Annotated in this window: 42 protein-coding genes and 2 pseudogenes (1 of these 44 only partly in view); 21 read left to right on the forward strand and 23 right to left on the reverse strand. The window is 41.7% G+C overall.

Features of this window, described 5'->3' with window-relative positions:
- From acs to UYK_RS0113105, 3 genes are all read right to left on the reverse strand, one after another.
- Window positions 1-371, reverse strand: partial view of an acetate--CoA ligase gene (gene acs, locus UYK_RS0113095; RefSeq protein WP_009457316.1) — the 5' portion only. Its footprint begins 1,600 nt before the window's first position; 371 of the gene's 1,971 nt are visible here — the first part of the coding sequence; its start codon is at window positions 369-371; its stop codon lies beyond the left edge, outside the window.
- Between the two features lie 311 nt (window positions 372-682).
- Window positions 683-1,870 (reverse strand): glycosyltransferase family 4 protein, encoded by a 1,188-nt coding sequence (locus UYK_RS0113100; protein ID WP_009457315.1) that lies wholly within the window; start codon window positions 1,868-1,870, stop codon window positions 683-685.
- A 110-nt stretch (window positions 1,871-1,980) separates the two neighbouring features.
- A complete protein-coding gene (locus tag UYK_RS0113105; protein ID WP_009457314.1) occupies window positions 1,981-3,615 on the reverse strand; it encodes a DUF2079 domain-containing protein in 1,635 nt (544 codons plus the stop codon).
- Between the two features lie 301 nt (window positions 3,616-3,916).
- On the opposite strand from UYK_RS0113105, the gene UYK_RS0113110 reads away from it, so the two are divergent.
- Both UYK_RS0113110 and UYK_RS0113115 read left to right on the forward strand, forming a co-directional pair.
- A complete protein-coding gene (locus UYK_RS0113110; RefSeq protein ID WP_009457313.1) occupies window positions 3,917-5,311 on the forward strand; it encodes a TldD/PmbA family protein in 1,395 nt (464 codons plus the stop codon).
- 88 nt (window positions 5,312-5,399) lie between these two features.
- Window positions 5,400-7,208, forward strand: coding sequence for an alpha/beta hydrolase (locus UYK_RS0113115; protein ID WP_009457312.1), 1,809 nt, complete (start codon window positions 5,400-5,402; stop codon window positions 7,206-7,208).
- Window positions 7,209-7,363: 155 nt separating this feature from the next.
- On the opposite strand, the gene UYK_RS0113120 is transcribed toward UYK_RS0113115, so the two are convergent.
- Window positions 7,364-9,022 carry an alpha-amylase family glycosyl hydrolase gene (locus UYK_RS0113120; RefSeq protein WP_009457311.1) on the reverse strand — a complete coding sequence of 553 codons (1,659 nt, stop codon included), beginning with the start codon at window positions 9,020-9,022 and terminating at the stop codon, window positions 7,364-7,366.
- A 220-nt stretch (window positions 9,023-9,242) separates the two neighbouring features.
- Here UYK_RS0113120 and UYK_RS27565 point away from each other — a divergent pair, with 220 nt between their 5' ends.
- The 4 genes from UYK_RS27565 to UYK_RS0113135 all read left to right on the forward strand — a co-directional run bounded on the left by UYK_RS27565 (window position 9,243) and on the right by UYK_RS0113135 (window position 12,277).
- Window positions 9,243-9,374, forward strand: coding sequence for a hypothetical protein (locus UYK_RS27565; protein ID WP_257998850.1), 132 nt, complete (start codon window positions 9,243-9,245; stop codon window positions 9,372-9,374).
- 62 nt (window positions 9,375-9,436) lie between these two features.
- Window positions 9,437-10,867: a dihydrolipoyl dehydrogenase gene (gene lpdA, locus UYK_RS0113125; protein ID WP_009457310.1), complete on the forward strand. Its 1,431-nt coding sequence runs from the start codon at window positions 9,437-9,439 to the stop codon at window positions 10,865-10,867.
- A 97-nt stretch (window positions 10,868-10,964) separates the two neighbouring features.
- Window positions 10,965-11,852, forward strand: coding sequence for an indole-3-glycerol phosphate synthase TrpC (gene trpC, locus UYK_RS0113130; RefSeq protein ID WP_009457309.1), 888 nt, complete (start codon window positions 10,965-10,967; stop codon window positions 11,850-11,852).
- A 173-nt stretch (window positions 11,853-12,025) separates the two neighbouring features.
- Window positions 12,026-12,277, forward strand: a complete 252-nt coding sequence (locus UYK_RS0113135) for a DUF5340 domain-containing protein (protein WP_009457308.1) — start codon at window positions 12,026-12,028, stop codon at window positions 12,275-12,277.
- A 107-nt stretch (window positions 12,278-12,384) separates the two neighbouring features.
- Here UYK_RS0113135 and UYK_RS0113140 read toward each other — a convergent pair whose 3' ends face one another.
- The 3 genes from UYK_RS0113140 to UYK_RS0113150 all read right to left on the reverse strand — a co-directional run bounded on the left by UYK_RS0113140 (window position 12,385) and on the right by UYK_RS0113150 (window position 18,649).
- Window positions 12,385-14,583, reverse strand: a complete 2,199-nt coding sequence (locus UYK_RS0113140; RefSeq protein WP_009457307.1) for a beta-barrel domain-containing protein — start codon at window positions 14,581-14,583, stop codon at window positions 12,385-12,387.
- A gap of 93 nt (window positions 14,584-14,676) precedes the next feature.
- Window positions 14,677-17,616, reverse strand: coding sequence for a peptidase domain-containing ABC transporter (locus tag UYK_RS0113145; RefSeq protein WP_009457306.1), 2,940 nt, complete (start codon window positions 17,614-17,616; stop codon window positions 14,677-14,679).
- Between the two features lie 280 nt (window positions 17,617-17,896).
- Window positions 17,897-18,649, reverse strand: a complete 753-nt coding sequence (locus tag UYK_RS0113150) for a peptidylprolyl isomerase (RefSeq protein WP_009457305.1) — start codon at window positions 18,647-18,649, stop codon at window positions 17,897-17,899.
- An 822-nt stretch (window positions 18,650-19,471) separates the two neighbouring features.
- Here UYK_RS0113150 and UYK_RS0113155 point away from each other — a divergent pair.
- The 3 genes from UYK_RS0113155 (at window position 19,472) to UYK_RS0113165 (ending at window position 24,545) form a co-directional block, all read left to right on the forward strand.
- Entirely contained in the window at window positions 19,472-21,364 is a 1,893-nt protein-coding gene (locus UYK_RS0113155) for a choice-of-anchor Q domain-containing protein (RefSeq protein ID WP_009457304.1), read from the forward strand.
- A gap of 84 nt (window positions 21,365-21,448) precedes the next feature.
- A complete protein-coding gene (locus UYK_RS0113160; protein ID WP_009457303.1) occupies window positions 21,449-23,473 on the forward strand; it encodes a type I secretion C-terminal target domain-containing protein in 2,025 nt (674 codons plus the stop codon).
- Between the two features lie 79 nt (window positions 23,474-23,552).
- Window positions 23,553-24,545 (forward strand): CAP domain-containing protein, encoded by a 993-nt coding sequence (locus tag UYK_RS0113165; protein WP_026086459.1) that lies wholly within the window; start codon window positions 23,553-23,555, stop codon window positions 24,543-24,545.
- Window positions 24,546-24,801: 256 nt separating this feature from the next.
- Here UYK_RS0113165 and UYK_RS0113170 read toward each other — a convergent pair whose 3' ends face one another.
- From UYK_RS0113170 to UYK_RS0113180, 3 genes are all read right to left on the reverse strand, one after another.
- The gene (locus UYK_RS0113170) at window positions 24,802-25,083 is read right to left on the reverse strand and encodes a hypothetical protein (protein ID WP_009457301.1); all 282 of its coding nucleotides are present in this window, start codon (window positions 25,081-25,083) and stop codon (window positions 24,802-24,804) included.
- An 89-nt stretch (window positions 25,084-25,172) separates the two neighbouring features.
- A complete protein-coding gene (locus tag UYK_RS0113175; RefSeq protein WP_009457300.1) occupies window positions 25,173-26,219 on the reverse strand; it encodes an ABC transporter permease in 1,047 nt (348 codons plus the stop codon).
- Window positions 26,220-26,352: 133 nt separating this feature from the next.
- Complete coding sequence (locus UYK_RS0113180) at window positions 26,353-26,871, reverse strand: adenine phosphoribosyltransferase (RefSeq protein ID WP_009457299.1); 519 nt, start codon at window positions 26,869-26,871, stop codon at window positions 26,353-26,355.
- Window positions 26,872-27,385: 514 nt separating this feature from the next.
- On the opposite strand from UYK_RS0113180, the gene UYK_RS0113185 reads away from it, so the two are divergent.
- Both UYK_RS0113185 and UYK_RS0113190 read left to right on the forward strand, forming a co-directional pair.
- Complete coding sequence (locus UYK_RS0113185; protein WP_009457298.1) at window positions 27,386-28,012, forward strand: DUF3038 domain-containing protein; 627 nt, start codon at window positions 27,386-27,388, stop codon at window positions 28,010-28,012.
- The gene (locus tag UYK_RS0113190; protein ID WP_009457297.1) at window positions 28,009-29,577 is read left to right on the forward strand and encodes a DUF4335 domain-containing protein; all 1,569 of its coding nucleotides are present in this window, start codon (window positions 28,009-28,011) and stop codon (window positions 29,575-29,577) included. The genes UYK_RS0113185 and UYK_RS0113190 overlap by 4 nt, the downstream gene beginning before the upstream one ends.
- Window positions 29,578-29,682: 105 nt before the next feature.
- Here the strand turns inward: UYK_RS0113190 and UYK_RS0113195 are convergent, their stop codons facing one another.
- On the reverse strand, window positions 29,683-31,956 hold the full coding sequence (locus UYK_RS0113195; RefSeq protein WP_009457296.1) for a transglycosylase domain-containing protein: 2,274 nt from the start codon (window positions 31,954-31,956) through the stop codon (window positions 29,683-29,685).
- Window positions 31,957-32,397: 441 nt separating this feature from the next.
- Here UYK_RS0113195 and UYK_RS0113200 point away from each other — a divergent pair, with 441 nt between their 5' ends.
- Complete coding sequence (locus UYK_RS0113200) at window positions 32,398-32,979, forward strand: hypothetical protein (protein ID WP_016871540.1); 582 nt, start codon at window positions 32,398-32,400, stop codon at window positions 32,977-32,979.
- 221 nt (window positions 32,980-33,200) lie between these two features.
- Here UYK_RS0113200 and lspA read toward each other — a convergent pair whose 3' ends face one another.
- Window positions 33,201-33,674, reverse strand: coding sequence for a signal peptidase II (lspA, locus tag UYK_RS0113205; protein ID WP_026086460.1), 474 nt, complete (start codon window positions 33,672-33,674; stop codon window positions 33,201-33,203).
- Window positions 33,675-33,762: 88 nt separating this feature from the next.
- Window positions 33,763-34,350 carry a biotin transporter BioY gene (locus UYK_RS0113210; RefSeq protein ID WP_009457293.1) on the reverse strand — a complete coding sequence of 196 codons (588 nt, stop codon included), beginning with the start codon at window positions 34,348-34,350 and terminating at the stop codon, window positions 33,763-33,765.
- A 512-nt stretch (window positions 34,351-34,862) separates the two neighbouring features.
- Here UYK_RS0113210 and UYK_RS0113215 point away from each other — a divergent pair.
- Window positions 34,863-35,090: pseudogene (locus UYK_RS0113215) on the forward strand (hypothetical protein); the annotation flags it as partial.
- A gap of 61 nt (window positions 35,091-35,151) precedes the next feature.
- Window positions 35,152-35,265: pseudogene (locus UYK_RS27275) on the forward strand (phosphate ABC transporter ATP-binding protein); the annotation flags it as partial.
- 400 nt (window positions 35,266-35,665) lie between these two features.
- Here the strand turns inward: UYK_RS27275 and UYK_RS0113220 are convergent.
- Window positions 35,666-38,794, reverse strand: coding sequence for a hypothetical protein (locus UYK_RS0113220; RefSeq protein ID WP_016871542.1), 3,129 nt, complete (start codon window positions 38,792-38,794; stop codon window positions 35,666-35,668).
- Between the two features lie 510 nt (window positions 38,795-39,304).
- Here UYK_RS0113220 and UYK_RS0113225 point away from each other — a divergent pair.
- Together UYK_RS0113225 and UYK_RS0113230 are read left to right on the forward strand one after the other, a co-directional pair.
- Window positions 39,305-39,508, forward strand: coding sequence for a chlorophyll a/b-binding protein (locus UYK_RS0113225; protein ID WP_009457290.1), 204 nt, complete (start codon window positions 39,305-39,307; stop codon window positions 39,506-39,508).
- A 60-nt stretch (window positions 39,509-39,568) separates the two neighbouring features.
- The gene (locus tag UYK_RS0113230) at window positions 39,569-39,781 is read left to right on the forward strand and encodes a chlorophyll a/b-binding protein (protein WP_016871543.1); all 213 of its coding nucleotides are present in this window, start codon (window positions 39,569-39,571) and stop codon (window positions 39,779-39,781) included.
- Window positions 39,782-40,047: 266 nt separating this feature from the next.
- On the opposite strand, the gene UYK_RS0113235 is transcribed toward UYK_RS0113230, so the two are convergent.
- The 5 genes from UYK_RS0113235 to acnB form a co-directional block, all read right to left on the reverse strand.
- Window positions 40,048-41,172: a sensor histidine kinase gene (locus tag UYK_RS0113235; RefSeq protein ID WP_016871544.1), complete on the reverse strand. Its 1,125-nt coding sequence runs from the start codon at window positions 41,170-41,172 to the stop codon at window positions 40,048-40,050.
- Window positions 41,173-41,421: 249 nt separating this feature from the next.
- Window positions 41,422-41,925 (reverse strand): Rab family GTPase, encoded by a 504-nt coding sequence (locus tag UYK_RS0113240; RefSeq protein ID WP_016871545.1) that lies wholly within the window; start codon window positions 41,923-41,925, stop codon window positions 41,422-41,424.
- A 12-nt stretch (window positions 41,926-41,937) separates the two neighbouring features.
- Window positions 41,938-43,749: an OmpA family protein gene (locus tag UYK_RS0113245; protein ID WP_016871546.1), complete on the reverse strand. Its 1,812-nt coding sequence runs from the start codon at window positions 43,747-43,749 to the stop codon at window positions 41,938-41,940.
- A gap of 269 nt (window positions 43,750-44,018) precedes the next feature.
- Window positions 44,019-44,621 carry a hypothetical protein gene (locus tag UYK_RS0113250; RefSeq protein WP_016871547.1) on the reverse strand — a complete coding sequence of 201 codons (603 nt, stop codon included), beginning with the start codon at window positions 44,619-44,621 and terminating at the stop codon, window positions 44,019-44,021.
- Between the two features lie 403 nt (window positions 44,622-45,024).
- Window positions 45,025-47,742, reverse strand: a complete 2,718-nt coding sequence (acnB, locus tag UYK_RS0113255; protein WP_009457284.1) for a bifunctional aconitate hydratase 2/2-methylisocitrate dehydratase — start codon at window positions 47,740-47,742, stop codon at window positions 45,025-45,027.
- Between the two features lie 294 nt (window positions 47,743-48,036).
- Here acnB and UYK_RS0113260 point away from each other — a divergent pair, with 294 nt between their 5' ends.
- From UYK_RS0113260 to UYK_RS0113275, 4 genes are all read left to right on the forward strand, one after another.
- On the forward strand, window positions 48,037-48,351 hold the full coding sequence (locus UYK_RS0113260) for a 2Fe-2S iron-sulfur cluster-binding protein (protein ID WP_009457283.1): 315 nt from the start codon (window positions 48,037-48,039) through the stop codon (window positions 48,349-48,351).
- Window positions 48,352-48,459: 108 nt separating this feature from the next.
- Window positions 48,460-48,663 (forward strand): hypothetical protein, encoded by a 204-nt coding sequence (locus UYK_RS0113265; RefSeq protein WP_009457282.1) that lies wholly within the window; start codon window positions 48,460-48,462, stop codon window positions 48,661-48,663.
- A 43-nt stretch (window positions 48,664-48,706) separates the two neighbouring features.
- A complete protein-coding gene (locus tag UYK_RS0113270; RefSeq protein WP_016871549.1) occupies window positions 48,707-49,768 on the forward strand; it encodes a DUF3326 domain-containing protein in 1,062 nt (353 codons plus the stop codon).
- A 91-nt stretch (window positions 49,769-49,859) separates the two neighbouring features.
- Complete coding sequence (locus UYK_RS0113275; protein ID WP_009457280.1) at window positions 49,860-50,441, forward strand: CPBP family intramembrane glutamic endopeptidase; 582 nt, start codon at window positions 49,860-49,862, stop codon at window positions 50,439-50,441.
- Between the two features lie 57 nt (window positions 50,442-50,498).
- On the opposite strand, the gene purN is transcribed toward UYK_RS0113275, so the two are convergent.
- On the reverse strand, window positions 50,499-51,143 hold the full coding sequence (purN, locus tag UYK_RS0113280; protein WP_009457279.1) for a phosphoribosylglycinamide formyltransferase: 645 nt from the start codon (window positions 51,141-51,143) through the stop codon (window positions 50,499-50,501).
- A 21-nt stretch (window positions 51,144-51,164) separates the two neighbouring features.
- Between purN and UYK_RS0113285 the strand changes: the two genes are divergently transcribed.
- Window positions 51,165-52,058, forward strand: coding sequence for a carbohydrate ABC transporter permease (locus UYK_RS0113285; RefSeq protein ID WP_009457278.1), 894 nt, complete (start codon window positions 51,165-51,167; stop codon window positions 52,056-52,058).
- 142 nt (window positions 52,059-52,200) lie between these two features.
- Here the strand turns inward: UYK_RS0113285 and UYK_RS0113290 are convergent, their stop codons facing one another.
- The 3 genes from UYK_RS0113290 to glcD form a co-directional block, all read right to left on the reverse strand.
- Window positions 52,201-53,475, reverse strand: a complete 1,275-nt coding sequence (locus tag UYK_RS0113290) for a peptidoglycan-binding domain-containing protein (RefSeq protein WP_009457277.1) — start codon at window positions 53,473-53,475, stop codon at window positions 52,201-52,203.
- A 256-nt stretch (window positions 53,476-53,731) separates the two neighbouring features.
- The gene (locus UYK_RS0113295; protein WP_009457276.1) at window positions 53,732-55,561 is read right to left on the reverse strand and encodes a GAF domain-containing sensor histidine kinase; all 1,830 of its coding nucleotides are present in this window, start codon (window positions 55,559-55,561) and stop codon (window positions 53,732-53,734) included.
- A gap of 620 nt (window positions 55,562-56,181) precedes the next feature.
- A complete protein-coding gene (gene glcD, locus UYK_RS0113300; RefSeq protein ID WP_009457275.1) occupies window positions 56,182-57,669 on the reverse strand; it encodes a glycolate oxidase subunit GlcD in 1,488 nt (495 codons plus the stop codon).
- Window positions 57,670-57,671: the final 2 nt, after the last annotated feature.

The following is a 57,671-nucleotide window of genomic DNA, read 5'->3' on the forward strand; positions in this document are numbered from 1 at the left end:
ACTTCCCGATGTAGTTGGGCGTAGGTGAGGGTGCGTGAGTCTCCTGGTTCTCCTTCCCAAATGATCGCAGCTTTATTTTTGCGCCAAGTAGTTAAATGTCTGTCAAGACAATTGTAAGAAATATTAATTTTACCGTTCACAAACCACTTAGCAAACGGTGGTTGCCAATCTAAAACTTTCTCCCACTTCGCAAACCAGTTTAATTCTTGTTCTGCCAATTCTGCCCAGAATTGTTCAGGATGGGCTTTAGCTTTTTCGTAGAGGCGCTGATATTCTTGCAGGCTTTTAATATGGGCGCTTTGGGAGAATTCTGGAGTTGGGGAAAATAAACGTTTTTCTTGGAGGATTGACTCTATCGTTGGTTGAGACATAATCGCTTCAATGGTGTTCTGGAAACTATTGTGTATGCAGATTTACCACAAATGTTTTGATTGTCATGAAGATTGATGTAAAATGCAACGATCAATAGAAAAGAATGTAGGGTCGTCGAGATGGCATTGAGCGACGACAACTTAAACGCCGACGAGATGAACTATTGCAACCATGCAAGCAAATAATTGACAATGCAGATATGCAGATACAGGTTTGCAAGGTTTATGAAGCTGTACTTAGTGTCTTAGTGTCTTAGTGTTTCAAAAATAATCTTTTTCACCACAAAAACACAAAGACACCAAGAATTTTCTTACCACACTACGAGCGATCGCTCATGCACCACTCGCTGATACACTTCTTCTGTTTGCTTGCCTAATTTCGGCCAGCTAAAGCGTCGTTCCAAATCTTCGTAAGCGTTATCAATTAGCCATTGGCGATAACCGGGATTTTTTAGAACTTCCAAAATTCCCCATGCTAAAGAATCAGGGTTATTGGTATAGGTGACAATGCCTGTTTTTGTATGTTGCACTACTTCTGGGAAACCGCCTGTATCAGATACTACTACCGGTACACGAGAAGCAAAGCTTTCTAAGGCAACGATTCCAAAGGGTTCATAAAGGCTGGGAAAAACAGCACAGTCGGCAATGGTTTGAAATTTATCTAAGTACTCATCTGAGATAAAGCCGGTAAAATAGCATTTATGCCAAATCCCCATATCCCAAGCTTGTTTTTTGAGATGATCAGTGTTGCCACCACCGATAATTACAAACTTAACGTAACCCCCCATTTCTTGGAGTACTTTAGGAGCAGCGGCTAAGAGCAAAGATACACCTTTTTCGTAGGTCATGCGACCGACATAGTAAACGATTTTTTCGCTGTCTTCAGCAAATTGGCGACGAAAGTCTTGGGCGTGAAAGTCTTCGTGATGGCGTTTTTTTTCTGGACGAATACCGTTATAAATAACGTCTATTTTATCCCAAGGACTATGTAAGGCTCGTTCTACTTCTCGACGCATGTAGTCGGTGCAGACAATAATTCGCCAAGCGTTGTAGGCTAATAGTTCTTCTTTACCACTGATATAACGTTGGGTATCTGTGTAAATACCGTTGTAGCGTCCGTATTCAGTAGCGTGGATTGTTGCAATTAGGGGAATTTTAAAGGTATGCTTGAGAGCGATCGCCGCATCTGCAACTAACCAATCATGAGCATGGATAAGATCAAAGGGGCCTTCTTCCGCGATCAATTTTCCCCCATGGCTGCCCATGCTTTCATTCATGTTTACTACCCAATGGAAAAAGTCGTTACCACTAGCCACAGGAATGCGATGCACACGCACTCCGTCCACGACTTCAAACATGGGTGCATGACCAAATTCAGGTGTAATTAGATGAACTTCATGCCCTAAATTGGCGATTTCTGGGTACAGTTCTGAGACATGGCGCGCAATTCCTCCAACAATACGGGGCGGAAATTCCCAACTCAGTACTAATATTTTCATTTGATGCAATCCCCCAAGCCTTTAGATTTATCTAAAATTTGTCATTGGTTATTGGTTAGTGGTTAGTTGTTATTCCTCTACTCCCCATCACCCCATCTCCCTTGTCCTCCTTATCCCCGATCCCCTTCTACTAACTGTTGCCGGAATTGTAACCAAGCTGCTTTTGCCTGTGTGTCCGAACTGGCAGCTTTTTTTAATAAAATGACGCCATCTTCAAAGCCTATGATTCCATATTCGCCATTATTGATGAGCTGGTCAATCAGTGGGGTTAAATCTTTTAATAAGCTGCGATCGCTTTTAAATGCAGCTTGATATTTTTGCAATTGCCAAAGATCAGCGATCGCGTAATCTACTTTAATTACTTCTTGGGCATCATTACGTAGTTCCAAGGCAGGTAAACGCAAGATTTCCCGGCGGCTAGAAAGATGGGGAACTATGTAGGTAGTTGCAGATACACTCGCATCTGGGGGAATTTGTGCCAGCAGGGGGCGCATCTGATTTACATGTTGCCATTGTTGTGGCAATGAGACGTATACTAGTGGTTTGACTGAATCTGGAATGACAAAATAAAAAGTGCGATTGGGATTAGATGTAAAGGTAAAAAATAGAGACAGACAAATACAACCTATCCACAAACGGCAAAATGCAGGTTTAAATTTTTGTTGACGCTGCGACCACCAGAGAATAGACCCGTAAAATAATCCTGGGACGACGGTTAAAGCGTAACGGATGGTAATAGATAAAACAGATTCTCCTTTGCCTAGTAATAATTTCAATAGGGGAAAACCAGCGATCATCCAAGAACCAGGGGCTACAGCAGGTACAAATGCTAAGGGTAACCACTGTCCTAATAAGTATTTAATAGTTCTATCTAGTGGTGTAAATAACTCTACTAATAAACGCAGCGGATTGCTAATCATCCCCCAAATAATTTCTATGGTGGAAGCTTCCTCACCATCGGCATATTGTCCAAATCGTTCCAACATAAACCGTTGCGAAATATCTTTAGAAAACAACGGCATGATCAAATTAGTTAATACTAATATGTAACCAAAACTGAGGATACATACAGCAACGCCAGCGCGGGGAAAGCGTTTACTCAAAATCATGTAAACTCCAACCCCAAATAATCCTATACCTGCATCTTCCCGTACAGCTAAAATCAAAACTGCCAGCAACCAAAATAACCACCACCAGCGTTTTTCCATTGCTAGCAGCAGGGTAAATACAAACAAGGGAATCTGGCAAATGTCGTGAAAGTTACTCAGAGTCGGCCCGATCACCGCGTTCGCACCGTAAAAGCTGGCGGTAATCATGACTGCTAATGGTGGTTGAAGATATTGCCTAGCTAGTACGTACAACACCAAACCCGCCGCCGTGATTAGTGTAACTTGCAAAACAGTTAAAGTGGCAGGAGAGGGAAATAAGGCATAGATGGGTAGCCACAGCAATAACGCCGGCGTAAAGTGTTGTCCGAGTCGATGATAATATACTGTGGGAACTTCGCCAGCGTGAACTACATTAGTCGAAAGACTAGAAGAAAGAGAACTTTGAAAAAAACGACCATGCAGGTTATTCCAAAAAACTTGGTTAAAAATGCCTTGGTCAAAGGAAGCGTAAAAGGTATAGTAGCGGTGCAGGGTAAATAACAAACACAGGAAAAAAAAGATTCCTGCCAACAGCAAGACTGTCTTGCTGGCATTACCTGCCTTTAACTTAAATATTTTTGGCAGCTTTGCTTGCATTTTTGACAACATCAACGATAAAGGCTTGCCGTACACTCTATGGCGATCGCATTAAAAAAGAATACAAGATAAAGGATCAAAAAACACACTTTATACTTCACGTTTCATCCTAGAAGTTTCACGGGGAGCATCCTAAATGTTCAAAAATTCCCCTGGGATTGAAATCGCAGTCTCATAACTAAAGGTTGAAACCCTTTGCGTATATTGAAAAAATTGGGATGCTCCCGTTTCACGCTTTATCCTTGAAGTTTCAGCCTTTATTAGAGAATATAAACAAGTCCTCATTGTTCCTATCTGCCAAATGCCTACCTTGCTTGTGGATGTGCAAAATTTGCTTTCTGACTTACTGAAGCGTTATGCATCTAAGGTGGATTATTTAATGATTCGCCTAGAAGAAGCTGAAGGTACAGATATACTGTTGCGTGGCGACAAAGTAGAAACTCTCAGCGAGGCTATTTCTATCGGTGGACATATTCGTGCTGCTTATAGGGGTGGATGGGGGTTCAGCAGTTTTAACCGCTTGACAACAATTGCTGAACGTATCGAAGAAGCAATTGCTGCTGCGAGGATGGTTGGTGATGAAGAAACTATACTTGCTCCCGTTGAACCAGTGCAAGCAGTTTGTCAATTACCCTTGACAGGTACTGATCCCCGGCTTGTTTCTTTAAGTCGTAAAAAAGAATTATGCGATCGCTATTGTGATCTCCTCAAAAGTGTAGACCATCGCATCAGCACCACATCTGTACGCTACAGTGACACCAGTCAAAAAGTAATTGTTGCTACTAGTGAAGGCACTTTCATTGAACAGTCTTGGGTAGATATGGAAATGCGCTTTGCTGCCACTGCTAGAGATGGTGATACTGTGCAAACTGGCAGAGAAACCACCGGTTCGCGCCAGGCTTTTGAAGATTTAATCAACCTAGATACACAAGTCAAAAGCGCTGCCGAAAGGGCAGTAGCAGCTTTAACTTTACCATCAGTCAAAGGTGATACCTACACCGTAGTTATTGATCCGATTCTTACTGGTTTATTTGTTCACGAAGCCTTTGGACATCTATCAGAAGCAGATATGGCTTACGAAAACCCAGATTTGTTAGAGGTAATGACCTTTGGACGCAGGTTTGGCCCGGAAGAATTACAAATTTTTGATGGTGCAGCCCTAACTGGACATCGTGGTAGTTATTTTTACGATGATGAAGGCACACCTGCAACAATTACGCAGTTAATTCAAGATGGGATTTTGGTAGGAAGATTGCATTCCCGTGAAACCGCAGGTAAGTTAGGAGAAACAGCAACAGGCAACGCTAGGTGTTTAAATTATCACTATGCCCCCATTGTCCGCATGACCAATACATGGATAGAAAGAGGTAAAACACCTGTGGCTGATTTATTCAGTGGTATTAAACAAGGAGTTTATGCGCGTAACTGGTTGGGTGGAATGACCAATGGGGAAATGTTCACCTTCAGCGCTGGGGAAGCTTGGATGATTAGAAATGGGAAAATAGCTGAACCAGTCAAAGATGTAACTCTCTCAGGAAACGTGTTTCAAACCCTGGCAGATATAGAAGCAATTGGTGACGACTTTTACTGGGACGAGTCTGGTGGTTGTGGTAAAGACGCACAAAATGGTTTAGCTGTAGGTTGTGGCGGGCCAAGTCTGCGGATACGTGATGTGGTTGTTGGGGGAGAGGCGTGAGTGATGGGGAGGTGGGGAGTATGGGGAGAATAAATACTTATGCCCAATGACCAATGACCAATGACAAATAACAAATGACAAATGGCAAATGACACAACCCAGAGGCATACGAGCATTCCTAATCCAAAATCGAAAATCTAAAATCCAAAATCGTATTGGGTGGTTCTCAGGTGCCTTTCTTATTACCACCTGTCTCATACCTACGATCATTCCCCGTCCTGTCTTGGGTGCAGAACGGTTAACCCTGTCCTACGGTCTGTTGGAGCGTTCTATATCAGTTCAATCTCTAGAAGATTACGCCAGAACAGGCAAAATCGATGATGAATTGGCTGCTTATTTTCAATATGCACCCAAAGAGCGACTAGAGCAAATCAAACAGGTATTACTAACTCCTATTCCCTTAAATGTGGTACAAGTTTCCCAGTTTCTCTACACACCAATCGGGGAAAGATTGCTAGAGAATTTGGCAACAGTGATTGAGGGTGAAACTCGGGCTACTGGTTTATACGGAATTCGTGCAGCATTAATTTTAGCTGCGGCTGAACCGGAAGGCTTGACTTTATTAAATGTACTACGCAAGTTTCCCTCAAGTCGGCTTTCAATTAATTTAGCCCGCGCCCTACAGCTAGCCAACTTAGCCCAGAGTTTTCTCAACCAGACTCAACAAGCGATCGCCCTCATTCAAAAAGAAGCTAACCAAGAAGCAACCACTGCTTCACCAGAAAGTATTAGTAACACTATAAACTTATTGCAACCAGGATCTTATCAATGGCAAAAGCAAACCATTAACCTCAATGATCAGTCTCGTGATCGTATCTATCCCGCCGATATTTATTTACCAGAAGTTTCTCAGCCTAGACCAGTTATTGTCATCTCCCACGGACTTGGTTCTGATCGAACTAGTTTTGTTTACTTAGCTGAATATTTGGCTTCCTATGGGTTTGTTGTGGCGGTTCCTGAACATCCTGGTAGCAACGCTCAGCAGTTACAAGCATTACTATCAGGTAGAGCAGCTGATATTACAAGTCCCAGGGAGTTTATTGATCGACCTTTGGATGTAAGATACCTTTTAGATGAACTTGCTCGCCGCTCACGGTCTGAAGCAGCTTTCCAGGGGCAGTTAAATTTGGAACAGGTAGGCGTAATTGGTCAATCCTTTGGAGGTTACACAGCTTTAGCATTAGCAGGCGCACCAATTAACTTTTCCCAAATCCAACAAAGCTGTCCACCCCCACAAGATACCCTCAATGTTTCGCTTTTACTCCAGTGTTTGACTGCGGAATTATCCTTACCTGAGGAGTATGACCTATCTGATTCACGCATCAAAGCAGCGATCGCTATTAACCCAATTAATAGCATTGTTCTCGGCAAAGATAGCCTCAGTCAAATCAAAATTCCGGTCATGATTGTTAGCAGCAGTAATGATACAGCTGCCCCAGCTTTGCCAGAACAAATTCAACCTTTTACTTGGTTAACAACTACTAACAAGTATTTAGCATTAATTAGTGGCGGTACGCACTTTTCGACAATCGCAGAATCACCAAACTCTGTCATCCCTGTTCCCGAACAAGTGATCGGCCCAAATCCGGCTTTAGCACAACGCTATGTTAAATTTTTAAGCCTGCCCTTTTTCCAAAGCTATGTGGCTAATCAACCAAGTTACCTGACTTATTTAAATGCAGATTACATTCACAGAATTAGTCAACAACCATTGCCACTCTCATTAGTGCGATCGCTTAATTTGAAAACTGATAATACTTCCCTATTACAAGTTACGGCTGATATAGAGACGGAAGAAACATTGCGTTCGGTAAAAAATAGTTTTTTTGAGAAATCGACTACTCTCTTGGAAAGCTTTGAGGTTCCCTGCGGGACGCTGCTTTGTAGACGCCCGTAGGGCGGCTTCAAGAAAGAGTACGCCCCAAGCCCTTGCTCAAACTTTCCGCCAATGCACACTCACTAGATCCTGGCAAAAATATTTTTACCCCACCCTAACCCTAAGCAAAATCTGGGAGGGGAATAGGGGGTTAATTCGACTTTTGCAAGAGGTCTCTAGTGCCAAACAAACACCTTGGCTTCGTAAGGGCCAATATCAATCATGATGCCATCATCGCCAGCTTCAACATCATAATTTCCTGTCCATTCGTGCCATGTACCACCATTAGGGAAATTAGGCACATGATAGCCAGCAAGGAAGTTTTCTGAGAAATTAGCGACAACAACCACACGGGAACCTTCATCATTCCAGCGACTATAAGCTAATACTTTTGCCTCTGGATTTTCGTGGATAAAGTCAATATTTTCTGTGTAAAGCGCATGATTTTGTTTACGCAGGTTAATTAAACCTTTATAGTACTCAAATAAACCGCGATTCAAATCATTACCTAGTAGTGTCCAATCAATTTTTGCTGATTCTGGAGTCTTAGGTTTATACTCACCAAACTCTTCACCCATCCAAACTAAAGGTACACCAACAGCAGTCATTAAAATCGCCACACCCAATCTGATTCTTCTGAAAGCTTCCTCATCAAAAATGTTGCGATCGCCTAAATCAACCATCAAATGATTATGGTCATGATTTGTCAAGTAATTAACAACATTTGTAGCGCCCATGAAGCCTTGACGTTTACAGTCAATGACATCTTTGAGTCGTTCTAAATCAAAGGTTTCACCACAAATATGTTCCTTAATACAGTGGTAGAAACTATCATGCCAGCAACCATCCATCGGTCCATCAACATTAGTGATGCTGGTAGTTTCAGGAATGTGTTCAGCAACATTATAAAAAGGTTTCGCACCAGCAGTTTTTTTCGCTTCTTGTACAATCCAGTGCATGAAATCATAATTCGCAATTTGCCGCGCTGCGTCGTAGCGAATACCATCAATATGATATTCTTCAATCCAAAAACGGACTGTATCGCCAATAAATCTACGAGCTGGATAAGTCTCTAAATTTTCATCATATAATTCGTAATTAAACTCAGGCCCCCAGCTATTATCAGGGTCACGCGGAGAATGATGATACCAATAATCGTGGTCTATCTGAGTTAATGGACTTGATGCTTCTGAGTGATTGTAAATCCCGTCCATAATGACGCGAATTCCTCTAGCATGGCACTCATCAATCAGATTTTTTAACTCAGCTGTAGAACCATAGCTAGATTCTGTGGCAAAAAAATAGCGGGGGTTGTATCCCCAGCTATGATCACCTGGATATTCTTTCACAGGCATTAACTCAATAGCATTAATACCCAATTCACAGAGATAATCTAATTTTTCAATTACATGCTTATACTTACCACGTGCATAAGGATCATCTTCACCACCGGAAAAGTCCCCGACATGCAATTCATAAATTACTAATTCATGGTCAGCAGCTAAAGGTTTATCGTCATGCTGCCAAACGTAAGTATCAACTATTCTTTGTCCATCTTTGATATGTACGATCCCGTGATCTTGACCACTTAATTCATCTATATCTATAGCATATGGATCTGTAACATCAACCCATTGGTCTTCTTCCAAAAACCAGGATTTCGACTGTAAACGGAATTTATATTGATAATCTCCATCTTCTAATTCAACTGTTGTACGGAAATAACCATCATTACCTTTTTCCATTGGAATCTCTTGCCAATCAGAAAAAGAACCAATTAAAGCTGCTGCTTTGTTATAGGGCGCAAATAGGTTAAATTCAATTGGCTTCGCCATAATTTTTCAGTTTATTTTGATTAGTGAATCCTTGTATAAATATTCTCTGATTTTCAAAAATAAAAGCCAATCTTTCCCTAGAAATAAATAAATAACAATTACCTCTGCCTTCAGGAATAAATATTGAATAAATAATCAAAATTAATTATAAATAATTACTAATATCTCACCGTTAATAGTTAGTGGTTAGTGGTTAGTAGTTGGTTGTTGATAATTTCCAATGCCCAATGCCCATACTCCACCCTTCCGGGAAGCCTGTGAGCGCGTCTACACACCCCTCACACTCCTCACACTCCTCACACCCCTCACCTCCCCATCTCCCCACTCCCCCCAACAGCCTAAAATTAAATAGACTTGCACTGATTACTTTGTCAGTTTAAGAATATATAGGGCTATGCACGCGGGGAAACTAACGTGAGTCAAGGATTTGATTATGATTTAGTGATTATCGGCGCTGGAGTGGGCGGACATGGAGCTGCCTTGCACGCCGTTAGTTGTGGTTTGAAGACAGCAATCATTGAAGCGGCTGATATGGGGGGAACCTGTGTCAACCGAGGCTGCATTCCTTCTAAGGCATTGTTGGCAGCCTCTGGACGTGTACGAGAACTCAGAGACGCCCATCATCTCAAAACGTTGGGGATTAAAGTCGCAGGTGTACAATTTGATCGGCAAGCGATCGCCGACCACGCTAATAATCTTGTTGCGAAAATTCAAGGAGACCTAACCAACAGCCTCAAGCGTTTGGGGGTTGATATTATTCGGGGTTGGGGCAAAATCGTCGGCGCTCAAAAAGTCAGTATAATAACAGAAAGTGGTGAAAAAACCATCACTGCCAAAGATATTATTCTTTCTCCTGGTTCAGTTCCCTTTGTCCCTCCCGGGATTGAAGTAGATGGAAAAACGGTATTTACCAGTGACCAAGGGGTAAAATTAGAATCATTACCAAATTGGGTCGCAATCATTGGTAGTGGTTACATAGGTTTGGAATTTTCTGATGTTTACTCGGCTTTGGGCTGCGAAATTACTATGATCGAGGCACTCGATCAATTAATGCCAGGATTTGATCGTGATATTGCCAAACTTGCCGAACGGGTGCTAATCACTCCTCGCGATATCGAAACTTATGTAGGAGTATACGCCAAAAGAGTCATCCCGGGTTCCCCAGTGGTAATAGAATTAGCCGACTTCAAAACCAAAGAAGATGTAGATGTGCTAGAAGTCGATGCTTGTTTAGTGGCAACCGGACGGATTCCAGCTACCCAAAATCTCGGTTTAGAATCAGTAGGTGTAGAATTAGACCGCAGGAATTTTATTCCCGTCAATGACACTATGGCTGTGTTAAGTGGGGGTGAACCTGTGCCACATTTGTGGGCAATTGGCGATGCCACTGGCAAAATGATGCTAGCCCATGCTGCCTCTGCTCAGGGTATTGTGGCAGTAGAAAATATCTGCGGTAGACACAAAGAAATAGACTATCTTAGTATCCCCGCAGCAGCCTTTACTCACCCCGAAGTGAGCTATGTCGGGATGACCGAAGTACAAGCCAAGGAAAAAGCCACCGCCGGAGGTTTTGAAATCGGAGTGGCAAAGAGTTACTTCAAAGGTAATTCCAAAGCCTTGGCAGAAGGCGAAGCCGATGGTATGGCTAAAGTAATTTATCGTAAAGACAGTGGTGAAGTTCTGGGAGTCCATATTTTTGGAATGCACGCCTCCGACCTCATCCACGAAGCCTCAGCCGCGATCGCCAACCGTCAATCTGTCCACACCCTCGCCTATTTGGTTCACGCCCACCCCACACTCTCAGAAGTGCTAGACGAAGCTTATAAACGCGCAGTCGCCCTCTAAATGCTGAATGATGAATGATGATGAATTATCAAACCTTCATCACTCATCATTCATAATTCATAATTCATAATTCATAATTCATAATTCATAATTTCCCATGCAAATCCGTCGCCGTCCACCAAATCCAACTGTTGCAGTGTCTAATTTAAGATATCAGGTTGCCACTCCTGATGCTGAACCAAGAAACATCCTCGAAAAAATTGTTTGGCAAAAAGAAGAAGAAGTAGACCAAATGCGGGAAAAGCAACCCTTACAGGAGTTGCAAAAGCAAGCTTTAACTGCACCGGCTACCCGTGATTTTGTGGCGGCGCTACGAGATGGAAAGACTAAACCAGCTTTAATTGCTGAAGTCAAAAAAGCTTCTCCCAGCAAAGGTGTGATCAGAGAAGATTTTGATCCAGTGGCGATCGCTTTGCAATATCAACAAGGCGGCGCTAGTTGCATTTCTGTATTAACAGATGAAAAATTCTTTCAAGGTAGCTTTGATAATTTAGCTAAAATCCGCACTGCTGTGGATTTACCGTTGCTGTGTAAGGAATTTATTATCTATCCCTATCAAATGTATCTAGCCCGCGTTCTTGGTGCAGATGCAGTTTTGCTGATTGCAGCTATCCTCAGCGATCAGGATTTACAATACTTTGTTAAAATTGCCAATACTCTCAAAATGGCAGCATTAATTGAAGTCCACACTTTAGCAGAACTTGACCGTGTGTTAGCTATAGATGGTGTTTCTTTAGTAGGTATTAATAATCGTAACCTCGAAGATTTTTCTGTTGATTTACAAACCACTTGTGAGCTTTTATCAGCAAGAGGTAAAAATTTGCAGGAACGGAACATTATTGTTGTGAGTGAGTCAGGACTACATACACCTGATGACCTGCATGTGGTAAAAAAAGCAGGCGCTTCTGCTGTCCTGATTGGTGAATCATTAGTTAAACAACCAGATCCAGAATTAGCGATTGCTAATCTTTTCACCAAATATTAATTACTTGAGTCAAGCCAGTATTCCAATATGAACATAATTAAACGTAAAATGCTTATGCCCATAAACTAGATAGGTTCAGCCTTTCTCCTTGTGCCATCTGCCTTCTACTTATGTAACAATTTACTGATTAACAAACAGTCTTGGATTGGAAATCAAAATAAAAAATAAACTTCATGGAGCAAATTCCTCTGCCTTCACCCATCCACTACGAACTCATACTGCAATTACTAGAAAGACAAACAATGTTAGCAGTAAGTAATAATCCAGAACTGCGAAATCAAGTCAATCAGCTAATTATTACTCTCCGCAAAGCTGCTGTGCAACAAAAACATCTAGAAGAAATTTGCCAAGGTTCATCAATGACTGTTGATCACCGTTGGTCACTTAATCATCTGAGTGGCGAACACGTATCTTCATTTGAATAAGCAAAAGCAACAGAGACTGCGTATGGTAGGGGAAGGTGAACCCCGACCAACGCAAACTTCATCCAGTTATACTAACTCTGTGTAAACTGAATTAGTAAAACTCCAGACTAACGAGTATATTTTAGGCTCTCTATCTTGCCTAAGAATTTTTCTGTGAAAATACTCATCACAGTCCGTTTACGAACATTGATATTAGCGTTCAAAGACATGCCAGACTGGAGAGGGATTTCTTTGCCGTTAACGTTAATCGATTGTTTTGATAAGCGAATTTCAGCCGGGAAACGGTAGTATGGAGTGTTTTGATCAGGTGGTAAAGCATCAGAACCAATCCGAACTACTTCGCCTCGAATATCACTAAATTCTGTGTAGGGGAAAGAATCAATCCGCACATCAACGGGCATTCCATTTTTGACAAAGCCAATATCATTGTTGGTGATAAAAACTTGAGCAACAAGATTTTCTGGCGGCACGATTTTGAGAATGGATTCGCTGGTATTGTAGACGTAACCAGAACTACGAGGCTTAAGATCAAAAACAATTCCACTAGTTGTAGCTCGAATTTCTTGATATTTTAGGGTCGAAAGAATTTCGCTAATTTCGCCATCAATTTCTTGGATGCGTTTTTTATTTTCGACCATCACTTTGGTGAGTTGACTATCTATTTCAGCAATGCGCTTTTCGTTCTCAGCAATTTTACTGAGTAAATCTTCTTTAGATAGAGCGATCGCATTTTCTAATTTCTTTTGTGATTGTGCGATCGCCAGCCGCAAACGTTGTTCTTCTTGCACAAGGCGGTTAACTTCAGCTTTGCTAGCGTCTGCTGTTTGGCGCTTTTCTAGATAAGGTAAGCGAGCAAAGGCTCCTTTTTTCACCAAAGTGTTTAAATTATCGGCAATTTCCAAATTTGTTGCCAGACTACCCCTCGCACTCGTTAATTGGACTTGCACTTGATTTAACTGCTTGGTTAATTGTTCTACGTCTAGCCGTGCTGTGGCAAGGCGAGAGTCTCTTTCTGTTTGTCTGTTAATCAAACGTTCTCGCAAGTCTGGATCAAGGTTACGTATTGCTGTCTCACCCAGCAATTCTGCACGATAAAGTTCATTTTCCCGTACCAAGGCAACACGGTTTTCTGTGAGTGATGCTAACTCTGGTGATATCTGGAACTCTCTTGTAGTAGAATTAGCTGTTGCAGTTCGCATCTGGGTACGGTAAAAATTATTTTCTCGTACTATGCTGGCTCGCACTTGTTGCAGTGAGCGTAGTTTTGCTTGGGCAACTGTGGGGTCAAAACTAACCAAAAGATCGCCTTTTTCGACTCTTTGTCCTTCCTGAACATGAATTTTGTTGATCACTCCCCCCACTGGTGCTTGAATTTCTTTCACTAAACCTTTGGGTTCGAGTTTTCCTTGCACGGGAACAGATTCATCGATTTTGGCAGTACAAGCCCAAACCACTGCAAAACTGGTCACACCGACAATGCTCCAAACAATAGCATGTGACCAGACACGGGATTGTTTTAAAATGACCGGCTGATCAAAGTCATGTGTCTCACTAGGTGTATCACGAGGTATGGTAATTCCCGAACTGAAAATTGCTGTACTTCCTTGCAACAGCAATTGCCATTGACGTTGGGTTTTTGGCAGACGCTTCCAAATAAATACTAATCCCCCAGCTGTCAGCAAAAACATGAAACCACCCAAAGGCAAGAAAATAGATGTTTGGCTTGGGGCAGCTTCTAAGTAATTTACATGGTAATTGTTGTTTTGATTTTGGTTTTGATTTGTGTTTTGGCGATCGCTTTGATTTACCAAATTATCTGCTTGACTTGCGCTTGAATTTATGCTTTCTTGGCTGCTCTGAGCTACAAAACTATCTCCGGGGTCAGTTTTAGTAGTTTTAACCTTGGGTGGGGATGGTTGGAGTGCCTGCCAAGTTGTAGCATCAACAACACCTCCAGCAGAGTCTAATACTTTCTCTTCCTGAAATTCAATAACTGCTGCTTGGGTAAGTACACCGAATTTACCATCAATTGCACCGTGATAATGTCCCAATTTTTGCAGCTGAGTTTGCAGTTGGGAAACAGCTGTACCTTGACTACCAAGTTGCAATCTCGGTTGGTTTGATGGTGAAAAACTTACTTTAGTGGCTTCCGGTTCAGTCACACAGTTATGCAAATCTGGGTTTGATGGAGTTGTTATTTCATCTACCAGAATTTGCTCACAATGATTAGCAGGTGTTTCGGGGGTATTAAGTGACGCTTCTGAACAGTTTGTACAAGCTAGCAGCAACAAAGATGGATCAAGCATGGTTTTGTTTTATGTAGAGGAGGTGTAGTAGGAGGTAGGGAGGTGGGGAGTGGGAGGATAAGGGAAGGGAGAAAATTGACTATTGACCCTTGACTACTCTTCTTGCCCTTGTTGTTGATAGAGACAGTAATACCGTCCTTTCATGGCCATGAGTTCTTCATGGGTTCCTTGTTCAGCGATCGCACCCCGATCCATGATGATGATGACATCGGCATTTTTGACGGTGTTCAGACGGTGGGTGATGAAGAAGACAGTGCGACCACTAAAGACTTCCATGAGGTTGCGACATACTTGTTGTTCTGATTGGTAATCTAAAGCGCTGGTGGCTTCGTCTAAAATCAGTAGTCGCGGATTTTGTAAAATTGTACGGGCGATGGCGATACGTTGCCGTTGTCCACCGGAAAGGGCAGAACCCCGTTCTCCCACGCTGGTGTTGTAGCCGTTGGGTAGTGCCATGATGAAATCATGGGCGGCGGCTGCTTTGGCAGCTGCAATAATTTCTTCGGTAGTTGCTTCTGGGCGAATGAGGGCGATGTTTTCTTGAATCGTTCCTTCAAATAATAGGGTATCTTGTAGCACCATGCCAATTTGACGGCGCAGGGAATTTAACTCTACTTTCCTAACGTCATAACCATCTATCTGAATTTGCCCTGTCAATGGTTCGTAGAGCCTGGGTAATAGTTTTGTCATTGTACTTTTACCGGAACCACTTTGGCCGACGATGCCGACGAAAGTACCAGGGGCAATATCAAGATTGATATTGAGCAGTTGCAAAGCATCGTCAGGATTGAAACCAAAGGAAACGTTTGTGTATTTGACTGCGCCTTGAATTTCCGGTAAGGGGATATTGTGGCGATCGCTTGGCTGTACTTCCGGTGCGGTATCTAAGACATCACCCAGACGTTCGATGGATAATGCCACTTCTTGAAAGTTCTGTGAAAGTTGAATCAGACGTAACAAGGGACTGGTAACATAACCAGCAATGATGCGAAAGGCGATTAATTGACCAAGGGTAAGTTGATTCGAGATCACTAAATGAGCGCCTACCCACAACAATACAAAACTAGAGAATTGATTTAAAAATCCACTGATGGAGTTGGCGGTGCTGGAAGTTAGTACGTTCTTAAATCCAGCGCTGATGTAGCGGGTATAGCGATCGCGCCATTGCCAACGGGATTTTAATTCAATATTCTGGGCTTTGACTGTTTGAATGCCGGTGAGTACCTCAACTAAATAAGATTGGGTATCAGCATAGCGTTCGGCTTTTTTGCGTAATTGTCGCTGGACGACGGGAACCACCAAAGTTGTCAACAGGGCAAACAATGGGACACAAGCCAGTGCAACTAGTGTCAGCACCCAACTATAAAACAGCATGACGGCGATATAAATCACTGAAAACACCGCATCTAGCACCACTGTCAACGCTGTTCCTGTGAGGAAAGAACGAATATTTTCTAATTCATTAATCCGCCCTGCCAATTCGCCGACGCGGCGGCGTTCAAAGTAACTTAGGGGCAATCGCAACAGATGTTCAATGACTTCTGAACCCAGGCGGATATCAATTCGGTTGGTGGTATCGGCAAATAAATAGGTACGCAGACTCGTCAAGATGGCTTCAAATACTGCAATGACAAGCAAGAAAATCCCCAAAATATCGAGAGTATCGAGGCTTTTTTGCATCAAGACGTTATCGATGATGATCTGGGTAATGATTGGGTTTGCCAAGCCAAATACTTGCACAAAAAACGAAGCAACTAGAACCTCAATCAATACCAAGCGGTATTTGTAGATGGAAGGTAAAAACCAACGCAGACTAAATTTTTCTGGACGTTCCTCTTCTGGTTTTTCGATAACTAAGACTTGTCCTGATTGTCCCCAGATTTTGCCAAACTCCACCAGAGAATAATAAGAAATGCCTGTTTCTGGGGCAGCAACGACGATTTCATGTTCTGTGATTTTATACAGTAAGGCCAAGCTTTCTTGCCAGTAAATGATGGCTGGCGCACTCAAACGATTGATGACGTTAGCAGGAACTTTGACTAACTGGGCTTGCAAACCCATCATTTCGACAATAGCCCCTGCTACTTGTAGGGAAATCTGCTTGTTCGATTTGAGTTGATTTGTCAAGACTTTGCGAATTAAATCCCGGCGAAAAGAACCCCCTAAGATGCGATGTAACATCTGGAAACACGCCAAGGAAACATCAAGGAGTCCTTGTCCTGATACAAAAATGCTGTCTGGTGGTGCGATATGTTCGACAGCAGGATTCGGTGGGTATTCTGGGGCGGGGGAGATTGCCAGAGTGGAAGTATTGTCTTTGTTAGCTTTCTCGTTATTAGACTTCCAGGGAATACCAATTAAGCGGATTTCGGTGTCACTGTGCCAAATATCTGGATGGTTGTTATCTATCAATAATCGACTACCAACGCTCATTCCATCGAACATACCAGCGCTGATTAGCCAGAGGTGGTCATCATTAAATTTCTGGGAATCTACTTTCCCTGGTGGCAGATTCACCACCGTTATTTGTTGCCAAAGCTGACGGACTAAGTCTTTTAAATCGGTAGCTGCATCTGCTTGTCGTTGGAGTTCCAAACTCAGGAGGTCAAAGACTTCTGTGATCTGAGGACGCGATCGCACTGCTTGGGCAAACTCTGGTTCTTTGGCCATTAATTGCAGAAATTCTTCTGCTTCCAGAGTAATAGCAATGACTTCGCTAGAAGCGATCGCTGCTTCGCAACTTACCCCACGTAATAATCCTAGCCAACCCAGGAACTCTCCTGGCTCTACCACCGTCAAACTCACCTGAGCAGCCCGACGTTGGTCGTAGCCCAATAGCCGCGCTTGTCCTTGATAAATTATCATCACTTGCGCTGGCATTCTTTCCCTCACCAACATCCACTGTCCAGTACGATATTGCAACAGTTGGCATTTCGCTGCAATTGTTTCTAAGGTGGCAGACGATAGTTTGCTGAAAGGGGGAGTGTCGGCTAAGAATTTTATGATGTCGGTTTGGGTAATAGCTGGCTTCATCTAAATTTCTCCTAGAAACTCCCACACAACAAGCATGGTCTATCCACCAACTTTTAGGGGTCGGTGGCGCTTTAGATAATGGGAAGAACATGTGCGATTTTTCTTGTCTCCTTTCCTCACAACCTCACTTCACAGTTATCAGTAAAATCCTTGGGTTTTAGTCCTCTACCATACGCCTTGATAACTGCGGCTAGTACTGTTCACTTCACTGAATTTAATGTTCCAGATCTCCACGGAGTGGGCAATCTGGGTTTTCATAAACCTGGGTGGTGTTGGTAATTTATGCTGCTACAGTTTCCATAACCTGGCTGGAAGATTGTAGGCGCGTTTGAACTTGTTTTTGTATCCAGGTTTCAAAGAGTTCATCTAATAACTGCTGCTGCATAGCGTCATTTAACTGTGCAGGCATTAATTTTTCTAGGCGAATGATGACAAACCACTCGGCTATAGCCCGTGGTTCCCAGAGTTGACCCGGTTGACTGATCGATAAAATTTGTTGAATGACTGGATGGGGTTGAGATAAGGGAACTGGCCCCAAAACTCCTCCTGTTTTTGCTTCTGGCCCTTGGGAATATTTCTCGGCGGCACTCGCAAAAGATTGTTCTCCTTCACAAATGCGAAAATACAATTCCTGGGCTAGTCCTTCGTCTTTGGTGCGAATTAGAGAATACACGACCTGATCTAGGTTGGCTTTGCGTTGCAGAAAGTAAGACTCTAATTTTCTGCCCCACATGAGAAGTTGAAATTTTTTGATCAGCACCGGACGGATTGCTAATTCTTGCATTTCTGCTTCTGTTAGCTGGTGCTGTTGCAACCATGCTTGTTGTTCCTCTGGTGAGGTGAGTTGATAACGCGCCCTAAAACTGGCGATCGCTGCTTGCTTCTCTGCTTCTGTGCAATTAAAAGGCGCGATCGCCTCGTCTATGACTTTGGCGCGTAATACCTGCGGCAACAACTGATAACGATGTAGCAAAGACAATAATTGATTTGCCTGAAGTACTTCGTTACCCACTTGCAAGGTTTGTATCGTCATAATTCCTAGCTTGCGCGATTCGTTGTTCTCAATGTTTGAAAATCTGAAATGTCTCACCAAGGGCAAGACTAGTCAGAAAGTCAATCTACAAATAGTTATAGTTAGACCCTGTCTCTATTGATTTACATCGAGTTTTTGATTGCATCAGGAAAATTTTTAATAAGACTTTGTCAATTTTTTACCCTGACTCTCGGGAAACTTTACCAAAACATTACATTCTATACTGATTTGCAATTTTTTTGACAAAAGCTTGTTACTCTTTTTGCGGTAAAGACTTTCTTAAAAATATTTTTTTTGTAATTAAAAGTACTTGATAGAGCGATTTTTGCTTCCCTGATTGGCAGATATATTAAAAGCTAATTATGCAAAATGGCCGAATAATATCAATTTTCCCATATAAAAGGACATTCAAAATATATGTATAAATTGTATTTTTGCCGTCTTGTGACAGTTGAATGACCGTCACAAGGCAAGCGCGAGAAAAGCTACAGTAGCTTTTATTCTGAGTGAATGAACAATTTCGTAGTCACTGCTTTTTTGCTGTTGTCGCAACAATATTTTGAGGTCAAGTATCCTGCGGGAAACTGCTCTTAGGGCATATACACCATTTCTTGTTCAAGAATTGCTGCAAGCATTGCATTAGTCACTTGTTCTTATATACGTGCGTACATACAAATGACTAATAGCAAAACAGATGAATTACTAGCTTCTCCGTACACCAGGAAAAAGCAATTACAAGTAATTCTCACTTTGGCTGTGTTGATAAATTTCCCGTAGGTATCCCAGGGAATCTACCATTTGGCGTTCATTAAAGGGATAATCATGGCGAATACTTTAGGTACAAACCTAAGTGGAGTTTCTGACCAGTCTAGCGGATTACCATTTTTGGACCACTTCAAAACTGCTAGTGACTGGATGCCTCAAAATTCCAAAATAGGGGAAAAGCCGCAAGGAATTCAACTGGATTTAGATCAAACTGGTTGGGTAAAATCCTTACCTAATTCAGGAGTTAGTACTTGGCAGCACAAAAGCTTGGGTACAAAAGACAATGGATTAGATAGCGGCAATGGCAGTAACCTATTTTCTCAAACACAAGATAGGCAATTCCTCAATAATGAGGGCATAGATAGAGATGTTCTGACTGGCATCAAAGACAATGGTATCAAGGAATTCAGCAATATAAAGCCTAATTCTGATACTCAACCAGAAACTACAACTTCAGATATTCTAGGCACGAGTATCAACTTCAGCGACTCTACTCGCGAACCAGCTGTTCTAGCAGCAACTACAGACTCGAGTCAGTCTAATAACTCCGGGAATGTCTACTACGTTTCACCCAATGGCAGCGATGATAATCCAGGTACACTTGATAAACCCTGGAAAACTGTAAACCATGCAGTGAATGAAAAATCTCCTGTTCAGTCAGGTGACACGATTCTAGTTCAACCCGGCACTTACACGGAAATCATCACCCTGGGTAAATCTGGTGATAGTAAGTTGGGTGACATCACACTCAAAGCCAATGGTGATGTTACCTTGCGTGATCCTGACCCAAAGAGTGGTTTTTTCCGGGAAGGAGTAATTCAGTCAGCTGGCAAAGGTAATTGGGTGATTGATGGCTTCCGAATTGAAAACACATCCTGGGCGGGAATTTCTTTACGTGACGCCTACAACATGACGGTGCAAAATAATCACACCTTCGAGACTGGTGCTTCTGGGATCATCGTCATGCCAGATACCTACTATGAAGGTGGGGAAGGCGAAGTGACGAGTAAAAATATCAAGGTGTTAAATAACACTGTAGAACGAGCAAGCTGGATCTGGAAGGGTAACGCTGCCAAACAAGGCAATATCAACGACGGTTTCGACCTCACAACTGGAACACAAGAATCATTGAGTATCTGGGGTGTTGATGGTTTCGAGGTGGCTCATAACACTGTCAAAGAAGGCAACCGCGAAGGTATTGATATCAAAACTGGCTCCCGCAATGGTTCTGTCCACCACAATATTGTTACTGGTCAAGCCATAGTTAGTGGTACACCCGATGGCTATAGCGGCGGTCCTGCCCTATATATTGAAGGTAACCGCGCTGACATGTTCAACATTGATGTTTACAACAATGTTGTTGCCAATAATACTGCTGGTGGACTTGTGATTACGGATGAAGTTCCCAATCAAGGAGATGTGTCTGATATCCGTGTCTACAACAACATTGTTCTTGATAACGGTAAGGATGGGGTGAATAGTGGTCAAGGAATTGGTGTCAGCAGTAATGTGAGTGATGTTGAAATTGTCAACAATACCGTTGATGGCAATGTTCAAGGTTTCTTAATCGATGGTTCTGACAACTATGGCGGTTATAAACCAAAGAACATTCTGGTTCGCAACAATATCTTTGCGAATAGCAGTTTTCGTAATGGGTTTGTTGAAGATGCTGAGAATGTCACCCTAGACCACAACTTATTTACGAATAAGTTTGAAAAAGTCTATGAAACCGGCAATGGCGTGAGTAATTTGCAAGCTGAGAACAATACGCAGACAGATTCGGTTGGATTTGCCGACTTAGAAGGCAATAATTTCAATCTCACAGCAGATTCACCAGCAATTGATGCTGGTTCCGCAGTGATCGCTGATTACGCAAAGCTGGATTACAACGGCAAACAACGCGGTCAAGGTAAGGGCGTTGATATAGGTGCTTATGAGTTCCAGTCTTAGGTAAAACCTTTGTGCTTAGGTGTTTTGGTATAGGAGTGTGGTGTGTAGGGGAAAAACCATTTGGCGTTAATCAAAGGGATAATCATGGCGAATACTTTAGGCGTAAACCTGCATGGAGTTTCTTACTGGTCTAGCCAATTACCATTTTTGGATCACTTCAAAACGGCCAGTGACTGGATGCCTCAAAATTCCAAAACAGGAGACAAGCCGCAAGGAATTCAACTGGATTTAGATGAAAATGGTTGGGTAAAATCCTTACCGAAATCAGGCAGTGGCAATTATGATAGCGTTCAAACTCTGGTCAATCTCATCTCTCCCGCACCAGGAGTCAAAGAAAACTACCCTAGTGGTAAATATGTAGTTTTGTACGAAGGCGAGGGCAAGCTAGAGTATGGCTCGGATGCCAAGCTCGATACCAGTGCTTCTAAACCTGGTCGTGATGTAATTAATGTCACGCCTTCTAGTAAGGGAATATCCTTATCTCTTACCGAAACAGACCCTAAAGGTACAGGAAATTATCTTCGCAACATCCGCCTTGTACCTGAAGCCGAGGAAAAAAATTACCAGAAACAGGTATTTAATCCTACCTTTGTTGAGAAAACTGACAATTACTCCACCCTCCGATTTATGGATTGGATGGGTACTAACAACTCCAAACAGAGTGATTGGCAAAATCGGCCGACAGTTGACAGTTCTACTTACACCTACTTTAATAAGGGTGTGCCTGTAGAAGTAATGGTTGACTTAGCCAATCGTACTGGGGCGAATCCTTGGTTTAATATGCCCCACCAAGCCTCCGATGAATACATGGCTAACTTTGCCAAGGTTGTCAAAGAAAAGCTCAACCCCAACCTGAAGGTTTATGTAGAATATTCCAACGAAGTGTGGAATGGTGCTTTTGGTCAACATCAATGGGCGCAGGAGCAAGGGCAAAAGTTGGGTGGTGACTGGACAGACTGGCACAGTCGCCGTACAGAACAGATGGGTGATATTTGGGATAAAGCCTTTGGCAACGATCGCGATCGCGTGGTCACGGTTCTCGGCGCTCAGAATGGTAACTTACAGTTGACTGAGCAACTGGTGCAGAAGGTGAAGGCGTACGATCCAAATTCTACAGTAGATGCGATCGGCATTGCTCCTTACCTGGGGATATTTGTAACTCCCAACAAACAAGATTGGACACTTGCAGAATCGGAAGTAGAAAGCTGGACTAAAGAACCAGACGGAGGTTTGAACAAAGTCTTTGACTACTTGAACAAAACAGAACTACCCAAACAACTAGACAACATCAGCAAGCATTCAGAACAGGCGAAAAAATATGGTCTGGATCTAGTTGGCTATGAAGGTGGACAGCATCTGACAGGGCTTAACGGGTCAGAGAATAATCAGGCAATCACTGATTTATTTATCGAGGCTAACCGTGACCCACGTATGGGGCAAGTGTATAAAGAATACCTCGAAGGTTGGGACAAGCTAAGTGGTGATAGTGAACTTGTCGTCTACTCCGACATTGTCACACCAACTAAATGGGGGGCTTGGGGTGCTTTAGAACACGTTAACCAATCTACTTCTCCGAAATGGGAGGTGATACAAGATTTTATCAACAATGGTGGTAACTCTCAATCAGCTACTCCCATCACACAAACTGCTAGTAACGGGAGTGATACCTTCAATAATGGTCAAAGTCAGACCGAAGTCAAGGGGTATATGCACGATCGCGGTGTCGATATCCTCATGGGTAGTTCAAACAATGATGAACTATCAGGAGGTAAAGGCCAAGATACTCTCAATAGCTTGGGAGAAGATGAATTAACTGGTGGTGCTGGGCGCGATCGCTTTATCTATCAGGATGTGCAAAGCCAAGGAGATACCATTACTGATTTTGACCACAATCAAGATGCGATCGACTTGCGTCAAATTATGTCTGGTCCAGCTTATAGCGGCTCAAATAAATTCTCTGACTACCTGGACCTTCAACAGGTTGGTAGTGATACAGCCGTTCGGCTAGACATCGATGGAAGTCAAAAATCCGGTGGTTTCGAGAATTTGATGATGTTGTCAAACGTTGATGCATCCAGTTTAAGCCCCAGTAACTTTGTTCTGAGTTAGTGATTTATAGGGCGCACGGTTGTGCGCCCTGACAGGGGTGCATGGCTATTTCTATTTGGAAAAATGTGAGGATAGTGAAATGGCGACAAACAATATGACATTTGAACAACAAGTTGTTGAGCTAACAAACCAAGAACGAGCTAAAAATGGTCTTGCACCTCTAAAAGAGAATGCTGAACTCAACTATGCTGCTGACGAATATGCTGAACAGATGTCAGAAACTGGTGTTTTGAGTCACACAGCGCCAGATGGTTCTCGCCCGTGGGATCGAGCAAAGGCTGTTGGTTATGAAGCGCAAACAATGGGCGAAAACATCGCCGCAGGTCAAAAAACTCCTGAACAGGTTGTGGCTGATTGGATGAACAGTCCTGGACACCGGGCTAATATTCTCAATCCCAAATATACTGAAATCGGTGTTGGCTTTGATGACAATTACTGGGTTCAGAAGTTTGGTAGTGGTGATCTTAACCCTGATAGCTACATCCCAAATTCCTCATCTTCTGATACTTCTGGATCTTCTAAACCTACACCTCAACCAGGTGATGATACTGATACCGGGAGTGGCGAAACGGTTAAGCCACCAGAAAGCAGCCAAGATGATGATGTCATTGAGGGTAGCCCAACGAATGATCAATTGAATGGAGGAAATAAGAAAAAACCCCTCACGGGTGATGCTGATGTCGATATGCTGACTGGTGATCAAGGCAAAAATGTATTACCCGGAGGAAAAGATAAAAATGTCCTCAAGGTCGGTGATTGGAACAAGAACCTCCTTGATATTCTTTTTGGTGGTAGAAGCGATCGCCTAGTATATGGCACTGTACAAGACCAAGACGTGATTGCTGGTGCTGATACTAATCAGAACGGAAGCAACCTGCGTCAAATTTTGGCCGGCCAGGTTAATAGCGGTCAAAATCAATTCTCTGATTACCTGAAACCCAAAAACATTGGTGGTGATACCACTAGTTGTTTTGACGTATTTGACAATACAAAACTTGGTGGGTTTGATAATTCCTCTGTGATGCCAAACTTAGATGCATCTAAATTAACTAGTGGTAACTTCATGAAGTAATCCAGGGAAATAGGAATAAAGAGGAACATAGACGCGCCCTGCGCTGCTTCGGTGCAGGGTAAATCAACATTCTCGCGGCTGTGTTGGGTAAGCCCACGCTCAACAAATAAACAGGACTTACGCAAAATACCTCTCCAACTCTTATTCCTCCGTGTCCTCTGCGCCTCTGTGGTTTTATTATTTCGTGATTTGTCCGTAAGTCCTAATAAATCGATGCTATTAGCCAAGGATTTTAATCCTTGGTGGTTTTTGGTTTTTAACCTTGTTGTAAAAATTCAATTTTTGGTAACAACGGATCAGTAACCATAGCCACACCACCAAAACCCCAACGTTTGAGCAAAGCTTTTAGCTGGGAACCAGGAATAGATTCCACAGCAAAACGATTCGCTAATTCTCCCGCGTGGGTGTTGAGATAGCTAAGAGCATCAGAGTGTTCACGAAACATTAATAGGTAACTCACACCTTCTACATTGGGATGGGCTGTGAGATAACGACCGTCAGTTTTTGACCTTACTAAATAATAAATTTCGGAAAACATAGTTAATGGTCAATTGTTATTGGTTGGTTGTTGGTTGTTGGTTGGAATAACAAACAACAAACAACCAATAACCAACAACAAATAAAGGACTAATTTAAATTTTCTAAACGAATACGAGGATCGGCGGCTTTGAGTAACAAATCTGCTATCAAGTTACCAACTATTAATAACACTGCACCCATTACTAAGCTTGCCATCAGTAAATATAAATCTTGATTTTGCACTGCTTGCAAAGTTAATCTTCCTAAACCGGGCCAATTGAAGAAAAATTCAGCAATAAATGCACCACTTAGTAAACCCGCCAGTTCAAAACCTAACAAAGTTATTAAGGGGTTGATGGCGTTCCGCAAAGCATGAACGTAAATGACTCGATTTTCTGGTAGCCCTTTAGCGCGAGCTGTTTGAATGTAATCTTGACGCAGTACATCTAATAGTTCACCACGAGTAATGCGCTGTAACCCAGCAAAGCTAGTGATGCTGAGGGCGATAGTGGGTAAAATCATGTGCCAGCCGACATCGAGAATTTTACCAAACCATGTCAAATCAGTGTAATTGATGCTGGTCATCCCACCTACAGGAAATAGGGGAGTAGTCAATTGAGCAAAAATCAGCAATAACAAAGCAGTGATAAAACTGGGAAATCCTTGTCCAGCATAGCTAATCACTTGTAAAATTCGGTCTGTAAAGCGATTTTGCTTTACAGCAGCAACGATACCCAACGGAATAGCGATCGCCCAAGTCACAATCAAAGAAGAGATCGCCAATAATAAAGTTGCTGGAACTCGCTCCCAAATCAGTGACGCTACAGAACGCTGGTAAACAAAACTTGTGCCAAAATCCCCTTTAGTGATAATACGCCACAGCCAAAGAAAAAATTGCTCTGGCCATGACTTATCCAAACCAAATTGTCGCCTGAGTTGTTCAATTCTCGCTGGATCGATTTTTGGATTTTGCTGTAGTGTGGATAAAAAATCTCCAGGAGCAAGTTGAATAATAAAAAACGACAACGCCGACGCCAAAAACAAAGTTAACAGCGCCTGCAATAATCTTTTAATCACATAAAGAAAAGTTTCGCTAGTAAATGTCCTCACTAGCCAATGCCAAAATACTTCCGGGGAAATTTTTGTGGTAGTCATTTGTCATTAGTCCTTTGTCATTAGTCATTAGTCATTCGTTATTTGCCATTTTTTTAGTCCTTTGCTATTTGTAACAAGTAGTAACTATTAATCAATGACCAATGACCAATGACCAATGACCAATGATTAATGATTAATATTCAACAAGGCTGACAATCGGCACATCTGGCAGATTTTTACGCCCTTGTAAATCTCGTAGCTCGATAATAAACCCAAATCCTACCAGTTCGCAGCCGATTTTTTCTACTAGTTTTGCTGTTGCGCCTGCGGTTCCACCTGTGGCAATCAAATCGTCTACAATCAAAACTCGACTTTGGGGGTGCAAAGCATCTTGATGTACTTCCAAACAATCTTTACCGTACTCTAGTTCATATTCAATCGAATGTACTGCTGCTGGTAGTTTACCTGGTTTACGGACAGGGATAAAACCAGCTCCTAATTGATAAGCCAGAGGTGTGCCAAACATGAAGCCCCGTGACTCCATTCCAATCACGTAATCTGCTTTCAGTCCGGCGTCTAAAATTTTTTGTGTAAACAAATCTATGGTGTAGCGCAGCCCTTGGGGGTCGCGCAGTAGTGTAGTAATATCTCGAAATAAAATTCCGGATTTAGGAAAATCTGGAATATCACGAATCAGAGATTTTAGGTCCATAGGTAAAGATAGATAGCGTAGATGAAGGTGGAACAAAATTTAGAGAAAGGTTAAAGAGAAAAAGCTGATGGTGGGGAAAGAGGGAGAAAGATTTCACCCCACTACCCCGCCTCCCTGTAACAGAAGCTCACCACCTTATCTGGTGAACACCTTTATTTGCCCTCTTAATTGCCTAATATCCGGACGGAAATACATCAGGCGATGGCGGGCAGCTACCTGACAAATCGTACACTATTATGTCGTAGGCTTTGAATTAGTAATAAATGCCATCCATTGACGATTACCGGAAATTACACCAAGGTAAGGATGAAATGATACTAAGTAAACTATAAGAAACAACTGTGTTTGGAAAACTTGCATTTGTGTATGCGGAAAACTTTAAGTAGAACGGGTAAGTTAATGTATGTATCGGGCAACTATGCCCTCATCACAACTAAACACATGCCACGCCATCTTGGCTATATATCTTAAATTAGTTTTACCGACTCTGTCGCAGCCGTACAAGGTATTTATAATGAATGTCTCCGCTAGTTTATCGCCTTATAACAGTCCAACTCCCCAGTCACCGCCGATGATTTTGGATACTTTACCTGATCCTGCTATTGAAGGACAGGTCTGCCCTCGTAAAACTAGGGTGCAAATAGACTTAATTTTATTGGCAATTGAAGCTTTGGAACTTGGTGGTTCAGAAGCTATTTTGTCGTTTGCACAAGAGTTGGAATTGAAAGGAATTATTAAAGACAGGGTGAATTTGTGGCGAATGCGTAGCACTAATCCCCTCAGAAGAGCGCACAATCGCCGCTCTTTGACAATCATGGAAGCCAAAGCTTTGGTGGTAATTGCTTGCTATTTAGCACGGCGCTTGACAGTTGTGATCCGTCAGTTGCTCATGATCTACCAGCAACTGGATGAAAAGCAGATTCCCCTGGAACAAAATTTGCGATTATCTAATTACCTAGAAAGGTTTAGAGCGCATTTCAAAAGCCGGATGAATCCACGACGTTCAGGGATAATGGCATTAAATTCAGATGAAAAATTAGATGAGTTGGCTATAGATCTGCTGGGTAAATTACTATTTTGTACCGGTACGGCTGGTATGCAGCGGTTTTGGATCAGTCTTTTTGACGGTGAAGTGGAATGAATATTCAACGTAAGTATAGTCTACCGAATTGTACGCTAGTTCTAGAGGGTTTAAGTGATGCTACAAGGGCTGCACAGTTTCAGGAACTGCGCCCAGCATTATCTATATTGGTGAATGCAGAATGTTATCTCTCAGGTTACACTCAACCACTATCGGGTGGCAGGGAATTTTTTGAAAGTTTGGTGAGGACAGTTAGTGCCTATGCTCAAGAATTTTTGAGTGGTGTTTCTCACCCACAAGCACACAATTTTGATTCGGAATTGGTGCAAATGCAGAAGGTCGATAAAAATCGACATCGGTTGTTTGTCAGTTCAGAAATTCCCAATTGGCAAGCTTCACAGCCTGGTTATGTTACTGATGGCAAGCAGCCAATTCAAATAGATTTAAATACAGTGCAGTTGTTTGATTTGGTAGAAGCGGTTGATCAATTTTTTGCTGATACTCAAACTTTACCAGAGCTATCACTAGAATTACAACCAGTTCCCAAACGCTATGGCTCGACCAATGAGGTTTTGCTCAAGCAAGCAGTACCAGCTACTGTAGGAGTGACTAGTTTGGCAGCAGCAGCGATCGCTTTTGCCATGATCCCACCACCTCCACCACCACAACCAGCTACACAGCAACAAACTGGTTCCACAACCTCAAGTGTCGCTCCTACAACCCCAGCTACTACCACTCCTTCAGAGCCTACTAACCAACTTGTAGCTACAAATCCTACCCCAACAAGTGTAGATGCACAAATAGCTGCGACTCCAGCATTTACTCCTACTCCCAGTGTTAATGAACAGATAGCAGCAACTCCCGAATTTACTCCTACACCCACTTCTACGACTGTTGCTAACCCCATACCTCCTTCATCGTCTTTAGTAAATCAAGATTTAGAAGCACTTTTAACTAGTGTTCCGGAAATTACAGATGCATCTCAGTTACGTGCCTTAAACCGCCAAGTTTATAATCAAATTCATCCCAACTGGAAAAATCGCCAAGGATTGAAGGAAGATTTAGTCTTCCGCGTGGGTGTAGCAGCAGATGGTGCGATTGTTGGTTACAAAGCTGTCAATCCAGGAGCAAATGAAGCTGTTAACCAAACTCCTTTACCAAATTTAATTTATAATCCTGCTGTTCGCCCCCCCATTACCAACGAACCGATCGCTCAATATCGAGTCGTCTTCACTAGAGATGGTATACTGCAAGTTAGCCCTTGGCGGGGTTACACAACAAAACCGGATGTTGTCGGAGCTAAAATTACTGACAGCAATCAAGTCAAACAGTTAAAGCAACAACTGTATAATAGTATCCGCCACAATTGGTCTGGCAAACCCAGCTATACAATCGATTTAAAATATCGTGTGGCAGTTAACAAAGATGGCATCATTGCCGATTATGAACCACTGAACCAAGTAGCATTTGATTACTTCCGAGAAACGCCCCTGCCACAAATGTTTCAATCATCTAATGTCTCAAATCTATCAGTGCCAATTAGCAAAGAACCTCTGGCTCATTTCCAAGTCATCTTTCAGCCGAATGGCAAACTAGAAATTACTCCCTGGCAGGGGTATCAGTGAATAGGGGAGCGGGGATCGAGAATTGGGTATTGTATTGAAAGTTGGTTGGTTTATTACTCTCTGTTCCTTGTCTTCCTTGTCCTCCCTGTCCGCGCTCCCCGCTCCCTATCGAACGACTCTACCCATATAATTTCCCCACAGTTGGGCAGCTTGAGCGCTACTACCAGATGTAGGGGAGTTGTTGTCGTTGCCAAGCCAGATACCAGTCACTAGTTGGCGACTAGGAATATAACCAATAAACCATAAGTCAACGTTGTCGTTGGTTGTACCTGTTTTACCAGATACTGGGAAATCGCCGATCGCAGCACGCCCACCAGTACCATTTGTGACTACTCCTCGGAGTAAGCGAGTCATAGTATCAGCTATATCCTTTCGCAGTACGCGTTTGTTGGCCTCGGCATCCTTGTCGAAAGAGTAAATTACACGGCAAGTCTTTAAATCTTTGCGATCGCGGCAATCACTACTATCTAAGATGCGGCTGATAGCGTGGGGACGGTTCCACACACCGTGATTACTAATAGCGCCAAAAGCACCAGTCATTTCCAAAACATTGACTTCGCTTTGTCCTAGCACTAATCCTGGTACTGGATCTAAACTTGATTTAACTCCTAAACGCTTTGCCATCTCTACCACTTTATTTAGCCCTACTTGCCTGGCAAGTCGTAGGGCAATGGGGTTTTCAGACTGGGCAAGTCCAGTGGCAAGACTTAAACTCACATCAGAACCTGCCCGACAAGGTTTATAGGTAAAACCCTGCCAAGTTAGAGGAGCGCAGGAATAAGTCGCAGCGGGTGAAATTCCCTGTTCCAAAGCGGCAGTGTAAGCAAATACTTTAAAGGTGGAGCCTGGTTGTCTTTTGGCTTGATATGCTCGATTGAACTGACTCGTTCTATAGTCTGTACCACCCACCATTGCCCGAATAGCGCCAGTACTGGAATCTAGGGTAACTATTGCTCCTTGGGAGAAACCAAAAACTCCGCCAGCGCTGTTGACATAGTTACGCAATGAGGCTTCTGCCTGTTGTTGCATACCAATATCAAGCTGAGTTTCAATGATAAAGTTACCTTCACCCGCTAAATCTTTTCCCAAGATCGATTCCAGTTCTTGGAAAATATAACTGTAGAAATAGGGAGCGATCGTTTTTGCCTGCTGTTCACAAACTTTGGGGCTGACATCCACAGGCGATCGCCTGGCTCGATTATAGTCATCCTGCTTGATTTTGCCAGCCTCTAACATTCGCCGTAGTACGCGGTTGCGATACTCTATAATTCGTGTTCTGCTCTGGTTATCGCCGCAGAAATTAAAACTGTTGGGCCCGGGTAAAATACCCACCAAAGTGGCAGATTCAGCCAAAGTTAACTCTTTGGCTGACTTGTCAAAGTAATACCGTGCTGCATCTTCAAATCCAGAAGTATCTGCCCCTAAAAATACTCGGTTTAAATAAGTCAATAAAATTGTGTCTTTGCTGTAAAAAGTTTCTAATTTCAAAGAGACAATCGCCTCTCGTACTTTGCGCCCCAGGGAATCTTGCCTACCGACATAATCACGGAACAAACTGCGGGCGACTTGCTGGGTAATTGTACTAGCACCTTGTTGGACATCACCACTACGAGTATTGATTAGGACAGCTCGGAGAATGCCATAGGGATCTACTCCAAAGTGCCAGTAGTAACGGCTATCTTCAGAGGCGATTACCGCCGCAGGCAAATACGGACCGAAATCTTGCAGGCGTTTCATGTCTACATGAGCAGTATTCCTTGGCTCACGTAATGGTGTTTCGCCATCACCAGCATATACAACTACAGGAGCGCTTGTCGGGTTAGGTAGGGGTCTAACGGAAAATTTTAGCCATTCTGCACCAATCACTAGCAGCATCAGGGCGCTCACACTACTGATACCGTAAGCAGTCCAAGTTGCTGCTTTGATGTACCAAGGGGGTGGATCAACGTATTGTAGCCTGACGGAGGCAGCTAATTCTGGTGGTCCCAAGGTGAGAACATCACCATGACGTAATTCTAGGGATGTGAGCCGACGCTTACCGCGATAAATGCCATTGGTGGAATTTTCATCTTTGATCACAAAAACAGGTTGCCGTTGAGTAGAATCCCGCGACAGTGACAGGTGAATTTGGCTGACAACTGGGTTGCGGACAACAATATCACAGGATTTGGAACTGCGACCCAAGATATAGCGATCGCCCAACAGCGGATATACTTCTGCCTTATCCGCCCCCGCATCCTGTACCCAAAGTTCTGGTACTCTGGCATTGGGCTTAAGTGCTAGTTTAGAAAAATCAACCCGAGCTTGAATTGTCTGTACTGCTTGCGTTATCTGACCAAGCAATGTTTGTGGCTTTTGAGGGGGCTGGGGGGAACTCATCGGCTATAGAAACCACGGATATTACTGAAAAATCGGCGAATTGCCATCTCGATGTTAGTATTCCACCATTGTACTCATAACGCTATGAAGACGTTGGCAGCACAGAGTTGTTCCCGATTTTTCTTGACATCAAGATAATATATACCAATATGACTTTGAACGTTAATTTTTTTACATCTTGATTGAGTATCCAAATTTGCTCTTTTTTCTGTTAGTTTTATCTTTAAAATAAACGAATTGCTTGCATGACGGCAGCTAAAGCTTAAACTTATGAATATTTATTTCTACTAAAAGTTTATTATAGAATGATTTAATTGTTACAATCTCAATAACCGAAACATGTAAACGACAAAAATACATCTACTTTTAGGCAGATTTTATAAAGCCTATTGTTTGATTTAATGGGCCGAGTATTCTTTGAAGGTGTTGAGGTTAAGTAATATGAAGGGGAAATTTCTTACCCTAACAGGTACAGCCCTGACTCTGGCATTAACCAGCAATATTGCTGCTGCCCAAATCACCAAATTTCCTGAACTAAGTCAACAACAAACAGAAACAACTGCTAAAACTCCAGAAATCAAGCTTTCACCAGAAGGCATGAAAATTCTGTGTCAGTATTTTCCATTGAATTCCCGGTGTCAGGGAACATCTAGCAATACTACAACACCAGACAGTACAACTACTCCGGCTCCTGACAGTACAACTCCAGAGGACACAACTCCGGCTCCTGACAGTACAACTCCAGAGGACACAACTCCGTCTCCGGATAGCACAACTACTCCGGCTCCTGACAGTACAACTCCGTCTCCAGACTCAACCAGTCCAACTCAGATCACTCCTGCACCAGACAGCACAGTTCCGGCTCCGGATAGTACAACTCCGTCTCCAGACTCAACCAGTCCAACTCAGATCACTCCTGCGCCAGACAGCACAGTTCCGGCTCCGGATAGTACAACTCCGTCTCCAGACTCAATGAACCCAACTCAAATGACTCCTGGTAGTGGTACTGGCACTGGTAACTAACTAATTACAAAAATCAGGCTTCCCATTGTTTATGAGATGACTCTGATACAAATTTATTAGTCTTTGACGTGTTTAACAATTTGCGGCTTTTTTAGAAGACAAGAGGCTATCTTGAATGGCCTCTTGTGTCTTTATAGGAATTGGGGATCAGGTATTGTGAGGAGTGTGGGGAGTGTTGGAGAAATCTTTATCCGCGTCTTTCTTGTCCTCCTTGTTCCCCTTTAATACCTACGACCAGAGCTTGGTGTTTTTTGAAAAGTGGCAATCAGCAGACAGACAATGCCAATATTAATAAACACATCTGCCAAATTAAATACTGGGAAGTTAATCAGTCGAAAGTCCAGAAAATCAACAACATAGCCTAAAGCAAAGCGGTCTATACCATTACCCATAGCACCGCCTAAGATTAAACCATAGCCTAACTGCTCCCAACGGTTTAAGAGCGGGCCAAACCATGCCAAAGCTATGAGTGCTAAACTCACTCCCAAAGATAGCCAGCGTAACCACTCTACTTTTCCTGATAGCAAACTAAAAGCTGCACCAGTATTAGTTACATAAGTTAGGTGAAATATACCAGGTAACAATGGTAATGTTTGTTGCAAGCTAAAGGTTTGTACCACCCAAAATTTGGTGATTTGGTCTAAAAAAAAAGCAACAAAGGCAATAATCCAGAAGAATTTATTTTTTAAACGCATGGCAAAGTAGTTATTAGTCATTAGTCATTGGTCATTAGTCATTAGGTCATTGGTCACATGACAATAACAAATGACAAATGACAAAAGACTAATAAAACATCAAGTGCCGTAGCACATACGCTATGACAGTGACAGCACAGATGACAGCTAGTTGACCTGGTAGTGCAAACCAAGAGTATTTGAGGATTGCTTGCATCAGGGTCAGAGTTTCTGTACTATGCAACTGCAAAACATAGCTGAGAATCAAATAACTAATACCGCAGACGTGAACAGTTAACAAGCCACATACACAACTAAAAGCTAGTGCTTCCAGTCTAGGTCTAGCCTTAAAGGCAAAAAAGCCACAAATCCAGGCTCCTGGAATAAAACCTAGTAAATAGCCAAACTGCGATAGCTTAACATAGCCAGGGCCACCACCAGCAGCAAATACGGGTAACAAAGTTAACCCCATAACTAAATAAGCTATCTGGGAAATGGCACCAGCATTTTTGCCTCCTAAACATCCTACAAGTAATACCCCACCAATTTGAAAAGTCACACCCAGGGAAAAGGTGTGAATTCCATGCTTACTCCAACTCCACGGTAAGGTGGTAATATTTGCTTCTAAGAAGGTTCCACCCATAGTTAGCAGTAAGCCAATCATAGACCATAAAAGTTGATTTGACGCGGCTAGCATTTACAATACACTCGTACAAATGATTCTGATGTAAAAGCGAAAATAACTAATATAATGTTTGCTTGAATACTTATACTGTCGCGTGGGCTGGTAATTGGTAATTGGTAATGCTATATTTTATCCTTTTCTTGAGAAAGATCATTATAATTTAATTTGTCTGATTTTTCTTTGTGTAAGCAGCAAAGTTTTTGCAGAAGTTTGCTCTTAAAAAACACAGGGATATAGGGGTATAAGATGTAGGAGAAAAATTGTGTTTCTTTCATCTGTCATTTGTCCGTAGCGAAAGTCCTATGAAATGGATTCAAAAACTTACCTAGTCAGATCATTGCAAACTTGAACTTCTGCCAGTGAAATAATTTTCTTGGCAAAACCAAAAGTTGGTGTCGGATATCAATAAAGAAAGTGTTGATGTGGTAAATTAGTAGTATTAATTATAAGTAGCTTGACCACAATATTTGTTTTTTGTTGAGATTTTAATTCTGCTGCGATCGCATTTTTATCAACTTTTTCGATTAGATAAAGGCTTTATTTGGCTAAAACGGATATTTGCTCTAGCGATCGCTGCTATTTTATTGTGGATAGACATAGAGCTTGGTATTGAGTCTGTACCTGCCATCCAGGAATTTGGTTTATTCCGCTTTTTAAGTGAAAGTAATTGGAACCCTGTCACTAATGTATACAGTGTGCTACCACAAGTTTATGGTACACTGGTTAGTGATTTTATTGACTTACTAGTTGCAAAAAAATACACACTATTTCCGCTAATTTCCACATCTATAATCAAAAGTTAAGTCAGCAATCTCAGAAAAAGGTGGTCGTACTGGCTACTTGGTAGAATATGACCGTACGGAGGCAATTTTCCAAAATCCCCAACAAGAAGCTACCAAAGAATACGTAAGTGGTAAGTTTGGTTAAGACTGTACCCTAAGCAGGACAGCAATTAGGATGCATAAAATTAAGTTATAAAGCTGGTTCTCTTGGGAAAATAGGGAGTTGGTTTTTTCAATAGATATCTTGCAAGAATCAAGAGAATTCTTAATTACGAACACAGATGCACACAGATACACACAGATGATATAGATTTTATCCGTGTTAGTTTTTTTGAAAATAGACTTTTGCAAGAGGTCTAATATCAAGTTCGGCTAATTGCTTACGATATTATGCTTTGCTGTTGGTCATTGGTTTTTCCCATTACCGATTACCTATTACCTATTACCAGCCCGCGCGACAGTATAAGTATTTAAGCGGACATAAATCATCAGAAAGCCTCTCATAAATGAGAGGCTACAGTAGGTTTAGCGGAGACAAATTTTAACTATAGAGCGATCGCTGCTACTGCTCCAGCAATTGCAGAGAATATAGCCGATACTAGGGCTGTAGCAAATAACCACCAAGCTGCTGATGCGGCTGCTTTGCGGGTTTCTTCAGCTTGCTTTTGGGCTTGGTGCTTCACCTCTTCTAGGCGTCGCTGTGCTTCTTGTTGCAGGCGTTCTGCTCTTTGCAGGACGGTTTGACGCGCTCGTTCTACTTGGTCTATGATCCGATTAGCATCTTCTTCGGAGATGTCTTCACGGGAACTCATGACTGCTACCAAGGTGTCGCGGTTGAAAGAAGACAGGCGATCGCGTAAGGCTTCAAAGCCGGCTTGGGGATCATCAAACAATGTGCGAATATCCCGCTTAATACCATCATAGTTAAGTTCGGGACGCTCTAAGGAGTTAAGGTAGTTACGGATACGCTCAAAAATTGAGTCGATAGCGTCTTGAATACGGCGTTGGATTGCCCGTACTTGCTCTACAAAGGAATCCCGTACAGAGATGATTGTATCTGCAATCCGCGCTGCTTCATCATCCCTGAGGTCTTCGCGCAGTTTCAGCAAGGTGATAATTGTGGAGCGGTCAAATTGAGCTAAGCGATCGCTCAAACTTTCCATACCCACACGTGGATCATGCAATAGCAGATACAAGTCGCGTTTAATACCTTCTGGGTTGAGTTCATCTTTGCCGCTGCGTCGTAAATACTCTTCCAAATAAGTTTGGAATGTCTCTACTCTTTGTTGTGCCCGAGTAGCCAAACGACGAGGATAACGGACGATATTCCGAATTGTATCTTGAACAGAATCAATAACTTGATTGACTTGTTCTTCAGATAAATCTTGACGCTGACTCAGTAATTTTACTAAGGTATCCCTATCTACTTGAGACAAGCGGCGACGGAGAGCGATCGCTCCTTCTTTGGGGTTTTGCAACAGTCGATTCAAATCCCGTTGAATGCCTTCGGGGTTGAGTTCTTCTTTACCAGTGTTTCGCAGATAATCAGCGATGGTAGTTGTGACTGAGTCGTACTGTTGTTTGGCTTTATCAACTACGGCTTGGGGTGCATGGCGAACGCTATGCCAAGATTCTTCAACTGTGCTGAGAATTTGGTTAACTTGGTCTTCACTCAAGTCTTGGCGCTGACTCAGCAATTTGACTAAAGTATCGCGATCAAAACGAGACAGACGCGCCCGAAGCGCCGCAATTCCAGCCTGCGGGTCTTGCAACAGTCTTTGTAACTCGGCTCTAATAGCGTTGGGATTGAGTTCTTCTTTACCAGTGTTACGCAGATATGACTCTAAATTTAACCAGAGGGTTTCGGCTTGGTATTTGGCTTGATCTGCTAGTCCTTTGGATTCAACTAAAACGCGATCGCGTTGTTTCTCCAGTTCGTTGAGAATTGTGTCTGCTTCCTCTGGATTAATATCGTTGCGTTCTAGCAGTATCTCCCGCAGTTCTTGACGGTCTAACAATGCTAAGCGGCGTGACAGGGTTTCATAATCTGCGTCGGAGTCTTGCAACAGTGGTTTAAAGTTCTGTTCAATTCCCTCTGGAGTTAATTCTGATTTAGGAGTAACGAGTAAATAACTTTCAACTCGGCGTTGCAAATCCTGTACTATTTCTCTTTCTTCCTCAGCAGTGACTGTCACCAAGACATTTTGACGCACAGCTTCTAATTGGTCAGCAATGCGCTGAATTTCTGCTTGGGTCAAAAGACCACGCTGTTGCAGGATATTAGCAAAATCACTGCGAGACAGTTGCTCTAATTCCCGGCGCACTGTTCCAGGATCAGCAGCAGGATCGTAGATCACATCCCGGAAATCCTGGGCGATTCTCTCCTGACTCAACTGCCAAACATAAGTGTTGAGTAGGTAGTTTTCTACATCCGCACGAATTGGACTGTAAGGTTGTTTTGGTGTTGGTAGTCCTAATTGATCTGCTTTTTCAGTGACTTTATCTTTGGCTGTGGTTAAAGCGCCTAAGATTTTTTCAACATCTAAATCTGATAGATCAGTCCGTCCTAACACAATCCCAGTTAAAGCAGTTATTCCCTGTTGTAATGTCTGCTGAATCGGGCCAGGAGTTGTTTGTTGGGCTGCTCTTTGGTCAGCATCTTTAGCAGAACGCATTTCTGCAATTAGCTGATCTAGTTTGCGGTTGAGTTCATCTGTGTTTGCTTGTCCTGGTTGGAGTGATTTCAGATAATTAACCAACTCAGCCATTTGGTCTTGGGGCTGAGTTTGACCTACTACCTGTTGCCAAACACTATATAAGGTATCAGCGATCCGGTTAGCATCGCGCTTCGAGAGATCGGTGCGACTGCTGACTAAATCAATAAACTTCTGGCGATCTATACTACGAATATCGCCACTTTTAGCTATATCTCTGATTTGCGGATCGCTCAACAATCTTTCAAAATCACCGCGAATCTTGTTTAAGTCTAGCTCCGGAGGACGTACCATTTCTAGGTAATCTTCCACCTTTTCACGGACGCTGGTAGGGTCGATCGCACTACCTAATTCCCGCCGGACGGCTGCGGCTGCGGCTTCGGCGGTGGCTACTACCTGTTGGTTAACAGCCTTTGCACCCAAGGCGGCGGTGGCTGTTCCCATAATTGCCTGAAAACCAGAAGTGGCACTGTTAACCACATTCCCGACTAAAGAACCTACTGTGGTGGAACTCACCCACACTAACAATAGGAAGTATGCGCCCCAAATTACCAAACCGAGAATTGCTCCCAATCCGGGACTAAAAATCACCAGACTCATTTTCACAGCCAAAAAGCAAGCGATCGCCAATGCGATTGTGACTGTGATTAAAGTCCAAATTCCCACTGCTGTACCAATCTTGCGGATCGTTCCCCCTAAACTGCTGACTTCCCCGTGATCTGAATTTGCATCAGATGGACGCCCCAAATAGGAAATACCTGCGGCAACCGAAAGGTTAGTTAATACTAACTGAAACGCAAAAGCCAGGATTACACCAGAGATTAAAGCAGTAAAAAAACGCGGTCCTGAAAAAGCAACCGATGCCTGTGCTGGTGATATATCTTGTGGCTGTACTATGACCTGCGCTATCCAAAATAGGGACTGGGAGAGTTCCAGCGTTGTTACCGTACTCTGAAACATTCTATTTCCTTCCTCTATGTTTTAACTATGTGGTATAAAAAGTTGCTAATTACTTTTACTCCTATATCATTGGCTATACCCAATTCCTTAGCTCAGAATCGTGGAATTTAGGCTATTACAGCATCCGCCCCAGGTCTGATACCATATACTGCATTAGATATAAAGTTTTTCTCACTAATACTTCAGCTTGGCATTCTTGTTGCTTTTTTAAGTGATATTACTGAGTTATTTGTTTATTTTAAAATTTATTTAGAAATCAAATTTTTTCATCCTCTTAAGGCATATTCCTGCGTTCAAAAATCAGGTTGAATTATCGTCCATTAGGAGTGCCTAGACTTTGTAACCATAGGAATACAGCAAGCTAATAATTCATCGCTAAAGTAAACATATGTAACAAGTGGTTCGGAAGCACAAATTAGTTATTAGTTATTCAGCCTGAAATAAAAATCAATAACTAGTAGCTAATAAGCAAAAAATTAAGCAATCAATAGAATTTAACTCGGAGGCAAAATGGAAACTCGTCCTTCTACTGATTTACCACCAATTGCTACAGAATATAACGGTAAAGACCGTAACGCCTTTTTGTTTGGATGGAATCCCCAAGCAGAATTATGGAATGGTCGTTTGGCAATGATTGGCTTTCTTGCTTATTTGCTTTGGGATTTAGCTGGTTATAGCGTGTTGCGTGATGTATTACATATTGTTGGATACTAACACCAACTCTCTGTAATGATGCAATTTAACTCAACAATATTGGTTTAAAGGAGACAAAAAATGGAAACTCGTGAAAAACGTTCTTCTACAGATTTACCACCAGTAGCTAATGCTTACAATGGCATTGATCGTAATGCTTTTATCTTTGGCTTTAATCCCCAAGCAGAATTATGGAATGGTCGTTTGGCAATGATTGGCTTTCTTGCTTATTTGCTTTGGGATTTAGCTGGTTATAGTGTTTTACGCGATGTTTTACACTTTATTGGTTACTAGAAGACTAGTAGTCTGTAAACCTTGAATCGAAATTGAGAACTTGATTCCAACTTGGTAGGGTGTGTTAGTGCTATCCGTAAAGTACCATTGTTGCCAAACCTTGGTGCATTACGCTGTAGCTAACGCACCCTAAATTTTATGCAATTGAATATAATAACTTACCAGGACCTACGCAACATAATTCTCTAACTCTTATTACTCTGTGTCCTCTGTTCCTCTGCGGTTTTATTCTTCTATTACTCATACCCGAATTGCATATATGCTTATTACTCCTCAGTTTTTGGCTTGGGTTTTAATAGCCGAACCCAAAACCGAGAACCTCCTTGAGGTAGAAGAAGATAACCAATTTGACCACCCCAACGTTCTGCTGTCATCCGACAAAAATATAGTCCGAGTCCAACTCTACCTGAATTCCCAGCTTGAGAAAACTTTTCAAATATATGCTTAGCAATTTCTGCTGGTATACCAGAACCTTGATCATCTACAGTCACAAGAATAGAATCTTCTTCTTGCTGTAAACCAATTGTAACTGTAGAATCCATTGGACTGTGACGAAAAGCATTCTCTGCCAAATTGGCGATAATCCGATTCAAACGTGATTTATCACCGATAACCCGCCAATCAGATGTTTGATCAATATTATCAGCAAGCTGTAAATTTACTTTATTCAGTACAAAAGTAGGTGACAAAAGTTGGATGACTTCTTGTGCAGAAGTTAGTAAATTTGGAGCCGTATCAGCATCTACAGTAAAAGACTCTAAAGCAGTTATCTCAGCAGAAAATGCATTTAAAATATCTCTAATTAAAATTTCTTCTTGAAGTGCTTGTTTTTTACCAATTTCTAAATATTCTCTAGCTTTTGGTGTTAAATTTTCAGTTTCCAATAACATCAAACAGCAATTTATACCACTCAGTTGCCCAGCAATATCATGTATGATACAGTGAATCAAAATATCTTTCTTTTGATTCTCTTTCGTAATATATTGGTAGTTGAGTTGATTCTCTCTAGCTTTTTGAATCAAATTTCTTTTTTCTTGAAATTCTTCATATAATAATTTTATTAATAAGATTTTAGTATCTTTAACGCCAATTGCTGTAGCTTCAAAATGATGTTCTTTACCGGATAAATCTAATTGATACCATATACCTGAACTTAATTGATTTTTATCATTTCTGTTCCATAGCTCTTCTGCATCTATCAGAAAATTTTCTAAAAAGGGAAACTCCTGTTGCGGTATGAGTATTTGCATTCCAGATTTGACTTGATGGCGACAAAATAGTTGTAACCAATCTGGTGGAGTCCCAGTAATTCTAAAGCGACCAAAGTCTACTCTTTCCAAGACTAGAATATCCAAAGCAGCAAACACATCTGCCGTAATAGAGTTGCTCATGATGGGTAGTTGCGATTAAATACTGTCGATTTGATATATCACTTCTTACTTGGATTAAGTACAGTTTTATTGGTTTGCATCTGTGTTCATCTGTGTTTATCTGTGTACCTTACGGAAGCCGCTACGCGTCTACGTTTTTTCCTATACTTAACCTAACTGCAAACCGCTATTTTTACTTAAAAATAGAAGTGAATCAACCTAGATTTTATTTATCACTTATACTATTCAATCATATTTGTACTCAACTAATTATCTATGATTTTCTAATATCTTATTAGCAAGAATTTGGAAAGATTCTTCTACGCCTAAACCTGTTTTAGCGCTGGTTTTCATCACAATCCAACCCCTCTGCACTACTTCGTTAATTTCGACATCATTAATTTCCCATTCATCTGTCAAATCCCACTTATTAAGTATGAGTATAAATGGCACAGTTCCAATAGTATTTTCTACTTTAATTTGTAAATTAAAAGCTTTTTCCAAAGTATTCTTTCTGGTTCCATCTACTACTAACAAGTAACCTGATGCACCACGTAGATATGACATACGCACTTTTTGAAATTCATCTTCTCCATATAAATCCCAAAGGATAAAATTTATCTCTTGACCTTGAATATTTACTGTCTTTTTATCAATTTTTACACCTACAGTCGTTTGATATTTTTCAGAAAAAATACTGTGAACAAATCTCCCTACTAAACTAGTTTTACCAGTAGCAAATGCGCCTACCATGCAAATTTTTTTTTGGAGCATGAGTATTGTCCCTCAGTTACGGGCATCAATTAAGAGTACCTTAAAAGATACCCTACGGTTAACTTGTTGAATTTGTTCTGTAAGACCTGTTTGTAAGGGTTGACTGGAACCTACACCTACAGTAGTAAAATTACTGGTATTGATGCCTTGAGAACTTAGATAAGCGAGAATTTTACTAGCGCGAGCTTGACTTAGTACCATATTTCTTTGCTCTGTTCCGGTGAAATTTGTGTGTCCTGTGATTTCAAAGCGCACATCTTTCCCTACAGTCTTAGCCACACTAGATAAATTTTTGATTGCTAATACTATATTTTGTAATTTAGCAATTTCACCGGGAATAAATTCAGTAGTACCTTCAAGAAATAAAAGTTTTTCTTGTTCTATTTGTTGTTTATATAATTGTAATTGTTGTAGTTCTGATTCAACTATATTTTTATCAATATATTGAGTTACACCAGGAAGAAAACGCCAAGTTTTTCTTGCTTCTAAAATCCATTGACGTGGTGCTGTTCCTGTAGCATAAAGAATGAGATTTTCATCAGCTTTTAGTGATACAGTTTTGGGAGGCTGTAGTAATTCTGTGGCTCTTTTGACTATGATTTGTGGCTCTAAGGACAGGTAAGGTTCCCATTGACTAATAACTGTTTGAGGATTAATTTGAGCTTGGTTCATTAGTAAATACGGATCTGTTGCTAGGGGATCGCGCATTCCAGAGATGAAATTTTTTCCATACCCCTTGTTGGCTTTAACCACAATAATACCAGGTTGAGAGTTGAGCTTTTCTAGATACGCATTCCAGCGTAATTGTTCTCTAAAGCTAAAAAAGCTCCACATTCCGAGTGCGATCGCGATCGCACTTAAGAAACTCCATGCATAGATATAATTTTTCTGGGACGGAACTTTATACCTAGCTTCTAAACATTCTTCTAAATATGGCTTGCTAGGTGTAAAGAGTTTTGTTTCACCTGTAAAAACATGAAATTCTCTATGCAATTTCAGGTGAATATTTTCTATAGCTTTTTGAAAAATTAATCGTAGTTCTTGAGGAGCATTTCCTCGGATGATACCTGCTAATATTGCTTGTGGTCCTTCCTCGATCCAGATGCTGAGTTCCCCAAACTGCAAACTTTGTAACGCCTCACCTTTTTCAATATTGAAAGAGTCTTTGACAAAGTCTTGAATAGCTGTCAACATAGCTGAAACTAAATCAGGATCTTGAGCAGCTACCTGTGGCGCTAAAATATGTTGTAGCAATAATCCAGTTTGTTTGTGAATTAAAAATACTTGTTCTACTCGGTAAATCAGGGTACGTAGCAAAACAACTTCAGCAAATGTTTTCCCTGTTTGTCGTGCTTCTAGTCTCCACTTAAAACTTTGTGGAGACATGCTGTGTTCTAGTGTTTGATTTAAAGATTGAATCATTTCACCTAGAACTGTGGTAATCGCCTTACGACTAGCAGGACCAATTATGGGGAAAAATGCTTCAGAAAGAACATTTAAATCTTGCTTCACAGAAGACTGAATTGCTTGTTCAACTGTGGGAACCATTGCTTCAGCTAATTGTTTATCTTGCATTGTTCGCAGAATCACAGCTTCTGGAAGCAGACGACTCAAATCTTCTGCTTGAATTTGAGGATTTTCTAATCGATCATATAGTTTACTAAGTTGTGCAGTTTCTACCCCCAAAAGCAAACTACGGAGTTCACTTAGTTCATCATTAGATTCCACAGGATTGTTATTTTGAGGTAGATTTTTCTCAGGATTACTACCATTAGAAACTTTGGCTGATTGGTATGTTAATTCATTGCGATAATATTCATTCATTGCCAAAACCGCCCAACTCACGATTTATATTGAGTTGCATCTTTGTTAAATTTTCATTATAAAGGGGGTCAGTAAATAGAAGTGAGAAGCTATGTTATTGGATGTTTACTACCCTGGCAAGGCACTCGTCTTGATATTATACCTATTTTTTTGAGAGCCAAGAAATAAATTTCTTGGCTGATAGTTTAATTCAATTACTCATACCATTTCACAAAATTCTTGATACAAATATTTCCCCTGTCTCCTCCCTTGTCCTCCTTGTCCGCCTTCTACTGTCGAGAATTCAGCCGTATTGCTAACTCTGTAAACATGGCTGCAAGAGTAGAACGGTCTGTTTTTTCTGAACGTATTTCCTGAGATTCTCGTTGCAGCAGTGCTAATATTTCTTCGTATTTTTGCCGAATGTCATCCTGTAAACTTTGAGATTGATTGAGAATTTGTTCACGTAATTCTCGTGTTTTTGTCGCTGTTTGCTCATCAAATTGAGAAAATTTTCTTTCTAAAGAATTATTGATATTCTTTTGCTCTTCACTAAGTGTTGTGAGAGCTTCCTCTCGTTTTGATTGTTCACTTTTTACTTGATCATTTACAGCTTCAATCTCATTTTTGATGTAATTTTCTAAATAGTCTAAACGTTTTTTCGTTTCATCTCTTAAGCTATTACATTCTTTCAAAAGACGTTCTTCTAGGCGCGTAAATTTTTTTTCTAATTCTCGCATTTGCCCGCCAAAAAGAATATCTCTGACTTTATCTAAACTGCTAATTTCGCCAAAATTATTACTCAATGTAGGCTGATTTATGCTTGGAACTAAACCACCTGGTGCTGAGTCTGCAAAGTTATAATGAACATTTTCTCCTTCTAGCGAACTCATATTTTTAATCCTTTGTGGGTTGTCAATTAATTTAGCTTCTAGCTTTTTTGCCCCTGAAGTCAATTTATTGTGATTGCTTTACAGTTAATTTAAAGTATCACTTTCTAGAGTACCACTCTATAATCCAGCAATATATATAGTATTTCTCAAAGCTGGAAATATATATTAACGTAATATCGTTTCTGAATAGAGAAGACGACAAGGAGGTAGATTAGACCTATTTTGAATATGGGTGTAGGGGTGTGGGTGTAGGGTAAGACATATTATACCGGGTTTCATAATTATTCATGTGTTGGATTATTTTTGCAAATTGGTATTATCTTCTTTGTGCCTTGGTGTTTCAAAAATACAAATTTTTATTCCCACTAACAAAATAGGGTGAGCAGCGCCCACCCAAATTTAACTATGGAGTACGTAACGTACCAGCCGGAATACCCAAAATATCCTCAATCTTAGGCATATCTTCCAGCGCAATCACCCTACCCTCATCCTCAAAACCAGCAATTTGATCAAAGTTCAAATACCGATACAATTCCCCAGCAAAAGGATGAATCTTAGTCGCCACAATGTCCATGTATTCCTGCACTGTGGGAACACGTCCTAACAACGCACAAACTGCTGCTAATTCTGCTGAACCAAGATATACTCGCGCATCTTTACCCATGCGGTTGTTGAAGTTGCGGGTAGAGGTTGAAAACACTGTTGCACCATCAGCAACCCGCGCTTGGTTCCCCATGCACAAGCTGCAACCAGGTAACTCCATCCGCGCACCCGCCGCACCAAAAATACCATACACACCTTCTTCTTTTAATTGGTGTTCATCCATGCGGGTTGGTGGACAAATCCACAAACGGGTTTTGACTGCGCCTGCACCTTCCAAAACTTTGGCAGTGGCGCGATAATGACCGATATTCGTCATACAAGAACCAACGAATACTTCATCAACGCGATCGCCTGCAACTTCCGATAATAATTTCACATTATCAGGATCATTCGGCGCTGCTACAATTGGTTCTTTGATTTCGTTCAAATCAATTTCAAGAATTTCGGCATATTCCGCATCCGCATCTGCTTCCATTAATACAGGATTTGCCAACCATTGTTCCATTTTGGCAACGCGGCGTAGGATAGTTTTAGCATCGCCATAGCCGCGTGCTACCATGTTTTTCAACAAAGCAACATTAGAACGCAAATATTCGGAAACAGTCTCAATACTCAATTTAATCGTGCAACCAGCACAGGAACGTTCGGCGGTAGCATCAGTCAGTTCAAAAGCCTGCTCAACTTTCAAATCTGGCAAGCCTTCGATTTCCATTATCCGCCCAGCAAAGACATTTTTTTTGTTCTGCTTCTCTACTGTTAGCAAACCTTTTTGAATAGCTACGTAAGGAATAGCATTCACAATATCCCGTAGAGTTACACCTGGTTGTAATTCCCCTTTGAAACGTACCAAAACTGATTCTGGCATATCCAGAGGCATTACACCCAACGCTGCTGCAAAGGCTACTAACCCGGAACCAGCAGGGAAGGAAATACCCAAGGGGAAGCGGGTGTGAGAGTCACCGCCAGTTCCCACGGTATCTGGTAACAGCATCCGGTTTAACCATGAGTGAATGATTCCATCACCAGGACGCAAGGCGACGCCACCACGAGAAGCGAAAAAGTCGGGTAGTTCGTGTTGAGTTTTGATATCAACTGGTTTGGGATAGGCGGCGGTATGACAGAAACTCTGCATTACTAAGTCTGCACTGAAACCCAGACAAGCAAGTTCTTTCAATTCATCCCGCGTCATAGGTCCGGTGGTGTCTTGGGAACCAACAGTAGTCATCATCGGTTCGCAATAAGTACCGGGACGGACACCGGGTAAACCGCAGGCTTTACCTACCATTTTTTGGGCGAGGGTGTAGCCTTTACCTGTGTCAACTGGTTGTTGCGGACGGGTGAAAATCGGGCTGGGTTCTAAACCTAATGCAAGTCTGGTTTTATCTGTGAGAGTGCGTCCAATTAATAGGGGAATGCGTCCGCCGGCGCGCACTTCGTCCAAAATAGTATCAGGTTTGAGGGTGAAGGTGGAAATTACTTCGCCTGCTTCGTTGGTTATTTCACCTTTGTAGGGGTAGATAGTAATTACCATCCCTGTTTCCATCTTGCTGACATCGCACTGGATGGGGAAAGCACCAGCATCTTCAGCTGTGTTGAAGAAGATAGGGGCGATCGTACCACCTAAAATATATCCACCCGATCGCTTGTTAGGAACATAGGGAATATCATCGCCAATGTGCCACAATACCGAGTTAATGGCTGATTTGCGGGAGGAACCAGTACCTACGACATCTCCCACATAGGCGACTGGGTATCCTTTTTTCTTCAATTCGGCGATGGTATCTAACGCTCCAGGCATCCGTGATTCTAGCATTGCCAAGGCGTGTAAAGGAATATCCGGGCGAGTAGTAGCTTGGGTAGCGGGCGATAAATCGTCAGTGTTAGTTTCGCCTGGAACTTTGAAGACAGTAACAGTGATCGTTTCGGGTACTTCGGGACGACTAGTAAACCACTCTGCCTCTTTCCAAGAATCAATCACCTGTTTGGCATAGGGGTTGACTTTGGATAATTCCAAAATATCATTGAAAGCATCGTACACTAACAGGGTTTTGCTCAAAGCGGCGGCGGCGTAGGCTGCGATCGGTTCTTTACCTTCTCCTCCCATGACTAAAGGTGTTTCGGAAGAGTCGGAAAAGGATACAGTGGCAGTTTGCAGCAGTTCGATTAAAGATTGGACATTATAACCACCTACCATTGTCCCTAGCAATTGTACTGCTGCGATCGGTGAAATCAGGGGACTGGTGATTTCTTGTTTGGCAATAGCAGTGAGAAATCCGGCTTTGACGTAAGCTGCTGGATCGACTCCGGGAGGAACGCGATCGCGCAATAAATGTAATAGTGTTTCTCTCTTGGAAAGCTCCGATTGGAGGAAACCTCCGCTCGAACTTTCCGCTTCTTCTTCCGCAGGTGGATTTTTCAGTAATTCACACAGTTCTAATGTTTGCTTTGCATCTAAAGGTAGCGGGGGAATTCCTAAAGCAGCGCGTTCAGCAACATGTTGGTGGTATGATTCCAGCATTTTACTCTCCAAAGGTTCAACCCAAAAATTTCGCTCGTATTTGTGATCACTTCCCTATTTTCAGAGATGGAAAGGTGGGGAGAATCATCACCCCATCCCCCACCAATTCCTCAAAGTCGAGGTGACAAACTCTAGTTTTTGTCCAGGATTTATAATTATCCCCTACAGTTACTATTGCATATATAACTCTGACAAGAGAATATTTATTTAATTTGCACTTATAAATTTGGTTATTTGTCTATTTTTAAGATAAAATATTAGGTTTGTTTGCTGCATTACTCTTGGAATTTGTATATGTCCAATATTTATACGGTTGAAATTAACCATCAAGGCAAAACTTATACTTTACAAGTCCCCGAAAATGAAACAATCTTATCAGTTGCAGATGCAGCGGGATTAGAATTACCTAGTTCCTGTCATGCAGGCGTTTGTACAACTTGTGCTGGTCAAATTATTTCCGGTACAGTAGATCAAACTGATGGCATGGGCGTAAGTCCCGAACTCCAAGAACAAGGTTACGTCTTACTTTGTGTTGCCTATCCTCGTTCTGATTTAAAAATTGCCACAGAAAAAGAAGATATCGTTTATCAATTACAATTTGGGAAATAATATAGATTAGGTGTTTGTTGCTCGTTGTTTGTTGATTGGGAAAATCATCAACAATCAACCACCAACTACCAACAATCAACCATCAACCACCAACTACCAAAAAATACTATGACAACTCATTTCATCACCGCAGAAATTAATCTCCAAGAAACTCCTACAGAATTACAAAAAGCAATTGAAGCAGAACTGAAAAAGCAAGGCGAACCTCTTCGTTGGGCAATTACTTCTGTGGATGTTTCCCAACAAAAAGCAACCGTCGAAGCTGTCGTCACCAAGCAAGAAAATCAGGAAACAACGAATCAGGAATTATGAATTAAAAAGTTTATAATTCAGAATTCATAATTCATAGTTTTTCATGCGTCCATACACTTCTATTTTAATTGTACCAACTGGCATTGGGGCTGCCATTGGTGGTTATGCAGGTGATGCATTACCAGTGGCAAAAACTATCGCCCAGGTTTGCGATCGCCTGATCACCCACCCCAATGTCATGAATGGTGCGACTTTATATTGGAATCTCCCCAATGCTTTCTACGTTGAAGGTTATGGGCTTGACAAATTTGCATCTGGGTGCTGGGGATTACGCCCCGTCCATCAAAATCGCATTGGTTTACTTTTAGACCAAGGAATAGAGCCAGAACTGCGAGTGCGACACCTACAAGCAGCGGACGCGGCAAGGGCAACCCTAGGATTATCTTTAACAGATTATGTAGTTACAGATGCACCATTGAACGTAGAATTACGTACATCTGCCTCTGGTGTCAGTTGGGGAACTATAGGTAATCCAGATAGTTTATTACGCTCAGCAGAAATATTAATTAACAAAGCTGGTGCAGAAGCGATCGCAGTTGTGGCTCGTTTCCCCGACAATATTGATGAACAAGCAGACCAAAACTACCGTCACGGCAAAGGCGTAGATCCGATCGCAGGTGCTGAAGCTGTGATCAGCCATCTACTAGTACGACAGTTTCACATTCCTTGCGCCCATTCTCCAGCCTTTTTACCTCCATCCCTAGATCCGGATTTATCTCCTCGTTCAGCTGCCGAAGAATTGGGTTATACTTTTCTACCAAGCGTTCTTGTTGGTCTAAGCCGCGCACCCCAATTTATTGTGAGGGAGACTGAGCAAATACCTGAACCAAAAGATATTTGGGCTAATCAAATAGACGCCGTGATTGTGCCAGCAAGCGCATGTGGCAGTAGTACTTTATTGAATCTCAGCCAAAGTCAGTCCCTCATAGTAACAGTTCAGGAAAATCATACTCTGCTTCAAGTTCCTCCCCAACCTTTGGGGATAAAATCAGTAGAGGTAAACTCATATTTAGAAGCAGTGGGTGTATTAGTTGCCCACAAAGCTGGCATTAACCCACATGCCCTTAATCCTGAAATCTCGCAATTACGTTGTTTAAATAATTAGTTAGTGGTTAATGGTTAGTAGTTAGTGGTTGGTTTATTACTCCCCACACTTCCCACACTCCCTTGTCCTCCCAATCCCAATTTCCAACTCCGTGACTCAACCAGAAAAACAAGAGCCAGAAATACCTTATCTGACACGCACCCAAGTGCTGGTGGCGATGGCAGTAACTGCTGTAGTTTTATGGACGATTGCCAAACTATGGTTGTATTTTGGCAATTTTACCCTGATGCCCTTAACCTGGAATTCCAGGGATTTGCTTTTAGGTGTAGGTTTAGGCTTAAGTATTACTGGTTTGAGTGGTTTAGCTTATCAACTTTGTCCCCCTTACCGTAAAAGCGCCAATTATTACTTAGAAATAGTTCTCAAACCCCTAGCTTTACCTGACTTAATTTGGTTGGGGTTATTACCAGGATTAAGTGAAGAATTATTATTTCGTGGTGTAATGTTGCCAGCTTTTGGATTAGATGATGCTGCTGTGATCGTATCTAGTCTTTGTTTTGGTGTTTTGCATCTGAGTGGTTCGCAACAATGGCCTTATGTAATTTGGGCAACTATTGTTGGACTAATCTTGGGATATAGCGCTCTTTTCAGTGGTAATTTGTTAGTGCCAATTATTGCTCATGTGTTTACAAATATTGTTTCTAGTTATTTGTGGAAAGTAGGAAGGTATTAACAAGGGTGAAATGGTATGAATATGAGATTTAAAAACTCAAATTGTTCCAACATACATTCATAAAGCTTGTTTTGCCGCTAATGCGATCGCTTGTGGTAATATCCTGTGTTCCTGCACCTGAATTCTGGCGTGGAGAGTTTCGGGCGTATCACCCTGTAAGACGGGAACCGCTGCTTGCATTAAAATCGGACCGCTATCCATTTCCAAAGAAACTAAATGTACCGTACAGCCAGCAATTTTTACACCACTGGCTAGGGCTTGCTCCACGGCACGAGAACCTTTAAAACTAGGTAATAAGCTGGGATGGATATTAATAATCTTATTTGTAAAAGCATCAATTAATACCTCTGTCACTAGTCGCATCCAACCAGCCATAATTACCCAATCCACATTATACTGCCGTAAAGTTTGGACAATTTGCCGATCAAACTCCTGGCGGCTGCTGTAGTCACGGTGGTTGAGAAGTACAGCAGGTATATTCCAATTACTAGCCCGGACTGCGGCATAGGCATCTGGGTTATTGTAAATTAACACTTGAATTTGGGCGTTGAGTTGCCCGTCTTTGATGGCTTGAGCAACTGCTTCAAAGTTACTACCATTTCCCGAAGCCATGATTCCCAATTGCAAAGGAGTGCTTTGATTAAGTACGTTTTGAATTTGAGGAGAAATCAGGCTAGCGGTAGAATCAGGGCTAAGGGTCATAACGACAGGTTAATTTTATAAATGCCAAAAATATATAGTAAATCTAGTCAGGCGTGGTTGGATAATGATGCTGTTGCTGCTTGGATTTTTCTCGCTCCAGCACTGATTTTATTGAGTCTTTTTATCCTTTGGCCAATCGCTTATTTGTTTTATCTTAGTTTCACTAGTGGTATGTTCACATCTGACGGCATACACTGGATAGGCTTAAACAATTACTGGCGCTTGCTATCTAACTCGGATTTTTGGCAAGTTATTTTTAATACTATTTATTTCACTCTTGCTACGGTTATTCCCAGTTTAGTCATCCCTTTGGGACTAGCCATACTGTTAAACCAGACTTTGCCTTTGCGTGGTTTGTTGCGGAGTGTATATTTTTTACCATCGATTATCTCTTTAGTTGCGGCTGGATTGGGATTTCGTTGGTTATTTCAAAACGATGGTGCTGTGAATACGTTATTAGATGTCATAGGTATTAAAGCCATTCCTTGGTTAAGTAGTACTGTTTGGGCAATGCCAGTACTAATTATCTTAGGTATTTGGAAACAACTCGGCTTTAACATGGTGGTATTTTTAGCAGGGTTACAAACAATTCCTCCAAGTCGATACGAAGCTGCGGAACTAGATGGCGCTAATGCTTGGCAAAAGTTTTGGCACATTACCCTACCTGGATTGCAGTCAACTTTAATCTTTGCGATCATTACCACTATGATTTTTACACTGCGGAGTTTTGAGCAAGTATACGTAATGACTGGTGGTGGGCCTTTGAATTCTACTAATTTAATGGTTTACTACATTTACCAAGAGGCTTTTGCTCAATTTGATTTTGGTTATGCAGCAGCCGCTGCAACAGTATTATTTGCGGTGACACTTATACTAGTGTATTTGCAATTACAAACTTGGAAAGAGGAAAGTTAAAAACTAATTGATTGAGCGATCGCATCGCTGGCGTTGTCCAATATAAGCATGATTACTTATAATTCTCGTTTAACCTCACAAAAACAGCCCCTCTGCGAAGAGGGTCTTTTATTATAAGCGTATATTTATCACTTCCCAAGCCTTAAAAATATTCTACCCGTGCATCAAAACCGCGATCGCGTAACTGACTAGAACGTCTTTCGGCTTCGGGGCGAGCGCGAAAAGCGCCAGCATTGACATAATCTCCCAGCCTTGATTTTACTGCAAAAGCCTGGGGTACAAACTGACGAACTTGCTCCAGAGTATTGGCATCGCGAATTGGTACAATTACCACATAGCGGTTTTCAATATTGGGGTTTTCTCCTCCTGTAGAGTTGTTATTAGTTAATCCCAATGCTTGCCAGGTTTGAAAATCTACAAATCCAGTGGGATTGAGTCCAGCAGTTTGCTGAAATTTGGCAACAGCATCTCTTGTTTCTGTACCGTAGTAACCCGTAATTTCACGATTAAAGAATCCCTGTTGACGTAAACTTTGTTGCACGGCGACAACGCGCGGACTATTTTCACCTAAACAGATAAAACCGCTTGTTGGTGAACAAGCAGAATTGTTGTTATTGGTATAGTTTGCATTGGTGGATATTGCTGTCCAAGTTTGTCCATCGACAATACCATTAGCAGTGAGTCCGTAATCACGTTGAAAACGCACTACAGCATCTTTGGTGACAGAGCCAAAATTACCAGTAGGATTTGCTTGAAAATAACCCAACTGCGCCAAATTTCTTTGTAATTGTAATACTTGCGGCCCTGCATCACCTTCGTTTAAGGCATTGGGGTATTTATCTGTTCCACCACCGACACTATTATTATTTGGTCTTGATGCTAAATTAGTACGTATTAATTGCAATGTGTTTGTGCCAGCAACACCATCAGCTTGCAATTTTTTAGATTGCTGGAAGCGAATTACAGCTTGCTCTGTTTCTTGACCAAAATAACCTGTTATCGGGCCTTTATAGTAACCCAATGTTCGCAAAGATTGTTGGAGTTGTGTTACTGCTGCTCCCCTACTACCTACCTTGAGAACATTACTACTGCTACTTTTAGATTGCTGAGATTCACATGCAGCTTGCAATGCTCGTTGGGTTTGTGGACCTACCTGCCCAATTGCAGGAATCTTCTTTGCTCGCTGGAATCTTTTGACGGCATTTTCTGTTAAGGGGCCAAAATTGCCATTGATTGGGCCATTGTAGTAGCCTAACCTTTGCAAACATCTCTGGACACTGGTGACTTGGGGACCGCTATTTCCTCTTTCTAGTGCTAATGCTTGCCCTGCTGTATTGAGAAATGCCAAAGTCAATGCTACAGATAAAAGCCGCATTGTTGCACTAATAGATGACTCCTGCCTATTCCAGTCACTCATAATTATTAAATAGCAGATATTGGAGTTTTCGTTACGGATGACTCCGTGTATATTTATTACCCAAATATTTTTAATTAACCTACAGTAGCATTAGCAATGATACATTTTAATTTATATTAACGAAAAAATATACCATTTTTCATGGAGATTCCATGAAAATTAGTTTACCTAAGTGGAAATATTTAAAGTTTTTTATACGAGATTCATACAGTTTCATTCATCGGATTTTTATGTATAAATATATACTTAATACTTTTCAGGTGGCGATCGCTCTGGGTAAAACTAAGGTAAAGGTAGTAGAGGCTGCTGTACTTTCGACACGAATTGAGCCTTTTAACAGTTTTGCCAGCTTCTGCACTAGTGCCAATCCGAGTCCAGTACCACCATATTGCCAAGAATTATGTTTAGGAAGGCGGTAAAATGGGTCGAAAATACGTAGTTGCTCATTGGTCGCAATTTCAACACCAGAATTGCTAATGCTAATCTCTACAGTTTGCTCTGTTGCAGATGCGGTAACAGTAATCGACTCTCCCACAGGTGTATATTTACAGGCATTGCTGAGTAATTCGGTAACAATACGTTCTAAGTGAGTGATATCTGTTTCCAAAAGTGGCAGTTCCGCAGCTAGATGCAAGAATAACTGTTGTTGCTGACAAATAGTCACTTCTCGAAAAGATTCCACAATCGGAGGAAGCCAACTGTTGAGATCAATCATGATTACGGTTAAAACGTCAGCTTCTGCTTCTAAATATGTAAGTGAAAGCAAATCGTTAATCAGTTTGCTTTCTCGCTGACACTCGTTCTGTAAAATCTGCAATAGTTGTGATACTATGTCTGTATCTAATACTGTTTCTTGCTTGATAATTGCTTCTAGAGTTTGTACGGCTAGGCTAATACTGGTGATTGGTGTTCGCAATTCATGAGACAGGGATCTGAGAAATTCGTGTTTGAGGTTTTCCAGTTTTTCGAGTTGGTTTACTTGTGTCTGGGCTAGCTGATAAAGTCTAGCTTGACGAATCGCGATCGCACATTGATTGGCTACTTGCTGTACCAGTTTAATTTCCCATTCTGCAAACAGTTCTGGAGTGACTTTTGTCAGCCAAATATTTCCCATTACTGTTTCGGAGTCAAAAATAGGACAAGCTAGCTGTCTCACTACAACTAACTGTGGATTCCAATCTCGTAAAACTTCACTAAATTGCAATGACTGTTTTTGTAATAGTGACTGATACAGTTCGGGAAAGTCTCTCACCCATCGTTTCATCCCTTGGTACACAGGAGGGATGGTAGTGTACTCGTGGGCAATAGTAGTGAAAGTCTGGTTGGTATCATATAATTCGATGTGACAACGCTCGACCTGCAACACTTTTGCTAATTGAGTAATAGCAGTTTCTAAAACCTTGTCTGCATCTATACAATCACGGATTTGTTCAGTAATATTTTGCATCAATTCTTGATGCTGCTGCAACTTCATTTTGGTTTGCAGATCCTGCACCTGTTGACTGAGTTCTGTTTGTTGGATGGCAATATTGATTTGGAGTGCTAGTTGCTTGAGTAAATCAATTTCTACTTGTTGCCATTGTCGTGGTTCACAACAATTTTGAGCAATTAACAATCCCCAAAGATCCTGCTGGCATAAAATCGGTACTACCAGATTAGCTCTGATCTGCAAAGAGGATAAGAAATCGATCTGACAAGGATGTAAGCCAGCGGCGTAAATATCTTCTACAATCTGGATACAACCCCGCTTGTAACGTTCTGCATGTTTTTCGTGAAAGCAAGTGTCTGTGATCTTCATTCCCAACAATGGCTTACCCGGAACAATAGTAGATTCTGCAACTATAGTCCCGCCACCATGAGAATTAAGACGGTAAATCAGTACGCGATCGCTTAATAAGAACCTGCGTAATTCTGTAACTGTGAGATTCACAATCGTATTTAAATCAAAAGATTGGCAAATTCGTTGAGCGATCGCGCTCAATATTTGATTAGGATTGCTCCCATCTTCTAAATCTGTACCTATTTGGAATTTTTGACACGCTGCTTGTGTCAACTCTGCAGTGGATTCCGATGGATTGATATTCATGCGAGAGTCCCTGGTTGTGTTTACTGACTCTACTAGGCTTTATTTCCGTAACATATATGTAATTGTAATAGATGCCTTAAACTGCTTTAGACAAAGCATTTTCAGTCTGTGTTGACCGAAATTGTATCGTATGCACTGCTGATGAAAAAGTTAGTAAAGCTTAATACTTGCTTGCTCAAGCTGTATATTTCCTGCTTATCCAAATCCAAAATTTATTTGCAGGCAAATTTCAAAATATACTTACTTAATATTTACCCCAGTATTGTTGCACACATTCACCTTGCTATAATTTTTCACTGATTAAATTTTACAAATCTTTATACGAATATTTATATGATTGCGTAGACTGTTAATTGGATTCTTATATCAAGTTCGGCTAATTGCTTACGATATTATGCTTCGCTTTTGGTCATTGATTTTTCCCCATTATCCTTCGGGTTCGCTACTTTGCCATCTCGGCATAAGCCAAGACGGCAAGAAGTAGTCTCACCAATTACCTATTACCGATTACCAGCCTACGCGACAGTATAAGTATTCAATATAAAGTGATAGTCTACTAAAGTAAACTTTAACTATTAGCCTTGGAATGAACTCCAAGGCAGTATGTTAACTGAGAATTGTTAAAAACGTTCCACCCCTTCTATTGCCTCAAACTTCTTACCACTCTCACCCATAGCCCTTGCAGCTTCTCCACAGGTGCGCGGCGTCGGAAAAATCTTCTCTGGATTCGCCAAACCTTTGGGATTAAAGACTTGCCTTACCCATTGCATAGTTTCTAAATCAGCTTGTGTAAACATCTGTGGCATATAACATTTTTTATCTGCACCAATGCCATGTTCACCAGAAATACTACCGCCTACTCTCACACATAACTTGAGAATTTCTCCCCCCACTTCTTCGACTATTTCTAATGCACCAGGAACAGAATTATCAAAAAGAATCAAGGGGTGAAGATTACCATCACCAGCATGAAATACATTCGCAATTTTATAACCATATTTTTGACTCAATGCCTCAATTTCTTGTAACACATAAGCTAATTGAGTCCGGGGAATTACCCCATCCTGTACATAATAATCCGGGCTTAAATGCCCAGCAGCAGCAAACGCAGCTTTACGTCCTTTCCATAATTTGAGGCGCTGTTCTGGATCACTAGCAGAAGTAACATTACGCGCACCATTTTGTTTACAAATTTCCGCAACTTTTTGTTTATTTGCTGCCACTTCTACTGCCAAACCATCAATTTCTACTAACAAAATTGCCGTTGCATCACGAGGATAAACATTTAATGCTGTGACATCTTCCACTGCATTGATGCTGAGGTTATCCATAATTTCCATCCCACCAGGAATAATCCCCGCACTGATAATATCAGAAACACTCGCCCCCGCCGCTTCAATACTCGTAAAATCTGCTAGTAAAACACAGATTGATTCTGCACTTTTGAGGATTCGCAGTGTAATTTCTGTAGCGATACCTAAGGTTCCTTCCGATCCGACAAATATACCCGTTAAATCATAACCAGGCATTTCGGGGATTTCTCCACCTAAGTCTAAAATTTCGCCTTCAGGAGTGACTATTTTTAACCCCAAAACGTGGTTGGTTGTCACACCATACTTGAGACAATGCACACCCCCAGAGTTTTCCGCAACATTACCACCAATAGAGCAGATAATTTGACTAGAGGGATCGGGAGCATAGTAAAAACCAGCACCACTTACTGTTTGCGTCACCCAGTTATTAATCACCCCTGGTTGCACCACAACACGCTGATTCTCTAAATCTACATCAAGTATTTGCCGCATCAATGATGTAACAATCAAAACACTATTTTCAACAGGCAAAGCTCCACCTGATAAACCAGTACCAGAACCACGGGCAATAAAGGGGACAGCATATTTATTGCATATCTTGACTACCGCCGCCACCTGTTGAGTAGTTCTGGGTAATACCACCACCGCCGGGCGTTGGCGATAGCTGGTGAGTCCATCGCATTCATAGGTGATCAGTTCTTCGCGGCGTTGTACTACACCGTTTTTGCCAACTACTGCTGCAAATTCTTTGATGATGGGTTTCCAGTTGCGTTGCTGTTTGTCTTGGGTGAGCATAG

This window comes from Fischerella thermalis PCC 7521 (genome assembly GCF_000317225.1).
GTDB lineage: Bacteria > Cyanobacteriota > Cyanobacteriia > Cyanobacteriales > Nostocaceae > Fischerella > Fischerella thermalis.

Excerpts from the sequence above, each read along its gene's own strand:
- UYK_RS0113210 (WP_009457293.1), bottom strand. The coding sequence starts at position 34,350 with ATGCTAGCCGCGTCAAATCAACTTTTATGGTCTATGATTGGCTTACTG.
- UYK_RS0113290 (WP_009457277.1), bottom strand. The coding sequence starts at position 53,475 with ATGAGTGACTGGAATAGGCAGGAGTCATCTATTAGTGCAACAATGCGG.
- UYK_RS0113285 (WP_009457278.1), top strand. The coding sequence starts at position 51,165 with ATGCCAAAAATATATAGTAAATCTAGTCAGGCGTGGTTGGATAATGAT.
- lspA (WP_026086460.1), bottom strand. The coding sequence starts at position 33,674 with ATGCGTTTAAAAAATAAATTCTTCTGGATTATTGCCTTTGTTGCTTTT.
- UYK_RS0113180 (WP_009457299.1), bottom strand. The coding sequence starts at position 26,871 with ATGGACCTAAAATCTCTGATTCGTGATATTCCAGATTTTCCTAAATCC.
- UYK_RS0113195 (WP_009457296.1), bottom strand. The coding sequence starts at position 31,956 with ATGAGTTCCCCCCAGCCCCCTCAAAAGCCACAAACATTGCTTGGTCAG.
- UYK_RS0113240 (WP_016871545.1), bottom strand. The coding sequence starts at position 41,925 with ATGCTCCAAAAAAAAATTTGCATGGTAGGCGCATTTGCTACTGGTAAA.
- UYK_RS0113105 (WP_009457314.1), bottom strand. The coding sequence starts at position 3,615 with ATGCAAGCAAAGCTGCCAAAAATATTTAAGTTAAAGGCAGGTAATGCC.
- UYK_RS0113140 (WP_009457307.1), bottom strand. The coding sequence starts at position 14,583 with ATGCTTGATCCATCTTTGTTGCTGCTAGCTTGTACAAACTGTTCAGAA.
- UYK_RS0113185 (WP_009457298.1), top strand. The coding sequence starts at position 27,386 with ATGAATGTCTCCGCTAGTTTATCGCCTTATAACAGTCCAACTCCCCAG.
- UYK_RS0113150 (WP_009457305.1), bottom strand. The coding sequence starts at position 18,649 with ATGACGATACAAACCTTGCAAGTGGGTAACGAAGTACTTCAGGCAAAT.
- trpC (WP_009457309.1), top strand. The coding sequence starts at position 10,965 with ATGCAAATCCGTCGCCGTCCACCAAATCCAACTGTTGCAGTGTCTAAT.
- UYK_RS0113160 (WP_009457303.1), top strand. The coding sequence starts at position 21,449 with ATGGCGAATACTTTAGGCGTAAACCTGCATGGAGTTTCTTACTGGTCT.
- UYK_RS0113145 (WP_009457306.1), bottom strand. The coding sequence starts at position 17,616 with ATGAAGCCAGCTATTACCCAAACCGACATCATAAAATTCTTAGCCGAC.
- UYK_RS0113225 (WP_009457290.1), top strand. The coding sequence starts at position 39,305 with ATGGAAACTCGTCCTTCTACTGATTTACCACCAATTGCTACAGAATAT.
- purN (WP_009457279.1), bottom strand. The coding sequence starts at position 51,143 with ATGACCCTTAGCCCTGATTCTACCGCTAGCCTGATTTCTCCTCAAATT.
- UYK_RS0113270 (WP_016871549.1), top strand. The coding sequence starts at position 48,707 with ATGCGTCCATACACTTCTATTTTAATTGTACCAACTGGCATTGGGGCT.
- UYK_RS0113295 (WP_009457276.1), bottom strand. The coding sequence starts at position 55,561 with ATGAATATCAATCCATCGGAATCCACTGCAGAGTTGACACAAGCAGCG.
- UYK_RS0113260 (WP_009457283.1), top strand. The coding sequence starts at position 48,037 with ATGTCCAATATTTATACGGTTGAAATTAACCATCAAGGCAAAACTTAT.
- UYK_RS0113165 (WP_026086459.1), top strand. The coding sequence starts at position 23,553 with ATGGCGACAAACAATATGACATTTGAACAACAAGTTGTTGAGCTAACA.
- UYK_RS0113120 (WP_009457311.1), bottom strand. The coding sequence starts at position 9,022 with ATGGCGAAGCCAATTGAATTTAACCTATTTGCGCCCTATAACAAAGCA.
- UYK_RS0113170 (WP_009457301.1), bottom strand. The coding sequence starts at position 25,083 with ATGTTTTCCGAAATTTATTATTTAGTAAGGTCAAAAACTGACGGTCGT.
- UYK_RS0113235 (WP_016871544.1), bottom strand. The coding sequence starts at position 41,172 with ATGAGCAACTCTATTACGGCAGATGTGTTTGCTGCTTTGGATATTCTA.
- glcD (WP_009457275.1), bottom strand. The coding sequence starts at position 57,669 with ATGCTCACCCAAGACAAACAGCAACGCAACTGGAAACCCATCATCAAA.
- UYK_RS0113245 (WP_016871546.1), bottom strand. The coding sequence starts at position 43,749 with ATGAATGAATATTATCGCAATGAATTAACATACCAATCAGCCAAAGTT.
- UYK_RS0113265 (WP_009457282.1), top strand. The coding sequence starts at position 48,460 with ATGACAACTCATTTCATCACCGCAGAAATTAATCTCCAAGAAACTCCT.
- UYK_RS0113100 (WP_009457315.1), bottom strand. The coding sequence starts at position 1,870 with ATGAAAATATTAGTACTGAGTTGGGAATTTCCGCCCCGTATTGTTGGA.
- UYK_RS0113250 (WP_016871547.1), bottom strand. The coding sequence starts at position 44,621 with ATGAGTTCGCTAGAAGGAGAAAATGTTCATTATAACTTTGCAGACTCA.
- acnB (WP_009457284.1), bottom strand. The coding sequence starts at position 47,742 with ATGCTGGAATCATACCACCAACATGTTGCTGAACGCGCTGCTTTAGGA.
- UYK_RS0113135 (WP_009457308.1), top strand. The coding sequence starts at position 12,026 with ATGGAGCAAATTCCTCTGCCTTCACCCATCCACTACGAACTCATACTG.
- UYK_RS0113220 (WP_016871542.1), bottom strand. The coding sequence starts at position 38,794 with ATGTTTCAGAGTACGGTAACAACGCTGGAACTCTCCCAGTCCCTATTT.
- UYK_RS0113110 (WP_009457313.1), top strand. The coding sequence starts at position 3,917 with ATGCCTACCTTGCTTGTGGATGTGCAAAATTTGCTTTCTGACTTACTG.
- UYK_RS0113200 (WP_016871540.1), top strand. The coding sequence starts at position 32,398 with ATGAAGGGGAAATTTCTTACCCTAACAGGTACAGCCCTGACTCTGGCA.
- UYK_RS0113155 (WP_009457304.1), top strand. The coding sequence starts at position 19,472 with ATGGCGAATACTTTAGGTACAAACCTAAGTGGAGTTTCTGACCAGTCT.
- UYK_RS0113175 (WP_009457300.1), bottom strand. The coding sequence starts at position 26,219 with ATGACTACCACAAAAATTTCCCCGGAAGTATTTTGGCATTGGCTAGTG.
- UYK_RS0113190 (WP_009457297.1), top strand. The coding sequence starts at position 28,009 with ATGAATATTCAACGTAAGTATAGTCTACCGAATTGTACGCTAGTTCTA.
- UYK_RS0113115 (WP_009457312.1), top strand. The coding sequence starts at position 5,400 with ATGACACAACCCAGAGGCATACGAGCATTCCTAATCCAAAATCGAAAA.
- UYK_RS27565 (WP_257998850.1), top strand. The coding sequence starts at position 9,243 with ATGCCCAATGCCCATACTCCACCCTTCCGGGAAGCCTGTGAGCGCGTC.
- UYK_RS0113230 (WP_016871543.1), top strand. The coding sequence starts at position 39,569 with ATGGAAACTCGTGAAAAACGTTCTTCTACAGATTTACCACCAGTAGCT.